Source organism: Curtobacterium sp. USHLN213 (assembly GCF_037144815.1).
In the GTDB taxonomy this organism is placed as follows: Bacteria; Actinomycetota; Actinomycetes; order Actinomycetales; family Microbacteriaceae; genus Curtobacterium.
Map to the genome: position 1 here is coordinate 112,269 of NZ_JBBCYQ010000004.1, position 56,104 is coordinate 168,372.

Sequence of the window (56,104 nt, forward strand, 5' to 3'; positions counted from 1 at the left end):
GGGCGCCGAGCGAGTACCCGAGGTACGCGACGTCGTCGAGCAGGTAGGTGTCGATCACGCTGACGACGTCCGCGACGAGGAGCTCCATGGAGTACGCGGACGGGTCGTGCGGCTTCGACGAGGCGCCGTGCCCGCGCTGGTCGAGCGCGACGACGCGGTACCCGGCGCGGACGAGGTCGCGCGTCCACCCGGAGGCGTGCCAGTTCAGCAGCGCGCCGGAGGCGAACCCGTGCACGGCGACGACCGCCGGCGCCTCGGGGTCGCCGAAGTCGTAGGTCGCGATCTTCAGCCCGTCCGGGGACATCACGACGCGGGGACGGGGTGCTACGGGGACGAGTGACATGTCGCCTCCAGGCTACCGGGGCACTGTGGTCGCCATGGACGGCTACGGCGGCGATCAGATCCGGGCGGCGGAGCGGCCGCACCTCGACGCGGGCGAACCGCTCATGCAGCGTGCGGCGGACGGGCTGGCGCGGATCGTCGGCGGACTGCTCGACGACCCGGCCGTGCGTCCGGCTGACGGACCGGGATCGGTCCTGCTGCTGGTGGGCAGCGGCGACAACGGTGGTGACGCGCTGTTCGCGGGGGCACGCCTGGCGGCGGACGGGAGGCGCGTGACGGTGCTGCGCGTCGGCTCACGCGTCCACGGGGCGGGCCTGGCAGCGGCGCTGGACGCCGGGGCGCGCCTCCTGGACCGCCCGTCCGACACCGGGTCGGTCCGTCCGGCCGCGGACCTCCTCGCAGCGGCCTCCCGGGATGACGCTGCGCGCCTGGCCGCCGTCGCGACCGACGCGGCGCTCGAGACGGACCTGGCGCTCGACGGGATCCTCGGCATCGGCGTGCACGGCGCGTCCGCGCTCCGCTCTCCGGCGCGCGAGGTCGTCGCGGCGATCCGTCAGCTCGCACGCGACCAGCGTGCACCGTTCGTCGTGGCGGTCGACGTGCCGAGCGGCATCGACGTCGACACCGGGGCGATCGCGGACGACCACGTGCTGCAGGCGGACGTCACGGTGACGTTCGGCGGGGTGAAGGCCGGGCTGCTCCGCGGACCGGGCGCGAGCCTCGCCGGGCGGATCGAGCTCGTCGACGTCGGGATCGGTGCGGACCTGGCGGGCGTGGAGCCGCTGGTCCGCACCTGAGACCCGGGCTCGGACCCCGGGTCAGACCGCGCCGGCGTCCACGCCGTGCTCGATGCCCGGGCGGGCCTCGAGCCAGGTGTCGACGAAGTGGCGGTAGTTCGCCGCGATGAGTCCCTCGGCGGCCTCGGTGTCGAGGTGTTCGCGGACGACGTCCTCGAGCGGTTCCTCCCAGTTGCTGCGACCGATGGCGAACCCGACGAACCCGTCCACCCCGGCGGCGGTGCGCAGCCAGTGGTCGAGCTGGTCCTCGGGGGCGTCCCGTCCGAGGACGATGCACTGCACCGCGTCCCGGCCACCGCGACGCACGGTCCGGACGACCCGTTCCGCGTCCGCGCGCTCGTCGAGGCCCTCGAGCTTCCACACGTCCGCCTCGACCCCGTGGTCCTGCAGGTACTCGATGACCTGCACGACGAGGTCCGGTCGGAGGTCGCGGTCGTAGTCCTCGACCGATGCCCGCTGCTCGTCGGTCGCCGGGACGAGCAGTTCGACCAGGAACGGCCGACCGGCGCCGTGCAGCACGCCCGCGATGTCGGCGAGCTCCGATGCCTGCCGCTCGCGGCGCTCCGCGTCGAAGTCGGGGTTGTCGCGCACGAGCACCTTCACCCAGTCCGGGTCGAAGGCGTCCACGTGCGCGATCCAGTCCTCGCCGTACTCGAGCTCGAACCACTCCCGGCCCGACCGCTCGATCGGCATCGCGAGCTGGAGGCCGGCCTCCTTGACGAGCCGGGCGACGTCGGCGCCGTAGCGCTCGTCGACGAGGACGCCGGTCCGCTCGCGGGACGCACCGGCCGCGAGTGCCGTGAGGACGCCGCGGTAGACGAGCTGCTTGCCGGCGCGCACGCGCTCGGCCTCGGCGTCGTCGAGCGGCTCACCGCCAGACTCGTCGTAGGTGTGCTCGAGGAGCGAGGACCGCTGGTCCATCGCGAAGAGGAAGAGGGGGTGGGATTCGTCGAGGACGGGCACGTCGTCCGGTCTACTCCTCCCGCCGATGCGGGCACCGAGCACCGCCCACCCGTACATTCGGGGCATGACGTTCAACGACGACTCGCAGCTCAAGGGCGGGAAGGTCAAGCGGCGCGGGCGCACTGCGGCGGTCGCGGGTGGCGGTGTCGTCGGTGTCGGCGCGATCGTGGTGCTGCTCATCAACGTCTTCACCGGCGGCGACCTCGACCTCGGCGCGCTCCTCGGCGACAGCGGGACGACGCAGATCCAGCAGCAGGGCGAGTCGGTCGACGCAGCCGCCGAGTGCCGGACCGGTCGTGACGCCAACCTGAAGATCGACTGCCGGATGGAGGGCGCGGCCGAGTCGCTGGACGGCTACTGGACGGCCGAGGCCAGGAAGCTCGGCATCACGTACACGTCGCCGGACTTCTACCTGTTCGACGGCTCGACGAGCACCTCGTGCGGCCAGGCATCGGCGGCGACCGGCCCGTTCTACTGCCCGCCGGACCGGGCGATCTACCTCGACACCGCGTTCTACGACGACCTGCAGTCGGAGTACGGCTCCTCCGGCGGGCCGCTCGCGCAGATGTACGTCGTGGCGCACGAGTGGGGCCACCACATCCAGCAGCTCCAGGGTGCCTTCGCGAACACCGACCGCTCCGGGACCGGTGCGTCGTCCGGCAGCGTCCGCGTCGAGCTGCAGGCGGACTGCTACGCGGGCGCCTGGGTCGGCGACGCCGCGACCACGAAGGACGCGAACGGCGAGACCTTCTTCGAGCCGATCACGCGTGCCGAGATCGAGGACGCACTGTCCGCCGCGAGCGCCGTCGGCGACGACAGCATCCAGGAGCGCTCGAGCGGTCGGGTCGACCCGGACTCGTTCACCCACGGGTCGAGCGAGCAGCGCCAGAACTGGTTCCTGCGGGGCTACCAGCGCGGCGCGACGGCGTGCGACACGTTCAGCGTGCCGGGTTCGTCCCTGTAGTCCGGGTCAGCAGCCCGGGTCAGTTGGACGGCGAGGCGCTCGGCGTCGCGGACCGGGTCGGGGTGGCACTCGGCGTGGGCGTGGGCGTCGGCGTCGGGGTGGCGTCGCTCGCGCCGGCAGCCGTCACCACGAAGGTCCGGAAGTCGTCGTTCGTGATCGGCGAGGTGAGCTCGTAGCGCTGCCCGTTCACGAGCACGAGGGGCGTTCCGGGGAACTCCTCGAGCGTCGACCCGGGGATGTCGCCGCCGGTCACCGCGGTGGTCCGCTCGTCGATCCACTTGCTGAAGGTCTGGTCCTCGATGCACTTCGTGATCGTCGACCGCTTCTGCAGCCCGTCCACGCCCGTGACGACCTTGGTCAGCTGCGCATCGGTCAACCCGGCGGTGCCCTCCTCCGGCTGCTTCGCGAACAGCGCCTGGTTGACGGCGAAGAACTGGTCCGGCGAGCTGTCCGCGACGCAGGCGGCGGCGTTCGCGGCACGGAGCGAGTACTTCGTGCCCTGCGACCGGTTCGAGAGGATCGCGATCGGGTGGATGTCCACCGTCGCCGCACCGGAGTCGACGAGGTTCTGGATGTACTCGCCGTTCGCGTCCTCGAACTGGCCGCAGATCGGGCAGAGGTAGTCGACGTACATCGTGATGCGCACCGAGCCGGCGGCGTCCGTCGAGGTCGGCGCGGGCGACTGCGAGGACGCCGTGACCGCCTTGAGGTCCTGCCCGATCGTGATGCCGCCCTGCGAGGTGTTCGCCGGGCCGGGGCCCGCGGGCTGCACGGAGTCGACGAGGACGAGTGTCACGACGGTCGCTGCGGCGAGCAGGACGACGCCGATGCCGATCTGCAGGCCGAGTCGGAGTCCGCGCTGGCGGCGCTTCTGCTGGGTGCGGGCACGCTGGGCGCGCTGTCGTGCGGCTTCGCGTCGTTCGTTCCGCGCGGCGCGGGCGTCACCCTCGGGGCGGTTGGTCATGCGTCGAGTGTCCTCACGTTGGTCGTCGTCCGTACGGCTTCCCCCGGCAGGCCGGACGGACCCGCCGATCGTACCGGGACCCGATGGGAACCACCCAACCCGGTGTGAGCACTGGCGCTCCCGGGGCAGATCGTGTTGTATGAACCTCGATGGTCGACGGCGACCATCCGGGGCCCCCACGGGCAACCGCTTCACTCGGATCGTCCGGCACGTACCTGCCGGTGAAGGAAGGACCGAACGCTCATGGCGTCCGTCACCTATGACAAGGCAACCCGTCTCTACCCCGGAGGCAACCGTCCCGCGGTCGACTCCCTCGACCTGGACGTCGCCGACGGCGAGTTCCTCGTCCTCGTCGGCCCCTCGGGCTGTGGCAAGTCCACGTCCCTGCGCATGCTGGCCGGCCTCGAAGAGGTCAACTCCGGCTCGATCCGCATCGGCGACCGCGACGTCACGGACGTCCCGCCGAAGGACCGCGACATCGCGATGGTGTTCCAGAACTACGCGCTGTACCCGCACATGACCGTCGCCGAGAACATGGGCTTCGCGCTCAAGATCGCCGGCGTCGGCAAGGACGAGCGCGCCACCCGCGTGCAGGAAGCCGCGAAGCTCCTCGACCTCGAGCAGTACCTCGGCCGCAAGCCGAAGGCGCTCTCCGGTGGTCAGCGTCAGCGCGTCGCGATGGGCCGCGCGATCGTCCGTCAGCCGCAGGTGTTCCTCATGGACGAGCCGCTGTCGAACCTCGACGCCAAGCTCCGCGTCCAGACCCGCACCCAGATCGCCTCGCTGCAGCGTCGTCTCGGCGTCACCACGGTCTACGTCACGCACGACCAGACCGAGGCGCTCACCATGGGTGACCGCATCGCGGTGCTCAAGGACGGCATCCTGCAGCAGGTCGGCTCGCCGCGCGACCTCTACGAGAAGCCGAACAACGTCTTCGTCGCGGGCTTCATCGGCTCGCCGGCGATGAACCTCCTCCCGGCCGACGTGGTCGAGGGCGGCATCAAGTTCGGTTCGCTCAACCACCCCATCGACCGCGACACGCTCTCCAACGCGCGTTCCGGGAACATCACGGTCGGCATCCGCCCCGAGGACGTCATCGTGGCGCAGTCGGGCGAGGGCCTGCCGGTCACGGTCGACGTGGTCGAGGAGCTCGGCGCCGACGGCTACCTGTACGGTCACGCCGACGTCAAGGGTTCGCGCGTCGACATCGTCGCCCGCGTCGACGGGCGTTCGCACCCGTCGATCGGTGACACGATCGTCGTCACGCCGAAGCAGGGCCACGTGCACGCCTTCGACACCGAGTCGGGCGAGCGGCTCGACGACAAGGCCGTCGTCAGCGCGTAACGCTGGAAGGTCCCCACAGGAGGGGGGGGGGGGGGGGGGGGGCCCCCCGCCCCCCCCCGCCTCCCGTCCGTCGCACACGTACCAGAGGAACCAACCGTGCCCGACTCGATGTCCATCACCGCCGCAACCGTCGACCCCGGACTCCTCGACCTGCCGTGGGACCTCCCACTGGCGGACTGGCCGGACGAGACGATCGTCGCGCTCCCGAAGGGCATCTCGCGGCACCTCGTGCGGTTCGTGCAGCTCGGCGGGTACGTCGTCGCCGTGAAGGAGACCGGCGAAGAGGTCGCCCGCTCGGAGTACGAGATGCTCCGCACCCTGCAGCGCATGGACGTGCCGTGCGTCGACCCCGTCGCCGTGATCACGAACCGGGTGAGCGCCGACGGCGAGGCCCTGCACCCCGTGCTCGTCACCCGGCACCTGCGCTTCTCGCTGCCGTACCGCGCCCTGTACTCGCAGACGCTGCGGCCCGAGACGGCCACCCGCCTGGTCGACGCCCTCGCGCTCCTGCTCGTGCGACTGCACGTCATCGGCTTCTACTGGGGCGACGTCTCGCTCTCGAACACGCTGTTCCGACGTGACGCCGGTGCCTTCGCGGCGTACCTGGTGGACGCCGAGACCGGCAAGCTCTACCCCGGCGGCCTGTCGAACGGGCAGCGGGAGAACGACCTCGAGGTCGCGCGCGTGAACATCGCCGGCGAGCTCCTCGACCTCGAGGCCGGCGGTCGACTCGACGAGAACGCCGACGCCGTGGACGTCTCGAACCGGATCGTCGCGCAGTACCGGACGCTCTGGAAGGAACTCACCGGCACCGAGCAGTTCGACGTCAAGGAACGCTGGCGCATCAACGACCGCGTCGAACGGCTCAACGCGCTCGGGTTCGACATCGAGGAGCTCTCGATCCACACGACCGAGGGCGGGTCGCAGGTGCGTATCCAGCCGAAGGTCGTCGACGCGGGACACCACCAGCGACGGCTCCTGCGCCTCACCGGGATCGACGCCGGCGAGAACCAGGCGCGGCGGCTCCTCAACGACCTCGACTCGTACCGGGCGCGCAACGGCCGCGACCTGCTCGACGAGGAGATGGTGGCGCACGAGTGGGTCTCGCGGGTGTTCGAGCCGGTGATCCGCTCGATCCCGCGGGACCTGCGCGGGCGGCTCGAGCCGGCCGAGGTCTTCCACGAGCTGCTCGAGCACCGCTGGTTCATGTCGCAGGAAGAAGAGCGTTCGGTGTCGCTCCCCGAGGCGACGACCGCGTACATCAACGACGTGCTCCGGCACCGTCGCGACGAGCGGCTGCTGATCAACCCGCCGACGTCGTCGATGACGCTGCCGATCCCGGTCGTCGACGACGCGGTGCCGGCGTCGCCCGACGACGTCGAGGACTGGCGAGCCGGGGTCTGACGGGCGCGGGGTCGCCCGGGCACGCGCCCCGGGCACGCCCGCGCGCCTGACTTGGTGAGCAGAAATGGTCGCCTCCCGAACCGGGAGGCGACCATTCCTGCTCACGAAGTGCGCGACTACTCGGCGCGACGGCGCCGGGCGACCTCCCACAGGGTGACGCTCGCGGCGATGCCCGCGTTCAGGGACTCCGTCGCGCTCGAGATCGGGATCGAGACGATCGCGTCGCAGGTCTCGGTGACGAGGCGCGAGAGGCCCTTGCCCTCGGAACCGACGACGATCACGATCGGACGGTCGGCGAGCTCGAGGCCGTCGAGTTCCACGTCGCCGTCACCGTCGAGGCCGAGGACGAACAGGCCCATCGACTTGAGCGACTTGAGGGTCTGCGTGAGGTTCGGGGCCATCGCGACGGGGGTCCGGGCGGCCGCACCGGCCGAGGTCTTCCACGCGGACGCGGTCACACCGACCGAACGCCGCTGCGGGACGACGACACCGTGGCCGCCGAAGGCCGCGGTGGAGCGGATGATCGCACCGAGGTTGCGCGGGTCGGTGATGCCGTCGAGGGCGACGAGCAGCGGGACCTCGTCCTTGGCGAACGCCCGCTCGACGACGTCCTCGGCCACGGCGTACTCGTACGCCGGGACCTTGAGCGCGACGCCCTGGTGCACGCTGTCGTGCCCCGTGATGCGGTCGAGCTCCGGACGCATGATCTCCATGATCGGGACGCCGCGGTGGTTGGCGAGCGCGAGGATCTCCTTGACGCGGTCGTCGACCTCGATGCGGGAGGCGATGTACAGCGTCGTCGAGGGGGTCTTCGTGCGCAGGGCCTCGAGCACCGAGTTGCGGCCGGTGACCAGCTCGGAGTCGTCGGTCTTCCGCTGCGGCGGACGACCGGTGCGCTGCTGCGGCGAGCTCGACGCACCGTGGCGCCCGCGAGCGGCCTCGAAGCGCTCCTTCGCCGCCTTGCGCTTGCCGGCGGGGTGGTACGGACGGTCCTCGGCCTTCGGCGTGGGCTTGCGGCCCTCGAGCGCCTGCGCGCCCTGGCCGCCGGAGCCGACCTGCTTGTTGCCCTTGCGGCCGGTCCGGACGGCGCCCGGCCGTCCCTTCTTGCTGCCCGAGACGTTCTTCATTGCTCTCTCCTGTCCGGCACTGCCGTTGTCAGGCGATGCTCCAGCGTGTACCTGCTGCGGTGTCCTCGATCGTGATGCCCGCGGATGCGAGGTCGTCGCGCACGCGGTCGGCCGTGGCGAAGTCGCGTGCGGCCCTGGCGTCGGCGCGTTCCTGCACGAGGCGTTCGACGAGTGCTGCGAGCGGTGCGGCCGATGCGTCGTGGCCACCACCCGACCAGTGGGCGGCTCGCGGATCGATGCCGAGCACTTCCACCATCGCAGCCACCTGATGGTACGCGGTTCCGAGCGCTTCCGCATCGTCCGCGTCGAGGGCGGCGTTCCCGGAGCGGACGGTCTCGTGCAGCACGGCGAGGGCCTGGGGCACCGAGAGGTCGTCGTCCATCGCCGCGGCGAAGGCCTCGGGCACCCCCGGGGCATCGGCCAGCCGGACGCCCTCGAGCCGCGGTGCGGCCCGGGTCAGGAAGCCCTCGATCCGGTCGAGCGCCGCCTCGGCCTCGGCCAGGGAACCGTCGTGGTGGTCGATCGACGAGCGGTAGTGCGCGGCGCCGAGGAAGTACCGGACGACCACCGGACGCGCGGACCCGAGGAAGTCCGCGGCGAAGATCGAGTTGCCGAGCGACTTCGACATCTTCTGCCCGTCGACGGAGACCAGGCCGTTGTGCAGCCAGTAGGAGGCGAACGGGTCCCCGGCCGCCGTGGACTGCGCGAGTTCGTTCTCGTGGTGCGGGAAGCGCAGGTCGAGTCCGCCGCCGTGGATGTCGAACGCCGGGCCGAGGTAGCGCCGGGACATCGCCGAGCACTCGATGTGCCAGCCCGGGCGGCCGGGGCCCCAGGGCGAGTCCCAGTTCGCCGTCGACGGCTCCCCGGGCTTGGCGCCCTTCCAGAGCGCGAAGTCGCGGGGGTCGCGCTTGCCGCGGGGGTCGGCGTCGGCGGCCTCGACCATGTCCTCGCGCCGCTGCCGGGTGAGCGCCCCGTAGGACGCCCAGCTGCCGGTGTCGAAGTAGACGTCGCCGGAGCCGTCCGCCGCAGCGTAGGCGTGCCCGCGGTCGATGAGCGTGGTGATGATGTCGTGCATCTGCGGCACGCTCGCGGTGGCCCGGGGCTCGTACGTCGGGGGCAGGATGCCGAGGGCGTTGTACGCGGCCGTGAACTCGAGCTCGACGCGGTACGCCCGGGCGAACCATGCCTCGTCGGTGCCGTGCGCGAGGTCGAGCACCTTGTCGTCGATGTCCGTGACGTTCCGCACGAGCGTGACCCGGAGGCCGCGGTGGGTGAGCCAGCGGCGCCAGATGTCGTAGACGAGCGCGGAGCGGAGGTGCCCGATGTGCGGCGACGACTGCACGGTCGGACCGCACACGTACATGCTCACCTGTCCGTCGACCAGCGGGACGAGGTCGACGACGGCAGCGGCGCGGGAGTCGTAGAGGCGAACGGTCACGCGTCCAGCCTAGGACGTCAGACCGGTCGGACGACGGCTGTCGCGATCGCGGCGAGCCCCTCGCCGCGGCCGGTGAACCCGAGACCGTCCGTCGTCGTGCCGGAGACCGCGACCGGGGCCCCGACGACGGCGGCGAGGGCGTCCTGCATCTCGGTCCGACGTGCGCCGATGCGCGGTCGGTTCCCGATGACCTGCACGGTGACGGACACGGGCGCCAGACCGGCGGCGGCGAGCATCGCGACCGCACCCCGGACGAAGACGTCACCCGCCGCCCCGGCGTAGGCGGGGTCCGACGTGCCGAACGTCCCGCCGATGTCGCCGAGCCCGCCCGCCGAGAGCAGGGCGTCGCAGACCGCGTGCGCGACCGCGTCGCCGTCGCTGTGGCCGGAGAGCCCCGCCTCACCGGGGAAGTCGAGCAGCCCGACCCGGCACGGGGACGCCGCGTCGAACGCGTGCACGTCCACCCCGAGGCCGACCCGGGTGTCCACGGGGGTGGCGGCGCGGGCACGCACGATCGACTCGGCACGACCGAGGTCCCACGGGGTGGTGATCTTGAAGGCGTCGGCGTCGCCGGGGACGAACCGCACGGTGCCGCCCGCTGCCTGGAACACCCCGGCGTCGTCGGTCTCGGCCTGCTGCGACACCGCGTACGCCTGCCGGAGCGCGGCGAGCGGGAAGCCCTGCGGCGTCTGCACCCCGACGAGTGCTGCGCGGTCGACGGTCTCGACGACGACGTCCCCGTCGACGCGCTTGATCGTGTCCGTGACGGGCAGTGCGGGGACGAACCCGGCACCCGCCCCGTCGTGCAGCGAACCGGCGACGGCATCGAACACCCGCTCGAACTGGGCTGGTGGCGTCAGACAGCGCGCCGCGTCGTGCACCAGCACCGCGGTGACGGAGTCCGGCAGCACGGCCAGGCCGGCCTCGACCGAGGCATGGCGATCCGCGCCTCCGGGGACGACGGCCGTGTACGCGACCGCAGCCCCGGCGACGGACGCGACCACCTGTCGGCAGTCATCGAGGAGCGCCGCCGGCGCGACCACCACGACGAGCGTCGGCGACGGCAGGGCGAACAGCGGCTCGAGCGCCCGCGCGAGCATCAATGTGCCGGCCACGGGGACGAACGCCTTGGCCGTCCCGATGCCGAGCCGCGTGCCAGAACCGGCCGCAACGACGACGACCGCCCTGTCCACCCCGTGGGGGAACAGAACGGTCGAGGACGTGTTCAGTGGTTCGGTGCACTCAGGAGGCGAGGACCTCGTCGAGGACGGTCGATGCCTTGTCCTCGTCGGTCTTCTCGGCCAGCGCCAGCTCGGAGATCAGGATCTGCCGCGCCTTGGCGAGCATCCGCTTCTCCCCCGCGGACAGGCCGCGGTCCTGGTCGCGGCGCCAGAGGTCGCGGACGACCTCGGACACCTTGATGACGTCACCGGAAGCGAGCTTCTCGAGGTTCGCCTTGTAGCGACGCGACCAGTTCGTGGGCTCTTCGGTGAAGGGGGCACGCAGGACCTCGAACACCTTGTCGAGGCCTTCCTTGCCGATCACGTCACGGACTCCGACCAGGTCGACGTTGTCCGCCGGGACCTCGATCGTGAGGTCACCCTGGGTGACCCGCAGCTTCAGGTAGACCTTTTCCTCACCCTTGATGACGCGCGTCTTGACTTCAGAGATGGTTGCCGCCCCGTGATGGGGGTAGACGACGGTCTCGCCGACCTCGAATTGCATGTATCAGGCTCCGTTCCGAGACACCCAGTTTACCACAAGCGTTGTTCGGGTAAGGGGCGCCTAACAACTGGCACCCCCGCTGATCGGTAGGATGGTGCCGGACCGTCCGGTCCACAATCGTGATCTTCCGGAGGAATCTCTTGCGAGCTCGGGTACTCGTGTCCGTCGCCGTTGCGGCAACCATCGCGCTCGGCGCCACCGGCTGCGAGTTCATGTCGCCCGCACAGACGACGGAGATCAAGCAGATCACCGACGGCGTGAACGTGTCGACCGGCAAGGTGGACATCCGCAACGCGCTCCTCATCGCGGACGACGCCGACGGCGCCCGGTTCGTGGGCACGATCGTGAACAACGCCGAGCGGGACGACATCACCCTCTCGATCGAGGTCGGCGGGGACACCCAGACCGTCACGGTCCCGGCGAACACGCACATCGACCTCGGCGGCGCCGCGGAGCCCTCCGAGCAGGCCACCGCCTCGACGGAAGAGGGCGACGGCACCACGCAGGGCACGGCCGCCGGCGACTCGCGCGAGGTCGTCTTCGACGACGCCGACACCAAGCCCGGCTCGCTGGTCAAGGTCTACTTCTCGTACTCGGGCGCCGAGGGCGTCTCGGCGAGCGTCCCGGTGCTGACCAGCCAGCAGGAGGAGTACGCGACGCTCGCGCCGACCTCCTCGCCGGAGCCCACCAGCGAGATCACCCTCCCGGTCGAGACGCCCGCGGCCACGCCGACGGACGACGCGACGCAGGACGCCGGCAACTAGCAGCAGACGCACGCACAGGAGGCGGGGGGGGGGGGGGGGGGGGCGCCGCGGCCCCCCCCCCCGCGGGGGGGCGCGCCCCCGCCCCCCCCCCCCCCCGCCTCCTGTGCGTCAGCCGACCTCGCGTCAGCCCTCGATGCGGTAGCCGAGCCCGCGGACGGTCACCAGGATCTCCGGCGCGCTCGGCACGCGCTCGATCTTCGAGCGGATGCGCTTGATGTGCACGTCCAGGGTCTTCGTGTCGCCGAAGTAGTCGGAGCCCCACACCCGGTCGATGAGCTGCCCCCGGGTGAGCACGCGCCCGGCGTTGCGGAGCAGCAGCTCGAGGAGCTCGAACTCCTTGAGCGGCATCGGCGTCTCCGAGCCGTCCACCGCCACGGTGTGCCGCTCGACGTCCATCCGGATGCCACCGACCTGCAGGATCCCGCTGTCCGCGGGGTCGTCCTCGGTCCGGCGACGCAGGACCGCACGGATGCGGGCGAGGAGCTCGCGGGTCGAGTACGGCTTCGTCACGTAGTCGTCCGCGCCGAGCTCCAGCCCGACGACGATGTCCACCTCGGAGTCCTTCGCGGTGAGCATGATGATCGGGATGTTCGAGCGGGTCCGGATCTGTCGGCAGACCTCGGTGCCGGAGAGTCCCGGCAGCATCAGGTCGAGCAGCACCAGGTCGGGGTTCTCCGCGTCGAACTTCGACAGCGCGGTCACGCCGTCCGCAGCGACGGAGGTGTCGTACCCCTCGCGCTGCAGCAGGAACTCCAGGGGCTCGCTCAGGGCCGGCTCGTCGTCGACGATGAGGATCTTGGTCACGATGGCTGCTCTTCCAGTTGCTCTTCGAGTGCTGTGGTCAGTTCTGGGTCCGCCTCGGGCAGGCGGATGGTGAAGGTCGAGCCCTTGCCGGGCTGCGACCAGACGCGCACGTCCCCGCCGTGGTTGCCGACGACGTGCTTCACGATGGCGAGGCCGAGGCCGGTGCCGCCCGTGGCACGCGACCGGGCGGGGTCGACGCGGTAGAACCGCTCGAACACCCGGTCGAGGTCGGCCTCGGGGATGCCGACGCCCTGGTCGGTCACCGCGATCTCGACGAAGCCCTTCGCGGACCGGACGCCCACGCCGACGCGGGTGTTGTCCGGGGAGTACTTGACCGCGTTGGCGATGAGGTTCGACACGGCGATCTGCAGCAGGGCGGGGTCGCCCATCACCCGCAGCTTCGACTTCTTCGCCCGCACGAGTTCGATGTCCCGGGCGCGGGCGACGATCTCGTTCGCGTCGACGGCGGCCTGCACGATTCGGTCGATCGACGTCTCCTCGCTGTTCTCCAGCGTGTCGACGGACTGCAGCCGCGAGAGTTCGATGATGTCCTTCGTCAGGGCGGCCAGCCGCTCCGACTCGGTGACGAGCTGCGCGGCGAACTTCCGCACGTGCTGGGGTTCGTCCGCGGCGGCGACGAGGGTCTCGGAGAGCAGGCCGATCGCGCCGATCGGGGTCTTCAGCTCGTGCGAGATGTTCGCGACGAAGTCCCGCCGTACCTCGTCGATGCGCCGGGTCTCGGTCAGGTCGTCGGCCGTGACGAGCACGTACCGGTTGCCGAGCTGCGCGGCGCGGAAGCTCAGGTAGCCGATCTGGTCGCTGCCCCGGCCACGGGGCAACTCGAGGTCCTCGGCGCCCATCTCCCCGCTCTTGCGCACGCGGTCGACGAGGTCGACGAGCTCGCGGTGCACGAGCTTCCGCCGCACCACCAGCCCGACCGTCAGCGCCTGTGGCGAGGCAGCGACGACCGTGTTCGAGGGGTCGACCACCACGGCCGGGTTGTGCATCGTGGCGATGACCGCGGCGACGCCGTCGGGCAGGGTGCGTTCCGCCACGTCGGCAGCACGAGCCGTGCGCTCGGCGGTGATGATCAGCACCACGACGCCTGCTCCGAACACCCCGCCGAGGAGCATCGACAGTGGCACGAGCCACGCGTTGTCCATGCCGTCAGTGTAGGGATGGTCATGCGGGGTTCCGGTACCGTTCACCGTCTGCGGAAGGCCGGATCGCGAAGCGTTCAACCGCACGTCACCGTTCGTTCACCTGACGTGACGACACTCGACCGGTACGCAGAGAGAGGTACTCCCCCATGCGCGAAGTCTTCCAGCAGGAACTCCAGGACGTCCAGGAGCGACTGACCGAGATCGCCGGGCTCGTCGAGTCCGCCATCACCCGAGCCACGCAGTCGTTCAGCGAGTCCGACGTGTCCCTCGCCGAGGAGGTGATCGCCGACGACGCCAAGATCGACGAGGCGGCGAACAGCCTCGACGAGATCGCGATCGACATCCTCGCGCGTCAGGCCCCCGTCGCCCGTGACCTCCGCGTCGTGGTCACCGCCCTGCGCGTCAGCTCGTCGCTCGAGCGCATGGGCGACATGGCCGAGCACATCGCCCAGCTCACCCGGCAGCGCTTCCCCGAGAAGGTCGTGCCGAAGGGCCTCCGCGGCACCTTCAAGAAGATGGGCCAGCTCGACGTCGCGATGGCGCAGAAGCTCACGCGGCTGCTCGCCACCGAGGACATCGCCCTCGCCGGGGAGATCCGTGACGAGGACGACGCCATCGACGAGCTGCACGCGAGCGTGTTCGACTTCGTGCTCGGCGAGACCTGGAAGGGTGCGCCGATCGACACGGTCGACGCGACCCTGGCATCGCGCTACCACGAGCGCTTCGCGGACCACGCGGTCTCGATCGCCAAGAAGGTCGAGTACCTGGCGACGGGTGACTGGGCCGGCGCGTCCTCGGTGACGGTGTCGCCCGCCTGACCCGACGCTGCGTTCCGCTCGGCTCGCTGGGTTCTGACAGGATCGAGGCATGGCCCAGGTCGCGATCATCGTCAACGGCATGCCCGGTTCCGGCAAGAGCACCATCGGTGCCGCCCTCGCCGAGGTGCTCGGCTGCCCGTTCCTGTCGAAGGACCGGATCAAGGAGCCCCTCGCCGACCTCGTCGGCCCGATGATCGCGTCGCGTCCGCTCGGCGGCATCGCGATGGACACGATGTGGTCGATGGCGCAGGCCGTCGAGAACGGGGTCGTCCTCGACGCCGTCTGGCTGCCGTCACGGGACCGCGGACTCCTGGAGGCGCGGCTCGCCTCCGCCGGGTCGCCGCGCGCTGTCGAGGTGTGGTGCGACACGGATCGCGCAACCGCCGAGGAGCGGCTGCGCGACCGGTACGACCCGGGCACCGTGCCGGTGCGCCACGAGGTGCACGGGGACCTGGCCGACGTGCTCGCGTTCTGGGCCGAGCACGGCGACGCCGCCCAGCCGGTCGGTCTGCCGGGCGTCCCGGTGGTCCGCGTCGACACGACGAAGCCGTACGACGTCGGCGCCCTGGTGCAGGAGATCGCCTCCCACTTCGTGTGAACGCGCAGAACGCCCCGCCCGGTCAGTCCGGGCGGGGCGTTCGTGTGTGCAGCGCTGCGCTGCTACTTCTTGGCGCCCTGGGCGGCCACGGCGGCGGCTCCGGCTGCGGCGGCCTCGGGGTCGAGGTAGTACGCCGGCTTCGTCGGACGGAAGTCGTCGTCGAGCTCGTACACCAGCGGGATGCCGGTCGGGATGTTCAGGCCGGCGATGTCCTCGTCGGAGATGCCGTCGAGGTGCTTCACGAGCGCCCGGAGCGAGTTGCCGTGCGCCGTGACGAGGACGGTCTTGCCCGCACCGAGGTCCTTCGTGATGTCGGACTCCCAGTAGGGCAGCAGGCGGTCGATCACGAGCTTGAGCGACTCGGTGCGGGGCAGCTGGTCGCCGAGGTCGGCGTAGCGGCGGTCCCCGAACTGCGACCACTCGGCGTCGTCGGCGATGGGGGGCGGCGGCACGTCGAACGACCGGCGCCACTCCATGAACTGCTGCTCGCCGTACTGCTCGAGCGTCTGGGCCTTGTCCTTGCCCTGCAGGTCGCCGTAGTGGCGCTCGTTGAGGCGCCAGTCGCGCTTCACCGGCAGCCACGCCAGGTCGGCCTGGAGCAGCGCGATGTCGGCCGTCTGGATCGCACGGGTGAGGAGCGAGGTGTACAGGACGTCGGGGACGATGCCGGACTCGGCGATGAGGTCGCCGGCGCGCTTCGCCTCCTTCTCGCCCAGCTCGCTGAGCCGGACGTCGACCCAACCGGTGAACAGGTTCTTCTGGTTCCAGTCACTGTTGCCGTGACGGAGCAGGACGAGCGTGGAGGTCATGCCCCGAGTCTACCGAGCGCCGTGCAGCCGGTCCCCGGACCCGTACCCTGGTCGGCATGCCCATCGGGAACGTGACGCGCGGGACGACCGGGTACAACCGGCTCCGCCGCGTCGACCGGTGGATCGCCACGCTGCCGGCCCTCCGTCGGAGCGCCGACCCGCTCGTCGCCGACGTCGGGTACGGGGCCTCGCCGACGACGACGCTCGAACTCCGGGACCGCCTGGCCGCCGTCCGCCCCGACGTCGAGGTCACCGGCATCGAGATCGAGCCGGCCCGGGTGGCCCTCGCGAACGCCGGCACGCGGGACGGGGTGACGTTCCGGCTCGGCGGGTTCGAGACACCGACACCGGGGAACCGCCGGCCCGCCGTGATCCGCGCCTTCAACGTGCTGCGGCAGTACGACGAGTCCGCGGTGGTGGAGTCCTGGCGGATCATGCAGGACCGCCTGCAACCGGGCGGCGCGCTCGTCGAGGGGACCTGCAACGAGGTCGGGCGGGTGGCCTCGTGGGTGACGCTCGACGACGTCGCACCACGCACCTTCACGGTGTCGCTCCGGCTGGCGGGGCTCGACGTCCCCTCGGTCGTGGCCGAACGGCTGCCGAAGGCCCTCATCCACCGGAACGTTCCCGGCGAGCGGGTGCACGCGTTCCTCGGCGACCTCGACCTGGCGTGGGCGGTCGCGGCGCCGCTCGGCACGTACGGCCCACGGCAGCGGTGGATCGCGACGGTCCGGGGCATGCGGGACCGGGGGTGGCCGGTGCTGCACGGGGTGACGCGGTGGCGGCTCGGCGAGCTCAGCGTCCCGTGGGCCGCGGTGGCCCCGGCCTGACCGGCCGGCGCCCGCCGCGGGACCCCGAGACTCGGCCGGGCGGACAGTTTCGTGGCCCTGATGGCGCGAACGTGTCCGCGGAGCCGAGACTCGGGGCCGGGCGCCGGCGGCCGGGGGCCAGCGGCCGGGGGCCTGCGCGGGCTAGGAGCGGCGGACGGCGCCGAGGCGGGGCAGGCGCGGGACGTCGGCGGTGGCGCCGGCCCCTGGCGGCACGATGACCTCTTGCGTGGCGGACACGACCACGTCGTCGGCGCTGAGCGTCAGCGTGGCGGCGGGGTCGAGGGAACGCTTCACGACCGCGAGCCCGATCGGCCCGAGCTCGTGGTGGATGCCCGACGCCGTCAGCCGTCCGACCTCCTTCTCGCCGGACACGACCGGTGTCCCCGGAGCCGGCAGCACGCCGTCCGACCCGTCGAGGTGCAGCATGACGACCCGGCGCGGCGGGTGTCCGAGGTTGTGGACCTTGGCCACGGTCTCCTGCCCCCGGTAGCAGCCCTTCGACAGGTGCACGGCGGAGCGGAGCCAGTCGAGCTCGTGCGGGATCGTGCGCTCGTCGACGTCGGACAGCGAGGGGCGCCAGGCGGCGATGCGCAGGGCCTCGTACGCGAGGAGTCCCGCGACGGGTTCGTCCGACGCGGCGATCGCGCCCGCGGTGCCGGGGGTGACCACGGCGATGCGGAGGGTCCAGTCGGAGGCGGGGTGCGCCTCCTGGTCGGCGTAGCCCCACCCGCCGGGCGTGACGGACGCCCACGGGTCGACCCACTCGGCGACCGGGGTCTCGGGCAGGTCGGTCGACGCGAACGGCGCGGACTCGCCGAACCAGCCGATCGTGGCGAAGTCCGCCGAACGGTCGGCGACCTCGACGCGCAGCATGAACCGCATCGAGTCGAGCCAGGCAGCGAGCGGTGCCGCGTCGGCGGGCTCGGTCAGCAGCCACGCCACCGACCCGTCGTCGACGACGCGCGCCGCGTGCTCGACCCGACCGGACTGGTCGAGCACGAGCGTCTCGGTGCTCACGCCGGCGGCGAGGCCGGTGAGCAGCTGTGAGGTGATCGAGTTGAGCCATGACAGACGGTCCGGGCCGGTGACGGTGACGACACCGAGGCCGAGCTCGACGACGGCGCGACCGCGGGCGAGCAGACGTTGCTCGCCGAGCGGGTTGCCGAAGTGCGCGGCGGGGCCGGAGTCCGTCGCCACGAAGCCGGCGCGGCCGGCGAACGCGGACATCAGTCGACCTTCGCGAGCTGCCCCGAGGCGTGCGAGGTCAGCTCCTTGCCGAGTGCGGCGATGTCCCACGCCCAGAAGAGCTTGCCCTCGACCAGGCCGTAGAGCCGGGTGGCCGCGGAGTAGTCCTTGGCGTTCGGCGAGCGCATCACGGCGTCGGTCGCGAGGTCGATGCGGCCCTTGCGGACCCGCCCGACGTAGAGCTCGTTGACGCCGGTGGGGTGGATGATCGCGGCTTCGACGTCGAAGCCGTCCGTGGTGTTCCGCAGCGCCTCGACGCTCTCGACGGTGCCGAACGGCGTCGGACCCTCGCCGAGGAGCATCGCCGGGCCGCGGTCACCGGGCTCGGACGGACGGTCGATCCGCCAGTAGCCCATCTCGGCCGCGAGCGGGGTGTGCTCGTCGTCGAGCAGCCACGTCGTGGAGGAGTAGTTGAGGTAGGGCAGACCGTCGTGGCTGAAGCTCACGCGCTGGCCGAACTCGTACTTCCGGGGTTCGTCCTCGTCACCGACGGGGTACTCGACCACACCGGTGCCCTCCCAGACGCCGACGAGCCACGACAGCGGGACGAGTTCGGGCGCGAGGCCCTCCGGCAGTTCGATCAACGCTGACCCTTGAACAGCTTCACGACGACGGTCACCGAGACGAACGCGATCGCGAGCGACGCGAGGCCGAGCAGGCCCACGTAGAAGAGCTCGAGCGCAAGCAGCGAATCCATGGCTGGAGTCTACGCGTCACGCCTGACGGCGCCAGGCGGACGGCGGCGCGTCAGCGCACCAGCAGGACCACCGCGGTGACGAGCACGACGACGAACGCCCCCGACGACGCGATGCTGATCCGCTCGACCAGCCCGTCCTTCGTCGCGGTGATGAGCTGCAGCACGAAGCTGACCAGTACGCAGAGCACGAACACGAGGAGCAGCCACGCGAACGAGTCCTTGTCGGTGAGGGCGAGGACGAGCACGGCGCCGACGACCGCGAGCAGCCAGACCGGCAGCACGGACGTCAGCCGGAGGCGGCGCTGGTCGGTGGGCTGCACAGGCTCGGTCACGCGCCCCATCATGACAGGGCCGCGTGCCGAAGGTGCCCGGAACGCGTCCCCGACCGTCCGGCCGGGAGGGATGCTTCCCGAGCATCACTAGGATGTGTGCACGACTCCCCCACGCCCTGGAGGTCCTGTGGCCCAGCTCCTGGTACTCACCTCAGCCGCGCCCGGCGACGTCCTGCCGAGCCTCGGACTGCTGAGCCACCGGATCCGCCACGTCCCCGCCGAGGCCGCACAGCTGGTCAACGCCCCGCAGAGCGACCTCATGTTCGTGGACGCCCGGACGGACCTGGCGAGCGCCAAGGCCCTGTGCAAGATCCTCGCGACGAGCGGCTCGACGACGCCGATCATCCTGGTCGTCACCGAGGGTGGTCTGACCGCGGTCAACAGCGAGTGGAACGTCGACGACGTCGTGCTCGAGACCGCCGGCCCGGCCGAGGTCGACGCCCGCATCCGGCTCACGGCCGGTCGCGCGTCGAAGAACCAGACCGGGTCGAAGATCCAGGCGTCCGGTGTCGTGATCGACGAGGCCAGCTACTCGGCGAAGGTCCGCGGTCGGCCGCTCGACCTCACCTTCAAGGAGTTCGAGCTCCTCCGCTTCTTCGCCACGCACCCGTCGCGGGTCTTCACCCGCGAGCAGCTCCTCAGCGAGGTGTGGGGCTACGACTACTTCGGCGGCACCCGGACGGTCGACGTGCACGTGCGGCGCCTCCGCGCGAAGCTCGGCGACCTCGAGTCACTCATCGGCACGGTCCGCAACGTCGGGTACCGCTTCAACGTCTACGACGACGAGGCCGACCGGCTCGCGGGCCAGTAGTGGTCGACCTGTCGCGCTTCGTCGTCCCGGGCGAAGCACCGCCGTTCTCCGACCAGACCCTGGTCGACGTGCGCGCCGGCCGCGCGACCGTGCTCGGCGACGAGCGCGGGGTCGCCGTGGTCCGTGACGGCGAGCTGGAACTCGTGGTCGCCCAGGAGGCGCGGGGCCACGGTCTCGGCACCGCCCTCGCCCGGCAGGCGCTCGCCCCGGGCGGCGGGGCCGCTCCCGTGGACGGGCCGGCCCCTCGGCTCGCGTGGGCGCACGGGGACCACCCCGCTGCCCGAGCACTCGCGGCTCGCTTCGGCTGGACGGCGGTCCGCACGCTCCTGCAGCTCCGCGCCCCGATCGCGTCCGTCGCCCCCGACCCCGCGGTGCCGGCCGGCTGGTCCCTGTCGTCGTTCCGGACGGGCGACCCCGCCGACGAGGCCGACTGGCTGGCGCTCAACGCCGCCGCCTTCGCGCACCACCCGGAACAGGGCCGGATGACGCTCGACGACCTGCGCGCCCGCGAGGCCGACGACTGGTTCTCCGGCGACGACCTGCTCCTGCTCCGCGACGACTCCGGGGACCTCGCCGGGTCGTGCTGGCTCAAGGTCGAGGGCGACACCGGCGAGTTCTACGCCGTGGCCGTCCGACCCGACCTGCAGGGCCGGGGACTCGGCGGCGTCCTGATGCGCGCGGGGACGGCACGCCTGACCGGCCGGGGCCTCTCCGCCGCGGCGCTCTACGTCGAGGGCGACAACGCCCCGGCGCTGGCCCTGTACCGCCGATCCGGGTTCGAGCAGCACGCGATCGACGTCCAGTACGCGGCCGGCTGACGCTCCTCCACACGGCGTCGTTCACCGCCCGTTTCCACAGCGTCCACGTGCGGCCCTCCTGGCGCAGGGGGCGGGTGGCAGGATGTGGGCATGGACACCGAACCGCAGCTCGACGGCGACTCCGTCGCACCGGACCTCGACGACTTCGACGAGGTCGTCGAGATCGAGCACGAGTCGCTGCCCACCGACCGCTACTTCGACCGTGAACTCAGCTGGCTCCGGTTCAACCAGCGCGTGCTCGAACTCGGCGAGGACCGCACGCAGCCGCTCCTCGAGCGGGCGAACTTCCTGGCGATCTTCGCGTCCAACCTCGACGAGTTCTTCATGGTCCGGGTCGCCGGCCTGAAGCGCCGCATCGACACCGGCATCGCCGTGCCGACCAACGTCGGTCGCGCACCGAGCGACGTGCTGCGCGACATCGCGACGAAGGCGCACGAACTGCAGGACCGCCACGCGCAGGCGTTCATCGGGTCGCTCAAGCCGGACCTCGACGCCGCAGGCATCCACATCGAGCACTGGTCCGACCTCGACGAGGCCGACCGGCTCCGGATGCGCGAGTACTTCAACGAGCAGATCTTCCCGGTGCTCATGCCGCTCGCGGTCGACCCGGCGCACCCCTTCCCGTACATCTCCGGGTTGTCGCTCAACCTCGCGGTGCGCGTGCGCAACCCGAAGTCGCAGCGGCAGGAGTTCGCGCGCCTCAAGGTCCCGCAGAACTTCTCGCGGTTCATCAAGCTGCCGGACGACGACTCCGGGCTGCTCCGCTTCATCCCGCTCGAAGACCTCATCGCGAACCACCTCGACGACCTCTTCCCGGGGATGGAGGTCCTCGAGCACCACGTGTTCCGGGTCACCCGCAACGAGGACGTCGAGATCGAGGAGGACGAGGCCGAGAACCTCATCCAGGCCCTCGAGCGCGAGCTGCTCCGTCGTCGGTTCGGGCCGCCCATCCGTCTCGAGATCACCGAGGACATGGACCCGGTGACGCTCGACCTGCTCGTGCGCGAACTCGACATCACCGAGCAGGAGGTGTTCCGCCTGCCGTCGCCGCTCGACCTCGGCGGCCTGTTCGAGATCGCCAAGATCGCCCGCCCGGACCTGCACTACCCGAAGCACGTGCCGACGACCCCGGTGCAGTTCCAGCCGGGCGAACCGAACACGAAGCCGGACCTCTTCCGCGCGATCGCGGCCAAGGACGTCCTCGTGCACCACCCGTACGAGTCCTTCGCGACCAGTGTGCAGGCGTTCCTCGAGCAGGCCGCGGCCGACCCGAACGTGCTCGCGATCAAGCAGACGCTCTACCGCACCTCGGGCGACAGCCCCATCGTCGAGGCGCTCATCGACGCCGCGGCCGCGGGCAAGCAGGTGCTCGCACTCGTCGAGATCAAGGCGCGCTTCGACGAGCAGAACAACATCACGTGGGCCCGCAAGCTCGAGAAGGCCGGCGTGCACGTGGTCTACGGCCTGGTCGGCTTGAAGACGCACTCGAAGCTCGTGCTCGTCATCCGGCAAGAGGGCGGCACGCTCAAGCACTACAGCCACATCGGGACGGGCAACTACAACCCGAAGACCTCGCGCATCTACGAGGACATGGGGCTCTTCACGTCGGACGACACCGTGGGCAAGGACCTCACGCGCCTGTTCAACGAGCTGTCGGGCTACGCGATCGAGAAGAAGTTCAAACGCCTGCTCGTCGCCCCGCTGCACCTGCGGAAGGGCCTGCTCAAGCGCATCACGACCGAGGCGGACAACGCCCGCGCCGGCAAGCCCTCGGGGATCCGCATCAAGGTCAACTCGATGGTGGACGAGCAGATCATCGACGCGCTGTACCTGGCGAGCCAGGCCGGTGTGCCGATCGACGTCTGGGTTCGCGGTATCTGCTCGCTCAAGCCCGGCATGGAAGGCGTCAGCGACACCATCCGGGTGCGCAGCGTCGTCGGCCGGTACCTCGAGCACTCGCGGGCGTTCGCGTTCCACAACGACGGCGACCCGGCCGTGTTCATCGGCTCGGCGGACATGATGCACCGCAACCTCGACCGCCGCGTCGAGGCGCTCGTGCGCTTGTCCGACCCCGGCCACGTGAACGAGGTCCACGAGATGTTCGACCTCGCCATGGCGGACGCGACGAGCTCGTGGCACCTCGAGTCGGACGGCGAGTGGACGCGCCACTCGACGGACGAGGACGGCCGACCGCTCGATGACGTGCAGAATGTCCTCATGCGGAAGATCTCGGCGCGGAAGCGCTCCACTCGGTGAGCGGCGGCTCCTCAGGGCCGGTCGTCGCTGCGGGTGCCGTCGTCTGGCGTGAACAGGACGGCGTCCCGCTCGTGCTGCTCATCCACCGCGACCACCACAAGGACGTCTCGTTCCCGAAGGGCAAGGTCGACCCGGGCGAGAGCGTCCCGACGACCGCCGTGCGCGAGATCGACGAGGAGACCGGCTACCGCGTGCACCTCGGCGCTCCCTTGGGCACGGCCGAGTACGTCCTGCCGAGCGGCCGCGACAAGGTGGTGCACTACTGGTCCGCCCGCGTCCCCGCGAAGGAGTACGAGCGCGCCGGCAAGTTCCGCCCGAACGACGAGGTCGCCTCGGTCGAGTGGGTCACGCTCGACGACGCCCGGCACCGACTGACGTACGAGCGCGACGTCGCGATCCTCGACCGGTTCGCCGACCGCGTCGCCGCCGGGGAACACCGCACCTTCGCCCTCATCGCCCTCCGGCACGCCAAGACCGTCCCCGGCTCGGAGTGGAACGGACCGGACGCCACCCGTCCGCTCCTGCCCGTCGGCCGGTCGCAGGCGAAGTCGGTCGCGTCGCCGGTGGCCGCCTTCGGTCCGAAGAAGATCGTCAGCAGTACCGCGGCCCGGTGCCTCGCGACGGTCGAACCGCTCTCCGACCGGACGCACCTCGGGGTCTCGAGCACGCCGGACATCAGCCAGGACGCCCACGACCGGGGTGCCGCCGACGTCAAGGGCGTCGTGCAGAAGCGCCTCGACAAGGCGAAGACGACGGTCCTGTGCTCGCACGGGCCCGTGCTGCCGGACATCATCGCCCGCATCGCGACCGCGACGGCCGACGAGTCCGGCCGGTTCGACCTCCGTCGTGCCGCGATGCTCTCGGTCGGCGACTTCTCGGTGCTGCACATCGCCGGCGGCAGGCTCGTGGCCGTCGAGACGCACCGCAACCCCGTCTCGGCGTAGGCCGAGCGCCCGGGCCGAGCCGCGCCTCCAGGTCCCCTGCGGTGTGCATGCGCACGCATGCGCCCGCGCACGGCGCGGCGTTCCCGATCCTGCACCCGCGCGCGCTCCGACGCACGGCGCCCCGTCCAGGAAAACCCCTCGTTCACCTCCCGTTCACCAGGGCGGGTGATCCCCGTCACCTCGCGTCCCTACAGTCGCTCCCGGGTCAGCACCGGCCCACGGGACCAGCAGCGGTCCCACCTGCACTGACATTCCCGAAGGGACCCCTGTGAACATCAAGCGAATCGGTACGGTCGCGGCAATCGCGATCGCCGGCGCGGTCGTGCTCTCCTCGTGCGCGGCGAACGAGGACGCGGGCAACACGCCCTCGTCCAGCTCGAGCTCCGGCACCGACTACTCGAAGCTCTCGGGCACGCTGACCGGCTCGGGTTCGTCCGCCCAGCAGACGGCCGAGGCCACCTGGGCCGCTGGTTTCCAGAACGTCGCCTCCGGCGTGACGGTCAACTACTCGCCCGACGGTTCGGGCGCCGGCCGCAAGAACTTCATCTCGGGTGCCGCCGACTTCGCCGGCTCCGACGCCGCGCTGAAGGACGAGGAGCTCGCGGGCTCGTTCGCCCTGTGCGCCGCGGACTCGAAGGCCATCGACATCCCGGTCTACATCTCCCCGATCGCCATCGCCTACAAGGTCGACGGCGTCAAGGACCTCACGCTCGACGCGAAGACCATCGCGGGCATCTTCTCGGGCAAGATCACGAAGTGGAACGACTCGCAGATCGCCGACCTGAACAAGGACGCGACCCTGCCGGACGCGAACATCACGGTCGTGCACCGCTCCGACGACTCGGGCACCACGCAGAACTTCTCCGAGTACGTCGCGGCGAACGCCAAGGACGTCTGGACCGAGGCCCCCAGCCAGACCTTCCCGTACCAGGTCGGCGACAGCGCGAAGGGCACCTCGGGTGTAGCCTCGGCCATGGCCAGCGCCTCGAACGCCATCACCTACATCGACGACTCCGGCGCCGGTGACCTCGACAAGGCGAAGCTCATGGTCGGCGACAAGGCCACCGAGATCTCCGCCGAGGGTGCTGCCAAGGTCGTCGCGGACTCCGAGACGGTCTCCGGCCGCGCGGACAACGACCTCGCGATCGACATCAACCGCACCGACACGGCCGAGAACGCCTGGCCGCTGGTGCTCGTCTCCTACGCGATCGCCTGCCAGGAGTACAAGGACGCCGACAAGGGCAAGCTCGTGAAGGGCTACCTCGACTACGTCGTCTCGAAGGACGCGCAGGACGCCGCCGCGAAGGAGGCCAAGTCGGCCGCCCTCTCGACCGACCTCGCCGAGAAGGCCGCGAAGGCCGTCGCCTCCATCAAGTAAGACACCCTGAGCGCCCGGACGCCGGTCCCACCCACCTGACCGGCGTCCGGGCCCTCGCCGGTCCGCTCCACGCTCCGAGCGGACCGCGCACCACCGGACACCCCCGACCCGTCGCCTCCCCCGGCGTTCCTCCGACAGGAGTCCCATGACGACCGCACCGGCCCAGCCAGTGGCCCCCGTCACCCCCAAGCCGAAGCCCGTCGTCCGCATCGGCGACCGCGTCTTCTCCGCCGCGTCGGTCATCGCCGGCGGGCTCATCCTCTTCGTGCTGGTGCTCGTCGCCGCCTTCCTGGTCTGGCAGAGCATCCCGGCGTTCTCCGCGAAGGTCGGCGAGCTGCCGAACAGCGCCACGAACTTCTGGGACTACGTCGGCCCCCTCGTCTTCGGCACCGTCTGGTCCGCGCTCATCGCGCTCGTGATCGCCGTGCCGCTCTCGCTCGGGATCGCGCTCTTCATCTCGCACTACGCCCCGCGCCGGATCTCGCCGGTGCTCGGCTACGTGATCGACCTGCTGGCCGCGGTGCCGTCGGTCGTCTACGGCCTCTGGGGCATCGTGGTGCTGGCACAGTTCGTGAAGCCGTTCTACGTCTTCCTGAACACCTACTTCGGCTGGATCCCGCTGTTCTCCGGGCAGGTGTCCGGCACGGGTCGCACGATCCTGACCGCATCGATCGTCCTCGCCGTCATGGCGATCCCGATCATGACCGCGGTCATGCGCGAGATCTTCCTGCAGGCACCGCGCCTCAACGAGGAAGCGGCCCTGGCCCTCGGCGCGACCCGGTGGGAGATGATCCGCCTGTCGGTCCTGCCGTTCGCCAAGTCCGGCATCGTGTCCGCGATCATGCTCGGCCTCGGTCGTGCGCTCGGCGAGACGATGGCGATCGCGCTGGTGCTGTCGGTGTCGACGAACGTCACCTTCCAGATGCTCACGTCGCTGAACCCCTCGACGATCGCGGCGAACATCGCCCTGCAGTTCGCCGAGGCGTCCGGCACGGCCCTGAACGCGCTCATCGCGTCGGGTCTGATCCTCTTCGTCATCACCCTGGTCATCAACATGCTCGCGCGGTACATCGTCCGCAAGCGAGTGAGCTGAGAGGTACGACCCGATGTCCCTCGCCATCCGTCAGTCCGGCGTCGCCGGCAACGTCTACGCCAACGGCAAGCTGCACAAGTCCGTGCCGTGGCTGCTCCTCGTCGGCTCCTGGGTCGCGCTGATCCTCGTCTTCGCCCTGCTCAACGCCGGCGGCGCGGTCAAGGACTTCAACGTCGTCGCGGCGCTCTTCCTCGGCACGGTCCTGTTCGACGTCCTCATCGTGGTCGTCTCGCGGATCGTCGAGGGTGGTCGCAAGGCCGTCGACCGGCTCATCACCTCGCTCGTCGTCACGGCGTTCGTGATCGCGGTCCTGCCGCTCGTCTCCCTGCTCTACACGGTGCTCGCGGACGGCCTCGCCCGCTTCGACGTCGAGTTCTTCTCGTACTCGATGCGCGGCGTCATCTCCGAGGGCGGCGGCGCACTGCACGCCCTCATCGGCACGCTCGAGATCACGCTGTTCGCTGCCCTGATCTCGGTGCCGATCGGGCTGCTCACGTCGATCTACCTCGTCGAGTACGGCACGGGCGCCCTCGCCAAGGGCATCACGTTCTTCGTCGACGTCATGACGGGCATCCCCTCGATCGTCGCCGGCCTCTTCGCGTACTCGCTCTTCGCGCTCTTCCTCGGCCCGGGCGCCCGCTTCGGCCTGGTCGGCTCGGTGGCGCTGTCGGTGCTGATGATCCCGATCGTGGTGCGCTCCACCGAAGAGGTCCTGAAGATCGTGCCGATGGAACTCCGCGAGGCCTCGTACGCACTCGGTGTCCCGAAGTACCTCACGATCCTCAAGGTCGTGCTCCCCACGTCGCTCGCCGGCATCACCACCGGCGTCATGCTCTCGATCGCCCGCGTCATCGGCGAGACCGCCCCGCTGCTGGTCACCGCCGGGTTCACCGCGAGCATGAACTACGACCTGTTCAAGAACCCGATGATGACCCTGCCGGTGTTCGCGTACACGCAGTACTCGCAGCAGGGCGCCAACCCGGTGCCGTTCGTCGACCGGGCCTGGACGGCAGCGCTCCTGCTCATCCTCATCGTGATGCTGCTGAACCTGCTCGCCCGCTTCATCACCCGCCTCTTCGCCCCCAAGCTCTCGCGCTGACGCGCGGATCCACCCACCCCGAAGGAACACAGTGTCCAAGCGCATCGAGGTCGACGGCCTCAACGTCTACTACTCGAAATTCAAGGCGGTCGAGGGCGTCGACATGACGATCGAGCCCCGCACCGTGACCGCGTTCATCGGTCCGTCCGGCTGCGGCAAGTCCACCTTCCTCCGCACGCTGAACCGCATGCACGAGGTCATCCCGGGCGCCTACGTCGAGGGCTCGGTCAAGATCGACGGCGACGACCTGTACGGCGCGGGCGTCGACCCGGTGCTCGTCCGTCGCCAGGTCGGCATGGTGTTCCAGCGTCCGAACCCGTTCCCGACGATGTCCATCAAGGACAACGTGCTCGCGGGCGTGAAGCTCAACAACAAGCGCCTCTCCCGCTCCGAGTCGGACGACGTCGTCGAGCGGTCCCTGCAGGGCGCGAACCTCTGGAACGAGGTCAAGGACCGCCTCGACAAGCCCGGCATGGGGCTGTCCGGCGGCCAGCAGCAGCGCCTCTGCATCGCCCGGGCGATCGCGGTGCAGCCGGACGTGCTCCTCATGGACGAGCCGTGCTCGGCGCTCGACCCGATCTCGACCCTCGCGATCGAGGACCTCATCGAGGAGCTGAAGAAGGAGTACACGATCGTCATCGTGACCCACAACATGCAGCAGGCCTCGCGCGTCAGCGACAAGACGGCGTTCTTCAACATCGCCGGCACCGGCGCCCCCGGCAAGCTCATCGAGTTCGACGACACCGCGACGATGTTCTCGAACCCGTCCGTGCAGGCCACCGAGGACTACGTCTCCGGCCGCTTCGGGTGATCGTCGTCCGCCCGTCGCGCTGACGGTCGACCAGGAGGCCCGGTGTACGTCCGCCACGGACGCGCACCGGGCCTTCCGGCGTGCGCGGGGCGCGGGGCGCTCGGGCGCTCGTGCGCTCGTGCGCGGGCATGTTCCGACGTTCCACCAGTCGATCGACCGGTGGAACGTCGAACGATGCGCACGCAGACGGTGCGGGTGCATGTGTCGACGTTGCACGCGTCGATCGACGAGCACGATGTCGGAACATGCACGGGCAAGAACCGCCCGCGCACGACCGCCCACGCCCCCCGCCGCGCGACCACCACCCGCCGGGCACGACGAACTCCCCGCCCGCGGACCGTGCCACGCGAGCGGGGAGACGTGCGAACCAGTGCCCGGGTCAGGCCGAGGTGGTCGGGACCGCCATGATCGGCGTCGTCGTCGGCTGGTCCGAGCCACCGGCGGGCTCCACCGTCATGCCGATCGTCGCACCGTGCGACAGCGACCCCTTGAGGACCGCCGAGTGCACCCCGGAGGACACCCCGTCCATCAGGCCGGCAGCGTTGATCTTGCCGCCGGTGCCCTCGGAGCCGATGTACCAGAGTTCGTAGGTCTTGCCCTCCGGAGCCGCAGGGACCCCGTCGAGGATGACCGCGGACTTGCCGACCTCGTTCGACCAGACGACCGTGGCCGTCCCGCCGCCCGCGACCTTGGCGGTGCTGCGCTGGAAGTCCGACGCGGCGTAGATGCGGTCGAGTCCGCCGGACGCCTGCGTCGTGCCCGGGCCGGGCTCGTTCGAGGGCGTGAAGGACGTGCCGACGCCGAGTCCGACGCCGAGGAAGACCACGGCGACGGCGGCTGCGGCGGAGAGTGCTGCTGCCGGACGCTGGAACCAGCGACGGCGAGCCTTCTCCGAAGCCGCACCACCGGCGGACGCGAGGTCCGTGGCGGGGGCGAACCGCGCCTCCTGGCCGGCATCGCCGACCGGCGCGTCGGCGACCGGAGCGGTCGTGGCAGCCGGCTCGGACCGCGAGGCCACCGGAGCAGCCTGCGGGGTCGATGCGATCTGGGCCATCAGCGACGCCTTGAGCGACGAGGGCGGCTCGATCGGGGTGACGGCGTAGGCGAGCTGCAGCGCGGTCTCGCGCAGCGAGTCCGTCTCGGCCTGCAGCTCCGGGGAGGTGGAGAGCGCCGAGTCGAGCAGTGCCCGCTCGTCCTCCGACAGCGCGTCGAGGGCGTGTGAACCCGTCAGCAGAGCCGGGTCGTCGTGTCGTTCGGTCATGATGTCACCCCCATCTCGTCGCGGAGTCTGATCATCCCGTCACGGAGACGGGTCTTGACGGTGCCGATCGGGACACCGAGGTGGTCGGCCATCTCGCTGTGCGAGTAGCCGCCGTAGTACGCGAGTTGGACTGCCTGGCGCTGGAACTCGGTGAGCTTCGCGAGCGCCCGGCTGACGCGTTCGTGTTCGATCCGGATCTCGACCGACTCGGAGACCTGGTCGAAGCCGGCCTCGAAGTCGCGGATGCCGATCTTCGTGTCACGGTCGTGCGAGGACTGCGATGCCCGCACCCGGTCGACCGCTCGGCGGTGGGCCATGGTGAGGATCCAGCTCGCTGCGGTGCCGCGCTTGCGGTCGTAGCGGGTGGCTTGCTGCCAGACCTCGAGGAAGACCTCTTGCGTGACCTCTTCCGACTGTGCGCGGTCCCGGAGGAGCCTGGTCACGAGGCCGAGCACGCGGCCCGAGAGCACGTCGTACAGGTCGGAGAAGGCTGCCTGGTCGCCGGACGCCACGCGGGTGAGGAGGTCGTCTGGGGACGCCTGAGCCGGCTCGGTCGAGCTCCAGCTCTCGGTGTCACTGTCCACGATGGCAAGCATTGCAGGTTTCCCTCCTCTCGGTTGCGATCTGGCTGTGAGTCCTGTCCGACCACGCGTTCGGGTCTCGTGGTCGGGACAGTGGTGCAGGACAGCACGAGGGCCCGCGTGACCCGCAGGGAATTGACCGCCAGGGAGCGGACCGGGTCTCGCGGGACCCTCGCTGTCGTGACCGGCTCATCGCCTGTCACGGTGATGATTCGGCACCCTCGCCCAACCGGATTGGAGCGGTTCTCACGGCTTGTCGCTGGGGCGCGCTCGGGGCACGCCCGGCGTCGGTTCTGTCCACCGAGAGTGAACAGGGTCGTGTGCACGGCCACGGTCTCGTAGAATCGATGTCGCCGGGCCGCAGCAAGCCCCGGGCTCCAAAATTCGCCGCTTCGAGCGGCCTCGCGCCGAGAGGCGCTTCTGCGGCCCGGTTCTTCTCTGCCCGCTTCGTGCGTGCGCGTTCCGTGCCCGGTGGGCGTCGTCGCGTGCCCGGTGGGCGTCGTCGCTTTCGGGTCTGGAGGCGCGGCGCGGGTCCGCCCCGCGGCCCGCTCAGTCCAGGCTGTCGCGGCGCCAGAGCGACGCCGCCTCGGTGAGGTCGGCCGCCAGTTCCGACAGGCGCAGCGCACGCGTCGTGAGCTCGGACGCCCGGTCCCCCGCCGTCAGGTCCGCGTCGTCCGCCACCGCGGTCGCGCCCGCTGCCGTGAGCCGGCAGAACGCGGCACCGCGGTCGAGCGCCACCGCGAGGTCACCCGTGTAGAGGCCGTGCAGGATCCGGTCCGCCAGCGTCAGGATCTCCGCCGGTCCGGTCGGCTGTTCGGCGCCCGCGACGGCCTGGTCGATCGTGCCGATCCGCTCCGTGCCGCGCGCGAAGAGGTACGCGATCTCCTCCGGGTTCTGCCGGATGACGGTGCGGACGAGGTAGATCCGCCACAGTGCGCCCGGGAGCGTGTGCGCCCCCACCCGCGCCCACAGCTCGGCGATGGCGTCGATCCCGTGCACGTCCGTGTAGGTCACCAGGCGCTCGACGACCGCCGGGTCCGGGTCCTGCCGCACGCGGTGGAGCAGGGCGTTCGCGGTCTCGTGCGCGACGCGGTTCACCACGGCCGGGTCCTCGCCGCCCTGGATCGCGGCGAACTCCTGGTCGGTGAAGTGGACGGGACGGTGGTGATCGCGAGGCACCGCGTCAGTGTAGGCACGGCCGGTGACGCGCCCGCCCTCCGTTCGCCCAGAACGCAACCGCTCCGTCGCGCGTACGGTGTCTGATCGGGAGGCGCTCCTCCCGCACGCGAAGGAAGAGGACTCCCATGAACCCCCTGCTCATCATCCTGGCCGTGATCGCGGTCATCCTGCTGTTCGTCGGTGGCTTCACCGCGAGCCTGAAGTTCCTGCTCTGGGTCGGCCTCGTGCTGCTCATCGTCGCGGTCGTGCTGTGGCTCGTCCGCACGCTCACCGGGCGTCGCAGCTGACCCGTCCCCTCGGTTCTTCCCAGAGGCCCTCACCCGCTAGCCTTGCGGGTGAGGGCCTCTAGCTCAGTTGGTAGAGCACCGGACTTTTAATCCGAGGGTCGTGGGTTCGAGCCCCACGGGGCCCACCGAACGTGACCGTTCCTTGGCTTGGCGGGGCTTCCCGTAGGATCGTCGGCATGCGCGATCGCCCAACCGGCAGGATCGGCTCACTGGACGGACTCCGCGGCGTCGCTGCCGCCGTCGTCGTCGTCCACCACGCCTTCCTCTCGATCCCGACCCTCTCGGACGGCAACTACCGCCGCGACGTCCCCGACTGGGCGAGCTGGATGGTGTACTCCCCCGCCCACCTCGTGTGGGCCGGCAGCGAGGCCGTCTTCGTCTTCTTCGTGCTGAGCGGCTTCGTCCTGACCCTCCCGGCGCTCCGCCGGTCGCAGGACTGGATCGCCTACTACCCGAGCCGGCTCGTCCGCCTCTACCTGCCGGTGGTGGCGTCGATCGCACTCGCGCTCGTGTTCTTCTTCCTCGTGCCCCGGCAGGACCAGCCGCACCAGTCGTTCTGGATCAACCGGCACGCCGAGCCGTTCACCCTGCACGGCCTCGTGAACGACCTCACGCTCCTCGCTCCGACGCTCGTGAACAGCCCGCTCTGGTCGCTCACGTGGGAGGTCCTCTTCTCCCTGCTGCTGCCGCTCTTCGTCTCGATCGCCGCGGTGACCCGACGCTGGTGGTGGGTGACCGCCATCGTCGCCGTCTTCCTGTCGGCACTCGGCGAGTACGAGCACTCGAAGTGGCTGATGTACCTGCCGATGTTCCTGCTCGGCTCCGCGCTCGCGGCCGGCTGGGAGCGCCTGCCGGACGTCCCGACGCTGCTCGGCTGGGTCCTGCTCGTGGTGAGCCTGCTCGGCATCACCGTGAAGTGGTGGCTGCCGACGACGGCGTGGTGGTCGCCCGTGCTGCCCGCGATCATCCTCGCCTCGGCCGGCACGATCGTCGTGCTCGCCGGCAGGTGGTTGCCCGCCGAGCGCTTCCTGCTCGGCGCGATCCCCCGCGAGCTCGGACGGCTCTCGTTCAGCCTCTACCTCGTGCACGAACCCATCACGGTGTCCGTCGCGAACCTCCTCCCGCGTGCCCTGCCGTCCTGGCTGGTCCTCGTCGCGATCCCGATCGGCATCGGCGTCGCCTACGTGTTCTCGCGGCTCGTGGAACTGCCGGCGCACCGCTTGGCGAAGCACATCGCGAAGTCGCTCTCGAGCCGTCCACCCGTCCCGCAGGCTGTCTGACGGTTCAGCACCTCGCCGGGCGGGTGTCCGGGGGCACGGATGCTGAGCACCTACAATCCCGGTGTGGCTCGACGAACCGACGGCGGTGTGCCCGGCGGCTCCCGTCGGTCCACCGCGCAGACCAGGCGCCGACGAGCGGTCCCCGCGATCGCCCTCGGCGCCATGTGCCTCGGCATCGCCGGGCTGCTCGTCATGCTGCCCGCCGTGTCCGACGCCTGCCAGCCGGTGCCCGCGACGTCCGACTTCTCCGCTGAGCAGGTCGCGGACGCGATCGCCCCGGGCTCCGACGTCCTCATCGTCGGCGACTCGTACACGACGGGTCGCGGTTCCTACGACGACGTGCACGGGTGGGCGCAGGACCTCGTGTCCGAGCGGCAGTGGGACGCGACCATCAACGGCTACCCGGGGACCGGCTACGTGAACCCCGGCCGCGGTCGCTCCTCGCGCGCCGTCTACCTGTCCCGGATCGAGCAGCGGGCAGCACTCACGCCGGACCTCGTCATCGTCCAGGGCAGCCAGAACGACTGGCTCACCGACTCCACCACCCTCGAGAAGACCGTCGAGCGAACGCTCCGGCAGGCCGAGGTGCAGTGGCCGGACGCGGTCGTGGTGGCGATCGGCCCGTCGGCACCCCAACCGCGCGCCGAGGCCACGACCGGCATCAACGACGCGGTGGCCGCCGGTGCCAGCGCCGTGGGCGTCCCGTACATCGACGCGATCGACGGGCAGTGGTTCACCGCGATGAACAGCGGCAGCTACGCCGCGACCGACCAGCAGCACCTCAACGACGCCGGGTACCTGTACCTCGCGGGCAAGATCGACGCCGAACTCGAGCAGCTCGCGACGCAGCCCGACGGCGAGCAGTGCCTCTGAGCACCCGGCCGGGGTACAAGTCGTCCTCAGGAGCCTCAGGGTGGTTCCACTGCACAGTTCAGTCCGCGTTCAGCCGACTGTTGGGCTGCCGCCGATAGTGTCGTCCCCGGATCCGATCGACGGATCCTGCAGCACCGCACCATCGCAGAACGAACGGGGTACACCGTGATCGAGCCCATCGAAGCCACGCAGACCAGCACCACCGGTGACGCGCGCCGCATCGTCGAGCTCGCAGCAGCGACCAACACGACGATGAGCAACGAGCTCCTGCTCGACACGCTCCGCCGGAACGCCCAGGTCACGACCCGCCACATCCGTAAGGACTTCGTCGAGGTCGCGACCGGCACCGCGGTGCTCGGCTACGTCTGCCGGCAGCGCAAGGACTTCATCGCCCTCCGCGGGGACGACCCGGCGTGGGCGCACGAGGTGGGCCGCTACGCGAGCGAGTCCCTCGCGGTCGAGGCGCTGCGCATGCGTCGCGCCTGACCCTCCCGGACGAACGACGAAGGCCGCCCCACCTCGGGGCGGCCTTCGTCGTGTCCGGCGCGGACCAGCGGCGGCGGTCCGGCTGTCGCCCCGCGCTCTGCCGAGTCTCGCCCTCGCGGACACCCTCGCGCCGCACGAGGCGCGAACGTGTACGCAGGGCCGAGTCTCGGCTCCGCGGACACCGTCGCGGCGCGGGACACGCGAAACTGTCCGCCGGGCCGAGTCTCGGCTGCGGACCGGCCGCGCCCGGGTCAGGACCAGACGCGGCGGATGCCCCAGCTGCCGGTCCAGGCCTCGTCGGGCTCGAGCCAGCGCAGCCCCTCCCCGGAGTTGAGCGCGTCGGCCGGCGCCGTCATCGGCTCCACCGCCACGGCCAGCCCGGTGCCGTCGCCACGGGGGAACTCGCGGGAGGTGAACACCTGCACGTACGGGAACGACCCGTCCTGCCAGAGTTCGACGCCGTCGCCCTCCGGCCCGTGCATCGTCGTGCGCCGGATCCCCTCGGCGTCGGGCGTGACGTCCGTGTAGGCGGTGTCGAGGTCGGCGTCACCGGCGCGGACACCGGAGCGCAGGTCGAACGGGGTGCCGTCGACGGCCACGGTGCCGTTCGGGATCTTCCGCTCGTCCACGGTGAACGCCGTCGCCGCGTCGAGCCGGACGACGAGGTCCTCGGCGGGGGTGTCCCCGGCACGGAGGTACGGGTGCGCGCCGATCGCGAACGGCGCACGCACGCCGGAGCGGTTCACGACCTCGTGCGTCACCCGGATGCCGTCGTCGACGAGCTCGTGGTGCACGCGGGTCTCGAGCGTGAAGGGCCAGCCGTGCTGCGGGTGGATCGTGGCTTCCTGCACGATGCCGGACTCGGTCTGGGACACGACGCGGTACGGCGCGAACCGGAGCAGCCCGTGCGAGGCGTTGCCGTACTTCGGCTCGGAGACGTCGAGCTGCTGCTGCTTGCCGTCGAGTTCCCACACACCGCCGGCGACGCGGTTCGGCCACGGCGCGAGCACGATCCCGTTCGCCCCGGGCGGCAGGGACGTGACGGGGAACGGCTCGGTGAGGTCGAACCCCGCGACACGGAGTTCCCGGATGCCGGCGGCCACCTCGGTGACGATCGCCTCGACGACCCCGTCGGGTCCGGCGTGGCGGAGGTGGTACTGCCCTCCGGTGGGAGCTGCGGTCATGAGGTACGGGTCCTTCCCGGTGCGGATGGTGCTGATCGTGCGGATGGTGCTGGTACTGCCGGCTCGTCCGCCACGACCACCTCGACGCCGGCCGCCCGGATCGGGGCGACCTGCTCCGCCGTGGTCTCGGCGGTGACGACGACGTCGATGTCCTCGAGCCCGCGGACGACCCCGATGTGGGCCCGGCCGAACTTCGACCCGTCCGCGACCACGACCGTACGCCGAGCCGCGGCCGCGAGCATCCGCTTCGCCTCGGTCTCGGGCAGGTTCACGTTGGTGAGGCCGTGCGCGACGTCGACCCCGGTGCCACCGAGGAACACGAGGTCCGCGGCGATCATCGGCAGCAGCGTGCCGTTGAACGGCGCCACGAGGGAGTGCTGCAACGGACGGAGCGTCCCCCCGGTGACGATGACGGTGAAGCGCGGGACGGCGGCCTCGAGCACGAGCGCGGTCGTCAGCGAGTTCGTGACCACCGTGACGTCGACGAGGTCCTCGCGGGCGACCAGTGCCGTCGCCACGGCTGCGGGCGTGGTGCCGACGTCGAGCACGACGCACTGCCCGGAGCGCACGAGCGCCGCCGCGGCGCGGCCGATGGCGGCCTTGGCCACCTGGTGCTCGACGGCGGTCTCCTCGAAGGGGCGCTCGGTGGAACCGGCCCCGAGGCGGACGGCACCGCCGCGGACCCGCCGGATCCGCGCCTCCTGGTCGAGCAGGGAGAGGTCCTGCCGGACGGTCACCTCGCTGGTGCCGAGGGCCGCTGCCAGGGCGGCCGTGCGGACGAGTCCGGGCGCGCCCTCGACGATCGAGACGATGCGGTCCTGCCGCAGCGGCGCGGGGAGCGCGCCGGCCAGGAAGGAGAGGTCGTCGTCCGTCATGCCACCAGTTTCGCGTGCTTACGAACACTTTCGCAATGCTTCGTGGAGCCGCTAGGGTTGTGCGGTGATCACCAAGCGCGTGACGAAGCTCGCGGACGGACGCGACCTCTTCTACTTCGACGACGCCGACTCGACGCTGCCCGCAGAACGCAGCATCGACCAGCGTGTCCTCGACCCGCGGCCGGAGACGGCGCGCATGCGGCAGGACGTCCTCACGGGCGAGTGGGTGTCCATCGCGGCGAGCCGGCAGAACCGCGTGTTCCTGCCGCCGGCCGACCAGGACCCGCTCGCGCCGCAGTCGGCGGAGAACCCCTCCGAGATCCCGAGCCGGTACGACGTGGCGGTGTTCGAGAACCGCTCCCCGTCCTTCGGCCCGATGCTCGCCGGACCCGACGGGGCGGACGACGCCCCGCCGTCGCTCGACTCCCTGACCGAGGTCGGGCTGAACCGGCAGTTCCGGAGCGTCGGGCGGTGCGAGGTCGTCTGCTTCTCGCCCGCGACCGAGGGCTCCTTCGCGTCGATCTCCGAGTCACGCGCCCGCACCGTGGTCGAGGCGTGGGCGGACCGCACGGCGGCGCTGTCCCGGATGCCCGGCATCCAGCAGGTCTTCCCGTTCGAGAACCGGGGCGAGGCCATCGGCGTCACGCTCCACCACCCGCACGGGCAGATCTACGCCTACCCCTACGTCACCCCGCGCACCCAGCGCCTGCTCGAGAGCATCGAGCGGTTCGGGCCGGACCTGTTCGAGCAGCACCTCGCGAACGAGCGCGCCTCCGACCGGGTCGTCCTCGCCGGTGAGCACTTCACCGCCTTCGTGCCCTTCGCCGCACGCTGGCCCATCGAGATCCACATGCTCCCGCACCGGCACGTCCCCGACTTCGCCGGGCTCACCGACGCCGAGAAGGACGAGCTGGCGCACATGCACCTGCGACTCACCCGCGGGATCGACAAGCTCTACGACGACCCGACGCCGTACATCGCCGCGTGGCACCAGGCGCCGGTGCACACCGGGCGCGACACCGTGCGGCTCATGCTCCAGATCACGTCCCCGCGACGCGCGGCGGACAAGCTCAAGTTCCTGGCCGGCAGCGAAGCCGCCATGGGCGCCTGGATCGGGGACCTCGTCCCCGAGAAGGCGGCCGAGTTCATCCGAGGAGGGATCGAACGCGCATGACGTTCCAGCAGGTCTACGGGTACGAGCCCGCGGTGCGGTACTCCGCGCCCGGCCGGGTCAACCTCATCGGTGAGCACACCGACTACAACGACGGGTACGTGCTGCCCTTCGCCATCGACCGTCGCACGACCGCCTCGATCGCCCCGCGGGACGACCGGCAGCTACGCGTCGCGTCGGCGTTCGACGCGGGCACCGTCGTCGAGCTCTCCCTCGACGAGCTCGCGCCCGAGCGCATGGACGGCTGGTCGGCGTACGTCCTCGGCATCGCGTGGGCACTCCGCGAGCAGGCGGGCGCGGACCTCACCGGCAAGACCGGCTTCGACGTCTTCATCGAGTCGGACGTCCCGGTCGGTGCCGGGCTCTCGTCGAGCGCGGCGATCGAGTGCGGCGTCGCACTCGCCTTCAACGACCTGTGGGAGCTCGGGCTCGACCGGAAGACCCTGGCCCGGGTCGGCCAGTACTCCGAGAACCACGCCGTCGGCGCCCCCACCGGGATCATGGACCAGTCCGCGTCGCTGCTCGGGGAGCAGGACGCGGTCGTCTTCCTGGACTGCCGCACGCTCGACACCGCCGTGGTCGACCTGGCGCTCGAGGCGAACGGGCTCGAGGTCCTCGTCGTCGACACGCGCGTCGAGCACGCGCACGCCACCGGCGGCTACAAGGCCCGTCGCGCGTCGTGCGAGCACGGTGCGGCCGTGATGGGCGTCGAGGCGCTCCGCGACCTGTCGGTCGACGACCTGCCCCGCGCGCAGGAACTCCTCGACGACGAGACCTTCCGCCGTGTCCGGCACGTCGTGACCGAGGACCAGCGCGTCCTCGACACCGTCCGCACGCTGCGCGAACACGGGCCGCGGGCGATCGGGTCCCTGCTGGTCGCGTCGCACGAGTCGATGCGGGACGACTTCGAGATCTCGGTGCCGGAGCTCGACCTCGCGGTCGCGACCGCGATGGAGCACGGTGCGGTGGGCGCGCGGATGACCGGTGGCGGCTTCGGTGGTGCGGCGATCGCGTTGGTCGACCAGGAGGCGCGGCAGACGATCGCAGACGCGGTCACCGCCGCCTTCGCCGCGGCCGGGTACCGCGAGCCGACGGTGTTCACGGTGCACGCCGCGCAGGGCGCCCGGCGCGACTGACGCGCCGGGTCTCTCGGGCTGGGCCGGCCGGGGGCCCCGGGTCAGCGGGTCGCGTGCCCCGTGGTGACGGTCACGCCGCCCCACGGGAAGCCGTGCGGGTGCAGGACCTCGTGGTCGATCTGGTCCATCACGACGTGCCCCTGCCACACGGTGTAGATCAGCACGCCGACCACGACGACCACCGGGACGGCCAGGTACGCCGCGAACCGGACGACGTCACCGAGCGAGCGCTTCCCGAACCGCGCGAGCATCGGCGGCAGGAACACCCCGACGACGACCACGAGGAGCAGGACGGCGATCGCGGCCGGCGCGGTGTGTCCCTCGACGTTCACGGTGGGCGGCGCACTCGACAGCGGGTTGCCGGCGTTGTCGATCCAGTGCCCGTCGCTGTCCGTCCCGCCGTACTCCGACGAGGCGGACCACATCGTGAGCGTCGGGTACGACAGGAGCGCGACGGCCCCGATCAGCACGAGGCCCCCCGCTCGCGGTCGCAGCTGCCGTCCGGCGTGCGCCATCACGGGCGCGGTCTGCACGTTCTCCCCCATGTTCGAGACCCTAGCACTGCGGTCGACGCTCACGGCGCGCCCTCGAGTCGCTGGATCGACCACGAGACGTCACCGATCGTGAACGGGTGCAGGTCGCCGTGCGCGACGGCCCAGTACACCCACTGCCACTGCACGATGAACAGCACCCACACCAGCACGGTCACCCCGACCACCCCGGCCAGACCGAGCGCGAGCACGCGGTCCTGGTCCCACCGTGCGGCACCGCGCCGAGCGACCCCGACGACGAAGCCGGCCGCCGCGAGGCCGACCGTGAGGAGCACCCACCCGATCCACGGCCGGGCCTCGAACTGCACGAAGCCGAGTTCGTGCACGTCCGTGCTGCCGGGCAGCCGCGGCTGAGCGGACCAGTTCTGTCCGAGGACCTGCAGGAACAGGCACAGCAGCGTGATCCAGACGAGCTTGCGGGCGTCCTTCGCGAAGAGCGACTCGCGTGCCCGGGGCTCCGCGGCGGAGGTGGTCATGCTCGAACGGTAGCGCGGTGCCGGCCGCGGCAGAAGCGCCCGTCCGGGGCACGCCCCGGACCCGGCCACCTCGGGCCCGCGCGGACGTGGCGGCGGCGACCCGCGCCTCCCGACCGTGCTTCGTGAGCAGAAATGGTCGGGTTCCACGACGGGACCCGACCATTTCTGCTCACGAAGCAAGCCGCGCGCTAGTGCAGGTGGCGCTCGGCGGCCTCGACCACGTTCTTCATCAGCATCGCGCGGGTCATCGGGCCGACACCGCCGGGCGTCGGCGACAAGAAGCCCGCCACCGAGGCGACCGCGGGGTCGACGTCGCCCCGGAGGCGAGCCTTGCCCGTCTCCGGGGAGACCACGCGACTGATGCCGACGTCGATGACCGCCGCACCGGGCTTCACCCAGTCCGGCTGCACGAGCCCCGCGACACCGGCCGCGGCGACGATGATGTCCGCGCGGCGGCACTCGGCGGCGACGTCCTCGGTGAGGGAGTGGGTGAGGGTCGCGGTGGCCTCGAGCCGGGTGAGGAGCAGCCCGAGCGGACGACCGACCGTGAGCCCCTGCCCGATGATCGTGACGTGCTGGCCCCGGATCGGGACGTCGTACGCCTCGAGCATCGCGACGATGCCGCGCGGGGTGCACGGCAGGGGCGCGTCGATCGTGCCGGCACCGCCCGGGACGGCGAGCACGAGCTCACCGAGGTTGGTCGGGTGCAGGCCGTCGGCGTCCTTCGCCGGGTTCATCAGCTCGAGCATCGGGATCGGGTCGATCCCCTGCGGCAGCGGGAGCTGCACGATGAACGCGGTGACCCGGGGGTCGTCGTTCATCTGCAGGATCGCTGCCCGGATGTCGGCGGCCGACGCGGTCTCGGGCAGGTCGATGCGGACCGAGTCGAGCCCGATCTGCGCCGAGTCGCGGTGCTTGCCCGCGACGTAGGACACCGAGCCCGCGTTCTGGCCGACCATGATCGTGCCGAGCCCGGGGCGGAACCCGTGGTCGTGCAGCCGGTCGATGCGGACCTTCAGGTCGTCGAGCGTGCGGGCGGCGAGGGCGGTGCCGTCGATGCGGACGGCACTGCCCTCACCCGCCCAGCGCTCGCGCGGCAGCGGCGCGGGCGACGGGGCGGCGCCGCTCACGCGTAGAGCGGGAACGCGTCGGTCAGGGCCTTGACCCGTGCCGAGAGCGCGTCGATGTCGGGGTTCGGCATGAGGGTCAGCGCGATGATGTCCGCGACCTCGGTGAACTCCGCGTCGCCGAAGCCACGCGTGGCCAGCGCCGAGGTGCCGATGCGGACACCCGAGGTGACCATCGGCGGGCGCGGGTCGAACGGCACGGAGTTGCGGTTCACGGTGATGCCGACCTCGTGCAGGAGGTCCTCGGCCTGCTTGCCGTCGACCTCGGACGTGCGGAGGTCCACGAGCACGAGGTGCACGTCGGTGCCACCGGTGAGGACGTCGATGCCCGCAGCCTTCGCGTCGTCGGCCGTCAGCCGTGCGGCGAGCGCCTGTGCACCGCGGATCGTGCGCTCCTGGCGCTCCTTGAACTCCGGGGTGGCTGCGAGCAGGAACGCGGTGGCCTTGGCGGCGATCACGTGCATGAGCGGACCGCCCTGCTGGCCCGGGAACACGGCCGAGTTGAGCTTCTTGAAGAGCGACTCGTCGTTGGACAGGATGATGCCGGAGCGGGGGCCGCCAAGGGTCTTGTGCACCGTCGAGGACACCACGTGGGCGTGCGGCACCGGGGACGGGTGCAGGCCGGCGGCGACGAGACCGGCGAAGTGCGCCATGTCCACCCAGAGCTTCGCGCCGACCTCGTCCGCGATCTCGCGGAACTTCGCGAAGTCGAGCTGGCGCGGGTAGGCCGACCAACCGGCGATGAGGACCTTCGGCTGGTGCTCGATGGCCTTCGCGCGGATGTCGTCGTAGTCGACCTCGAACGTCTCCGGGTCGACGCCGTACGCGACGGCGTTGTAGATGCGGCCGGAGAAGTTGAGCTTCATGCCGTGGGTCAGGTGACCGCCGTGCGCGAGCTCGAGGCCGAGGATGGTGTCGCCGGCCGAGGCGATGGCGTGCAGGACGGCCGCGTTGGCCGTGGCGCCCGAGTGCGGCTGGACGTTGGCGTACTCGGCGCCGAAGAGCGCCTTCGCGCGGTCGATGGCGAGCTGCTCGGCGACGTCGACGTACTCGCAGCCGCCGTAGTAGCGCTTGCCCGGGTAGCCCTCGGCGTACTTGTTCGTGAGCACGGAGCCCTGCGACTCGAGGACGGCGCGCGGCACGAAGTTCTCCGACGCGATCATCTCGAGGGTGTCGCGCTGGCGGCCGAGCTCCTGCTCGAGGACGCGGGCGATCTCGGGGTCGACCTCGTTCAGCGGGGCGTTGAAGGCGGTGTTGGTGGCTGCGGGGGGCAGATCGGTGATGGACACGGGACTCCTCGTTGTCTGTTCCGTCGCGCACGCGCACGACGAGGTGGACGGGTGGGCGCGGCCCAGGCGTACGGCCGCGCACCGTGTCAGGTGTCGCTCCCCGATGGTGACCCATCCAACGCCAGTCGCGACCCCCCGATCGTACCGAGCGAGCAGGTTCGTGTCACCCTGGGTGCATGACCCTGTTGACGCCCGACGTGGACGAGCGCACCGACGCCCGCACGAGCGTGCGACCGGACACGCCGTGGGTCGCCGTCGTGTGGGACGACCCGGTGAACCTCATGTCCTACGTGACCTACGTCTTCCAGCAGTACTTCGGCTTCCCACGGGCGAAGGCGGAGCGACTCATGCGCCAGGTGAACGACGAGGGACGCGCGATCGTGGCGACCGGCCCCCGCGAAGCGATGGAGGCCCACGTCGAGGCCATGCACGGGTACGGGCTGCAGGCCTCGGTGGACAGGGCGCCCGCTCCGTGATCCCGTTCGTCCGCCGTGCCGACGGCGTGCACCTCGCCATGTCCTCCGGCGAGCGCGGCGTGCTCACGTCGCTGACCGAGCAGCTGCAGCAGGTGCTCGACGGGGACCTCGCATCCGACCCGGTCGCGGCGCGGATGTTCCCGGACGCCTACCGCGACGACGCCGAGGCGAGCGCGGAGTTCCGGCGGTGGACCGAGTCGGACCTGGTGGCGAGGAAGACCGAGAACGCCCGGGCCGTGCACGCGTGGCTCACCGGGGCGCGGGACGGCGCCTTCGAGACCTCGGACGAGCAGGCCTGGCTGCGCTGTCTGACGGACCTGCGGCTGACGATCGCGGACCGGCTGGGGATCGTGGACTCCGCCACGGAGGAGCAGTCGTACACCGCCGACGCGGGCGTCGGCCTCCGGGACGTCTACGACTGGCTCGGGTACGTGCAGGAGCACCTGGTCGAGACCCTGACCGGTCCGCGGTGAGCGTCGCCTTCCGCCCCGTCGACGGTGACGACCTGGAGGCGCTGCTCGCCTTCTCGACGGACGAACCGGTCGCGTGGATCGGTGCGGACCGGTACCGGGCCGAGTCCGCCACGGGCAACTACCGCCCGGAGTGGTCGTGGCTGGCCCTGCGGGACGGTCACCCCGTCGGCCGTGCGCTCTGGTGGGGCGGCGCGGACGCCACGGCACCGTCGACACTCGACGACCTGCTCGTCGCACCGGGGTCGTCCGACCCCGACGAGCGCCGGGAGATCGCCGCCGGACTCATCGCCGCCGGGGCCGCCGCGTTCGGTTCGCTGCCGGAGTGGATCGTCGACGTCGCGGTGGACTGGCACACGGACGACGCCGCCGTCGCGGCCGTGCGGTGGCGGACGGCAGCGGCCCGTGCCGCCGGACTCGGACGGATGACCGAGCGGGTCAGCGTCGCCCTCGAACAGCCGGGCGCTCCCGCGACGGGGTCGGTGTCGACGCCGGCCCTGCGATTCCGCGGTGGCGACGACGCCGAGTTCGTGGACCTCTTCGCGCGCGTCGCGGTCGGGAGCCTCGACGCACACACGCTGGCCTCCGTCGCCGAACTGGGCTCGCGGGGCGCGGCCGCCGACGACCTCGCGTTCTACCGGTCGCTGCCCGGATCCCGTGACGGGTGGCGGGTCGCCCTCGACGCGGAGGGGCTCGTCGTCGGCTTCGTCATCGCGACCCGGACGGCGTACGACGCGGCCGTCAGCTCCATCGGCGTCCTGCCGCAGCACCGGGGGCGCGGCATCGTCGACGGACTGCTGGCCGAGGCGGTCCGGGTGCACGCCGCTGCCGGTGCACCGCGGGTGGTCGGGACGACGGACGCGACGAACACCCCGATGCGTCGGGCGTTCGAGCGTGCGGGATTCGTGGTGACGAAGCGGCGGATCGTCTTCGAGTCCTGAGTTCAGAAGGCAGCCTTGCAAGTTCGCCTGTCGAAGTAGTACCGTGACGGTATGGAATCGGACGGTGACGGCTCGGACGTGCTCGCCGGTGCGCTGCTGACGCTGTACGGCAAGATCCGCCGCACGACACTGGTCGGCAAGGTCGACGACGTCACGGCCTCGCAGTCCGCCGCACTCGGGCGGCTCGTCCGCGACGGCGCGACCACGACCGCCGAACTCGCCCGTGCCGAGGGCGTCCGCCCGCAGTCGATGGGCGCGACCGTCCAGGCGCTCGAGGACCTCGGCCTCGTCACCCGCACGCAGGACCCGACCGACGGGCGCCGGACCATCGTCGCCGCGACCGACGCCGGCCGCACCGCCCGCGACGAGTCCCACCGCGCCCGGACCCGCCTGCTCGCCGAGCGCCTCGCGACGCTCGACCCCGACGACCGTGCCACGGTCGCCCGCTCCCTCCGCATCCTCGAACCCCTCGTCGAACCGTGACCACCAGGAGGGGCGACCCGCGTCGACCGACGCGAGCCGCGCCTCCTGGCCGTCACGACGCGACCCCCTCGCAAAGGCAGCCGACCACGTCCACCGCAACCGCCCCCACACCCGTCTCCCCGTCGACCGGCCCCGGCGGCAGCGGCTTCGGCCCGAAGCTCCTCGTGCCGGTCCTGGTCGGACCGCTGCTCAACCCGATCAACACGACGATGGTGTCGGTCGCCCTCGCGCCGATCTCCCGCGACCTCGGGATCGGTGCCGCGCAGGCGATCTGGCTCGTCGCGGCGCTGTACCTCGCGAGCGCCATCGCGCAGCCGACGATGGGCAAGCTCGCCGACCGGTTCGGTCCGAAGAAGGTGTTCCTGACCGGACTCGTCATCGTCGGGATCGCCGGGATCGTGCCCGAGTTCCTGACCGGCTTCGGTGGCGCGGTGTTCGCGCGCGTGCTGATCGGCATCGGGACCTCGTCGGCGTACCCGGCCGCGCTCACGACCCTGCGCCAGCACTCCGCCCGCATCGGGAAGCCCACCCCGCCGCTCGTGCTCGGCGCGCTGTCGATCACGTCGCTCGTGTCCGCCGCCGCCGGGCCGCCCCTCGGTGGAGCGCTCATCGCCGCGTTCGGCTGGCACGCGATCTTCCTCGTGAACGTCCCGCTCGCCGCCTTCGGGATCGTCGTCTCCGCGCTGTGGCTGCCGTCGGACAAGCTCCGGCCGCGGACCGACGAGGACCTGCCCGTCCTCACCGCCCTCGACCCGTTCGGGATGCTGCTCATGACCGGCTTCGTGTCGGCGCTGCTCGTGTTCCTGCTCGACCTGTCCGCCGGACTCTGGTGGCTGCTCGGCACGGCGGTCGTGCTGCTCGTCGCGCTCGTGCTCTGGGAGCTCCGCGCCGTGCGGCCGTTCGTCGACGTGCGGATGCTCGCCCGGAACGGTGCCCTCTCCCGCACGTACATGCGGCTGTTCCTCGTCTACCTGCTGGCGTACACGATGACCTACGGGTTCTCGCAGTGGGTGCAGGACGTCGCGGGGTACTCGAGCGACGTCGCCGGGTACATGCAGCTGCCCGCGGCGATCGTCGCGGGGGTCGCGTCGTTCCTCATCGCCCGGAAGACCGCCGTGCGGGGGCCGCTCATCGTCGCGGCCGTGGTGCCGATCGTCGGCGGGCTGCTCCTCGTGCTGCTCCACACCGGGTCGCCGGTGTTCCTGCTCGTCCTCGCGCCGGCGCTGTTCGGCGTACCGCAGGCCCTGGCGTCCGTGTCGAACCAGGCGGCGCTCTACCGAGTCGTGCCGGCGGAGTACATCGGGACCGCCGCGGGGCTGTCCCGGACGAGCGTGTACATCGGGGCGATCGGGGCGTCCTCGCTGATCGGCGGGGTGTTCGGCCAGGCCCCGACGACGCCGGACCTGCACGTGCTGGCGTGGGTGATCGTGGGGGTCGCGGTGCTGTTGAGCGTCCTGACGATCGCCGACCGGGCGTTGTCGCGGCCGCTCCCCCGCTGACGCCGCCCGGAGCGCGCCGCGCCTGCCCCTGCCCCCGCGCCCGCGGACCCCACTTCGTGAGCAGAAATGGTCGGGTCACGTCACCGCACCCGACCCTTTCTGCCCACGATCCCGCCCGAGGGCGCCCCCGCGCCCGCGCCGGCCCGCGCCCGGTACCCTGATGCGGTGACCGACCCGACCGCTCCGACCGCCCCGAGCGAGCAGACCCCCACGCACTGGACCCTCACGCTGGTCTGCGACGACCAGCCCGGGATCGTGCACGCCGTCTCCGGAGCCGTCGTCGCCGCGAGCGGGAACATCACCGAGTCGCAGCAGTTCTCGAGCGTCGACACGAACACGTTCTTCATGCGCCTCCAGGTCATGGCCCCCGTCGACCGCACCACGTTCGAGGCCGCGCTCGCGTCCGTCGCCGAGCGCTACGACGCCCGCGTCCAGCTCGACGTCGTCGGCCGGCCGCTGCGCACCCTCGTCCTCGTGTCGAAGGCCGGGCACTGCCTGAACGACCTGCTGTACCGGCAGCGCGGCGGACAGCTCCCGATCGAGGTGCCGCTCGTGCTCTCGAACCACGCGGACCTCTCCGAGCTCGCGTCGTTCTACTCCGTGCCGTTCGAGCACCGGCCGGTGACCGACGCCGCGAGCAAGCAGGAGATGGAGCGCCGGGTGCTGCAGGCGGTCGAGGAGCACGACATCGAGCTCGTCGTCCTCGCCCGGTACATGCAGATCCTCTCGCCGGAGCTGTGCGCCGCCCTCGAGGGTCGCGCGGTGAACATCCACCACTCGTTCCTGCCGGGCTTCAAGGGCGCCAACCCCTACCGGCAGGCGCACGCCCGCGGGGTCAAGCTCATCGGCGCGACGGCGCACTTCGTGACGAGCGACCTCGACGAGGGCCCGATCATCGAGCAGAACGTCGTCCGCGTGGACCACACGAAGGACCCCGCCGAGCTGGTCTCGATCGGCCAGGACGAGGAGTCCCGCACGCTCACCCAGGCGGTGCGCTGGATCGCCGAGGACCGTGTCCTCCTCGACGGCGCCCGCACCATCATCTTCAAGTAGGCACCGCATGTCAGCACCGCAGTCCCCCGTCGATTGGGGCGACACCCCGGACCCGCACGCCATCCGCCCGCGGAGGCTCGACGGCTGGACGGTGCTCCGCATCCTGGTGTGCGCCTTCGGCCTGGTCTCGCTGGCGTACTGGGGCTACATCGCGTGGCCGTTCCCGATGCCCGGCATCCTGTTCATGATCGGCGCGCCGGTGTTCGCGGCGGTGGTCTGGTACCTGTTCCGGTCGCAGGCGTCGCCGATCGAGACCGACATCGTCGGCAAGACCATCGTCGAGGTCGCCCTCGTGATCGCGGCCGGCGGGTGCTGGATCTCGATCGGGCACCCGGTGGTGGGGCTGGTCTTCATCCTCGTGGCGGCCCTGTCGGGCGTGGTGCAGTTCCGCAAGGAGACCCGGTGAACGGCGGCGCGACCGTCGCTTCCGTCGGCGGCTCCGTCGGACGGGAGGCGCGGCGCACCCTGATCCGCTCGGCCCACGTGGTCGACGCGGCCGGCTCCACCGCGGACGGCTGGGTCCTGGTCGTCGGTGACACGATCCACGCGGTCGGCTCCGGCCCCGAGGCACCGGCGGCGACCTCGGTGCACGAGGTCGTGGACCTCGGCGACGCCGTCCTGACGCCCGGCTTCATCGACCTGCACGGCCACGGCGGCGGCGGCACCGCGTACGAGGACGACTCGATCTCAGCCGCCCTCGAGGTCCACCGCTCGCACGGCACGACCCGCTCGGTCCTGTCCCTCGTCGCGAACCCGGTGCCCGCGCTGACCGCCTCGCTCGACCGCATCCGCACGGTGATGGCCGACGACCCGCTCGTGCTCGGCGTCCACCTCGAGGGACCCTTCCTCTCCCCGCACAACAAGGGTGCCCACAACGAGTCGTTCCTGATCGACCCGGCGCCCGGTCCGGTCGCGGACCTGCTCGAGGCCGGCGAGGGCGTCGTGCGCCAGGTCACCATCGCGCCGGAGCTCGCCGGCGCCCTCGACGCGACCGAACGGTTCGTCGCCGCGGGCGTCACCGTCGCCGTGGGCCACACCGTCGGCACGTACGACCAGGCCCGGGCAGCGTTCGACGCCGGCGCGACCCTGCTCACGCACGCGTTCAACGCCATGCCGGGCATCCACCACCGGGCTCCCGGGCCGATCGCGGCCGCCGTGGCCGACGACCGCGTGACGCTCGAGCTCATCCTCGACGGCGTGCACGTGCACCCGTCCGTGGCGTCGATGCTGCTGCGTGCGGCACCGGGCCGCGTCGCCCTCATCACCGACGCCATGGGTGCTGCCGGTGCGGCCGACGGCTCGTACACGCTCGGGTCCCTCGCCGTGACCGTGACGGACGGGATCGCGCACGTGGCGGGGACGGACACCATCGCGGGGTCGACGCTGACGCAGGACGTGGCGCTGCGGAACGCCGTGACCCTCGCGGGACAGACGCTGCCGGACGCCGTGGCGGCGCTGACCAGCGTGCCGGCGGCGGCGCTGGGGCTAAGCGACCGGCTGGGTCGGCTCGCGCCGGGGTACGCCGCCGACCTCGTGGCGTTGTCGCCGTCGTTCGAGGCCCAGCGGGTGTGGGGCGCGGGGCGCGAGCTGCGCTGACCCGTCGCGGCGCCTACCGGTCGACCGGCCGGCCCCGCAGCCCGCTCGCCCACGACGTGTCCGCCGTGGCCCCGACCCGCAGCGACAGCGTCCCACCGCGGGTCACGAACGACGCCGGCACCCAGGACCTCTCGAGCGTCCGGCCGTCCAGGCGTGCACCGTGGACGTACGGCTCCGTGCCGGAGGACCGGACGACGATCCGCTCCCCGCTCGACCGCCGGATGTCGACCGTGCTGAACGTCGGGCTGCCGATGAGCATCTCCGCCCGCCCCGGCGTCTGCGGGAACAACCCGATCGACGCGAAGACGTACCAGGCGCTCATCGTGCCGAGGTCGTCGTTGCCCGGCAACCCGCTCGGCCCGGTCGCGTAGGCGTCGTCGACGACCCGACGCACGGTCTCCTGCGTCTTCCACGGCTTGCCGAGCGCGTTGTACATCCACGGCGTGTGGATGTCGGGCTCGTTGGTCGGGTCGAACTTGGTGGGATCACCACCGGTCACCGCGAACGCGCCGGAGCTGTCGTGGAAGAAGGCGTCCAGGCGAGCCGCAGCGGCATCGTCACCGCCCAGCGCGGTCGACAGCCCGTGCACGTCCTGCGGCACGAGCCACGTGTACTGCGCGCTCGTCCCCTGCGCGAACCCGGTGCCGGTCGAGGGCGACCAGTCCGGCGTCCACGACCCGTCGGCCTGGCGAGCGGCCTGGTACCCGACGGCCGGGTTGAACGTGTTCTTCCAGTAGGTCCCGCGCTCCGCGAACATCCGGGCATCCGAGCGCAGTCCGAGCGACGAGGCCCAGTACCCGAGCGCACTGTCGGAGATCGAGTCCTCGAGGGTCTCGGCAGCGCCACCCCAGCACGAGCAGTCGTCGTTCGCCGCGTACTGCCGCTGCAGGTACTCGTCGAGGGCCGGCCGCTGCGCCAGGCACTGGCCCGGGCAGCCGATGTCGCTCTCCGCGTCGGCGTTCTCGACGGTCGCCTGGTGCCGTAGCGAGGCGTAGGCGGCTCGCACGTCGAAGTTCCGCACACCCATGGCGTACCAGGTGGCGAGGGTCGCGGCCGAGGGGTCGCCCGTCATCACGTGGGTCGGGGCACCGAGGTGGAGCCATCGGTCCCACACCCCGCCGTTCTGCTCGGCGAACCGCAGCATCGACTGCGCCATGTCGCCGGCGACGTCCGGTCGCAGCAGGGCGAGCAGTTGGATCTGTGCCCGGTACTGGTCCCACCCGGAGTACGTGCCGTAGACGGCCCGGTGGCCCCGGTCCATCCGGTGCACCCGCTGGTCCGGCCCGAGGTAGCGGCCGTCACGGTCGTTCAGCGTGTTCGGCTGCATGAGCGCGTGGTACACGGACGTGTAGAGCTGGGTGGTCCGGTCCGCGGTACCGCCACCGACGCGCAGGCGCGTCAGTTCGCGGTTCCAGGAGGCGCGGGTGCCGGCCGCCACGCTGGCGACGGTCGAGCGCGGGGTCACCTCGCCGTCGCGGTTCGCGACGGCTCCTGCGGCGCTCACGTACGAGATGCCGATCTTCGCGTGCACCGTCGCACCGCGACGCGCGTCGAACCCGACCCACGCGCCGGAGCCGCGTCCGGCACGGTCGGCGCCGGTCAGGTAGCCCTCCCCGCCGGAGGAGGACGTGCCTCCTGGCCGGACCGTGCCGTCCTGCCAGGTGCCGGTGCTCGTGAACGCCCGGTCGAAGGTCGCCGTGAAGAACAGGCGGTAGTAGCTGCGGCGGTCGGGGTTCGTGGCCCCGCCCCCGTTCGCACGGCGGCTGCAGAAGCCGCCGGTCAGGACGCTGCCGCTGACCGTGCGCGTCCGTGCGTCGACGCGGGTGGTCGCCGCCTCGCTGCCGTTGATCGAGTTCGACGTGCGGAAGAGCAGGTTCGCGTCCTTGCCGGCCGGGAACGCGAACTCGCCGACGCCGGCACGCGTGGTGACGGCGAGGTCGGTGCGGACGCCGTTGTCGAGGCGGACCGTGTAGCGGCCGGGGCTCGCGGACTCGTCGTCGTGCGAGTAGCCGGCGGCGTAGACCGCGTCGGTGGAGTCGGACGACGGCGAGGTCGTGACCGGTGTGGTGACGGGCATGATCGGCACGTCACCGGCGGCCCCCGGCGCGCAGCCCGCACCGTTGAGGTGCGTCAGGCTGAACCCCCGCAGTCGGTCGACGTCGTACGAGTAGCCGTTCGCGACCGGGGTCGAGGTCTGGTCGCCCGCGGTGCCGGTGGGGCTCCACTGGAGCATGCCGAACGGAGCGGTCGCGCCGGGCCAGGTGTTGCCGTCGCCGCTCGTGCCGATGAACGGGTCGACGTACCGGGCGGGGTCGGAGACGGTGCGGGCCGCCTGCCCTGCCTGCGCGGACGGCGAGGCGACCGCCGGTGCGGCGACCATCCCCGTCCCGAGCAGCGCGGCGATCGTGGCCACCGCGGCGAGCGGCAGCGGGCGGAGGAGCGGGCGACGGTGCACGCGGGAACGGTTCACGCCCGCGACGCTAGACCCCTCGGACGGGGGACGCGCGATCGGTCACCGAGCGCTCCCCTGCTGTTCACGTCGATCGGCCGCCCCGCCCGCGCCTGCTTGGATGGACGCCATGCAGCACGGGGACGAGCACGCGCCGGGCGGTCGACGTCGCCCACCGCGGGCGATCGTCCTCGTGATGGCCGAGTACGGCGTCGGGGACTCGCCGCTCTGGTACCGCGGATCCTCCGAGGATGTCGGCCTCGTCGACGCGGGCGCGGACGGCTTCGGCCTCAGCGCTGCCCTGCGGCACGACCTCGAGGCGTGGAACGACGTGTTCGACTCGCTGAGCGGGACGTCGTTCGAGTGGCCCTCGGCCGCCGCCCGTGACGCCCACAGGGTCGACGCGTTCACGCTCGCGAGCAGGGTGCAGCTCGAACTCGGCGACGGTGTCCACGTCTGGTGCGGCGCCGGCGGCGGGATCGACACCTTCCCGGTCGCGCACCCCGTCGTGGTGGCGCCCGCCGACCGCGTCGGCACCGAGGTCGAGTCCTGGAACGGCCGCCGCCGCGCCGAGGTCCTGTCCGCGCGCGCCGCCGGGCTCCGCGAGGGCACCGCGCGCGCGATCGTCGGGTGGCGCGCGCTGACCGAGCGGGCCGGGGGGCCGTTCGGTGACGCGGAGACCCGAGCACTGGGACTCCGCACGGCAGCACGCATGCAGGCCGACGTCGGCGTCCGGGCGCAGGTGGTGTCCCTCGCGGGCGCGAGCGGACCGTACACCCCGGCCGACGTCGACTGAGGTCCAGATCACACCCACCGCTGCGAGGATGGCCCCATGAGCGTCATGGTCTCCCTCTTCGATGCGCACCGCACCCGCACCAGCGAGAAGTACACGGCCTACCCGCCGGACGTGCTGCCGATGTTCGTCGCGGAGATGGACAGCATGCTCGCCGAACCCGTGCGGGACGCCCTCGTGGCCGCGGTCACGAACGGCGACACCGGGTACGTCGGGCACGGCCGGGCGCTCCCCGAGGCGTTCGCCGACTTCGCCGAGTCCCGCTGGTCGTGGCGCCTCGACCCGGACCTCGTGCGGACCACCACGGACGTCTCGGTGGCTGCGGTGGAGACGCTCCGCCGGGTCATCGAGCCCGGGGAGCAGGTCGTCATCATGCCGCCCGTGTACCCGCCGTTCTGGGAGTACGTCGCCGAGGCCGGTGGCTCCGTGACCGAGGTCCCGCTGATCGCCCCCGAGGGCACCGCGGACCCGTTCGACACGACGGCCGGGTGGCGGATGGACCTCGACGGGATCGGCCGGGCGTTCGCGGACGGGGCCCGCACGGTGCTGCTCTGCAACCCGCACAACCCCCTCGGACTCGTCCACACCCGCGAGGACCTCGCCGCCCTCGCCCGACTCGCCGCCGAGTGGGACGCCGTGGTCGTCTCGGACGAGATCCACGCGCCGCTCGTGCACGCGGACGCGACGTTCACGCCCTTCCTCGACTCCTGCCCCGAGGCAGCGGAGCTCGGGGTCACCCTGACGAGCGCGAGCAAGGCGTGGAACCTCGCGGGGACGAAGTGCGCCCTGATGGTCAGCGCCTCCGAGCGTGCCCGCGCCTGGTTCGACGGCATGCCCGGCGAGGTGGTGGAGCGCACCGGGATCCTCGGGTACACCGCGAGCGTGGCGGCGTTCAGCGAGGGCGGACCCTGGCTCGCGTCGCTGCTGACCGAGCTCGCCGCGAACCGCCGCACCCTGGCCGAGCGACTCGGTGACGTGCTGCCCGGCACCGGGTACCGGCAGCCGCAGGCGTCCTACCTGGCGTGGCTCGACCTGCGGGCGCTCCCGTGGGGTGACGACCCCGCAGCCCTGCTCGTCGACGAGGCGAAGGTCGCGCTCGGCAGCGGACCGGACTTCGGACGCCAGGGGGCCGGGTTCGCGCGACTCAACTTCGGGTGCTCGGCGGAGACCCTCGACGACGGACTCAGCCGCCTGCACACCGCGTTCGAACGACGTGCAGGCGGCTGATCCGCGGCCCTACTCGAACAGCTGCCAGGCCGGCTTGTTCGCGTACGTGTACGTGTAGTAATCGGCGAGCTCGAGGCCCGCCGCGGCTTCCTCGTCGACGACGACGGTGGCGTGCTCGTGCAGCTGCAGCGCGGACCCGGGGACGAACGACGACAGCGGCCCCTCGACCGCGGCGGCCACGGCGTCGGCCTTCGACGAGCCCTGGGCGACGAGGACGAGCTCACGGGCCTCGAGGATGGTGCCGAGCCCCTGCGTCATGCAGTGCGTCGGGACCTGGTCGAGGCTGTCGAAGAACCGGGCGTTGGCCTCGCGCGTGGACGGGGCGAGGGTCTTGATGCGCGTGCGGGACGCGAACGACGACGTCGGCTCGTTGAACCCGATGTGCCCGTTCGCGCCGATCCCGAGGATCTGCACGTCGACCCCGCCGGCGGCACGGATCGCGGCGTCGTACTCCTTCGCTGCGAACTCGAGGTCGGACGCGCGGCCGTCCGGGACCCGGACGCGGGAGGGCTCGAACCCGAGCGGATCGATGACGTCGCGCTGGATCACCGAGGCGTACGACTCGGGGTGCTCGAGCGGGATGCCGACGTACTCGTCGAGGGCGAACGCGCGGGCCTCGGCGAACGAGATCTCCCCCGCGTCGACACGACGCTGCAGGTCGGCGTAGATGCCCTGCGGGCTGGACCCGGTGGCGACACCGATGACGGCGGACGGCTTCTTCGCGACGACGGAGGCGATCTTGGCCGCGGCGACGCGACCGACCTCAGCCGGCGTGGGCAGGATGATGATCTCCACGGTGACAGCCTACTGGTCATGACCAGTCCGCGACAGGGTCCCGTGTCGGTAGCGTGGCGGCATGCCCACGCCTGACTTCGTCCTGTCCCTCCGCTCGAAGATCGGGAACGAGCCGCTCTGGCTCACCGGGGTCACCGCCGTCGTGACGCGCGGCGAGGGTCCGGACCGTGAGCTCCTCGTCGTCCGCCGGGCCGACAACCACGCGTTCACGCCGGTCACCGGCATCGTCGACCCCGGCGAGGAATCCGCGGTCGCCGCCGAACGCGAGGTCCTCGAGGAAGCCGACGTCGTCGCCGTCGCCGAGCGCCTCGCGTGGGTGCAGGTGCTGCCGGAGATGACGTACCCGAACGGCGACCGGGCGCAGTACCTCGACCTGGTGTTCGCCTGCCGGTACGTCTCCGGGGAGCCCTTCCCCGCCGACGGTGAGAACACCGAGGCCTTCTGGGCGCGGCTCGACGCGCTGCCGGAGATGCCCGCGACCATGCGGGCACGGATCGAGGCGGCCCTGTCCGACGACCCGGCCGCGCGCTTCCAGCGCTGACCCACGGGACGGGAGGCGCGGTGCGGGCCCGCACCGCGCCTCCCGTCCGTCAGTTCGCGGCTACGCGAGCGGGGCGACCGCCACGGGCGCGCCGAGCAGGCGCACGGCGACGGCCTCGCCGGCCGCACGACGGTCGCCGACCTCGTGCTGCACCGTCACCACGGTGTCGTCGTCGAGCCGGACCGTGGTGCGCCGGATCGACCCGAGGAAGCTCGAGGCCACGACCGTGCCGGTGACGCCCTCCGAGGCGAAGGCGACGTCCTCCGGGCGGACGTAGGCGAGCACCGGGCCGTCCGGCACCGAGGCGTCGAGGGCCGGGACGCTGAACCCGTAGACGAACACGTCACCCCCGCGCAGGTCCCCGCGGAGCCGGTTCGACTGCCCGACGAAGTCCGCCGTGAACGCCGAGGACGGGGACCGGTAGAGCTCCTCGGGCGTGCCGATCTGCTCGATGTCACCGGCGTTCATCACCGCGATGCGGTCCGAGACGGCGAGCGCCTCCTCCTGGTCGTGGGTGACGAACACGGTCGTGATGCCGAGGTCGCTCTGGATGCGGCGGATCTCGTCGCGGAGGGACACCCGCACCTTGGCGTCGAGCGCGGACAGCGGCTCGTCGAGCAGGAGCACGCGGGGGCGGGTGACCAGGGCCCGGGCGAGGGCGACGCGCTGCTGCTGGCCGCCGGAGAGCTGGTGCGGGTAGCGGTCGGCGAACTCTGCCAGGTGCACCATGTCGAGCGCGTCGATGACCTGCTCGCGGCGCGCGGCGGCGGGGACCCGGCGCATCTCCAGGCCGAACGCGACGTTCTGCCGCACGGTCATGTGCGGGAACAGCGAGTACTGCTGGAACACCATGCCGATGTCCCGCTTGTCCACCGGGGTGCCCGCGACGTCGACGCCGTCGATGCGGATGGAGCCGGCGTCGATGGCCTCGAGGCCGGCGAGCGCCCGGAGCGCGGTCGTCTTGCCGCAGCCCGAGGGTCCGAGCAGCGACACGAACTCCCCGGGTTCGATGCGGAGCGACAGGCCGGCGAGGGCACGGTGCGCGCCGTAGTGCTTCTCGACGCCGTGCAGCTCGACGGTCGCGCCGTCGGTGGCGAGCGATGCCGGGGCGGCGGGGGCGGTGACGGTCATGCGGACTCCTTCGGGGCACGGCGGCGGCGGGAGCCGACCCGGCCGATGACGACGAGCAGCACGAATCCGAAGAGGAGTGCGCCCAGCGAGAAGATCGCGGCGACGTAGGGGTCGGTCGACTGCACGAGCAGGAGCGCCGTCTGGAACGTCGTGCGGGAGAGGAACGAGGCGAGGGTGTACTCGCCGAGGACGACCGTGATGGTCAGGAAGCAGGCGGCGGTGATGCCGCGGCGGAGGTTCGGCAGGAGCACCCGCCACGTGACGGTCCACCACGACGCTCCGAGGGATCGGGCAGCCTCGGAGAGCACGGCCATGTCCATCGCGGTGATGGCCGCGGCGATCGGTCGGAACGCGAAGGGCAGCGAGACGATGCCGATCGCGAACGACAGGGTCCACGCGCCCGAGCCGAAGACCTGGGCGACGACCTGGTACACGGGGATGAACCCGACGACGAGGACGACCACGGGGACGGTGATCGGCACGATGCACACGAACTCGAGGACCCGACGGAGCCGCGGGTACCGCAGGGCCGTGATGATCTGGGCCGGCAGCAGGA

General features: G+C 71.5%; 59 protein-coding genes, 1 tRNA gene and 1 riboswitch (2 of these 61 only partly in view). Of the genes, 34 read left to right on the plus strand and 26 right to left on the minus strand.

The annotated features are described in order from the left end of the window. Positions 1-343, minus strand: partial view of an alpha/beta fold hydrolase gene (locus tag WFH25_RS06995; RefSeq protein ID WP_336697235.1) — the start only. 458 nt of this gene lie to the left of the window's left edge; 343 of the gene's 801 nt are visible here — the first part of the coding sequence; the start codon lies at positions 341-343; its stop codon lies beyond the left edge, outside the window. Positions 344-377: 34 nt separating this feature from the next. Between WFH25_RS06995 and WFH25_RS07000 the strand changes: the two genes are divergently transcribed. After that, complete coding sequence (locus WFH25_RS07000; protein ID WP_336697236.1) at positions 378-1,139, plus strand: NAD(P)H-hydrate epimerase; 762 nt, start codon at positions 378-380, stop codon at positions 1,137-1,139. A 21-nt stretch (positions 1,140-1,160) separates the two neighbouring features. On the opposite strand, the gene WFH25_RS07005 is transcribed toward WFH25_RS07000, so the two are convergent. Beyond that, entirely contained in the window at positions 1,161-2,168 is a 1,008-nt protein-coding gene (locus tag WFH25_RS07005; protein ID WP_336697237.1) for a 2-deoxy-5-keto-D-gluconate 6-phosphate aldolase domain-containing protein, read from the minus strand. Between WFH25_RS07005 and ypfJ the strand changes: the two genes are divergently transcribed. Then, a complete protein-coding gene (ypfJ, locus tag WFH25_RS07010; protein WP_336697238.1) occupies positions 2,167-3,066 on the plus strand; it encodes a KPN_02809 family neutral zinc metallopeptidase in 900 nt (299 codons plus the stop codon). The two genes, WFH25_RS07005 and ypfJ, sit on opposite strands and share 2 nt — an antisense overlap. Before the next feature lie 19 nt (positions 3,067-3,085). Here the strand turns inward: ypfJ and WFH25_RS07015 are convergent, their stop codons facing one another. Further along, entirely contained in the window at positions 3,086-4,030 is a 945-nt protein-coding gene (locus tag WFH25_RS07015) for a DsbA family protein (RefSeq protein WP_336697239.1), read from the minus strand. Positions 4,031-4,273: 243 nt separating this feature from the next. Here WFH25_RS07015 and WFH25_RS07020 point away from each other — a divergent pair, with 243 nt between their 5' ends. Both WFH25_RS07020 and WFH25_RS07025 read left to right on the plus strand, forming a co-directional pair. Beyond that, on the plus strand, positions 4,274-5,374 hold the full coding sequence (locus WFH25_RS07020) for an ABC transporter ATP-binding protein (RefSeq protein WP_070417806.1): 1,101 nt from the start codon (positions 4,274-4,276) through the stop codon (positions 5,372-5,374). 96 nt (positions 5,375-5,470) lie between these two features. Beyond that, complete coding sequence (locus tag WFH25_RS07025) at positions 5,471-6,778, plus strand: DUF4032 domain-containing protein (RefSeq protein ID WP_092385133.1); 1,308 nt, start codon at positions 5,471-5,473, stop codon at positions 6,776-6,778. 116 nt (positions 6,779-6,894) lie between these two features. Here the strand turns inward: WFH25_RS07025 and rlmB are convergent, their stop codons facing one another. The 4 genes from rlmB to WFH25_RS07045 are packed head-to-tail and all read right to left on the minus strand — an operon-like array spanning position 6,895 to position 11,068. Then, positions 6,895-7,905, minus strand: coding sequence for a 23S rRNA (guanosine(2251)-2'-O)-methyltransferase RlmB (gene rlmB / locus WFH25_RS07030; protein WP_070417805.1), 1,011 nt, complete (start codon positions 7,903-7,905; stop codon positions 6,895-6,897). A 28-nt stretch (positions 7,906-7,933) separates the two neighbouring features. After that, the gene (cysS, locus tag WFH25_RS07035; RefSeq protein WP_336697240.1) at positions 7,934-9,343 is read right to left on the minus strand and encodes a cysteine--tRNA ligase; all 1,410 of its coding nucleotides are present in this window, start codon (positions 9,341-9,343) and stop codon (positions 7,934-7,936) included. Between the two features lie 17 nt (positions 9,344-9,360). Next, a complete protein-coding gene (gene ispD, locus WFH25_RS07040; protein WP_336697241.1) occupies positions 9,361-10,536 on the minus strand; it encodes a 2-C-methyl-D-erythritol 4-phosphate cytidylyltransferase in 1,176 nt (391 codons plus the stop codon). Between the two features lie 49 nt (positions 10,537-10,585). Then, positions 10,586-11,068, minus strand: coding sequence for a CarD family transcriptional regulator (locus WFH25_RS07045; RefSeq protein WP_017888066.1), 483 nt, complete (start codon positions 11,066-11,068; stop codon positions 10,586-10,588). Between the two features lie 140 nt (positions 11,069-11,208). On the opposite strand from WFH25_RS07045, the gene WFH25_RS07050 reads away from it, so the two are divergent. Continuing rightward, a complete protein-coding gene (locus WFH25_RS07050) occupies positions 11,209-11,832 on the plus strand; it encodes a hypothetical protein (RefSeq protein WP_336697242.1) in 624 nt (207 codons plus the stop codon). 123 nt (positions 11,833-11,955) lie between these two features. Here WFH25_RS07050 and WFH25_RS07055 read toward each other — a convergent pair whose 3' ends face one another. Further along, positions 11,956-12,636, minus strand: a complete 681-nt coding sequence (locus WFH25_RS07055; protein ID WP_022906624.1) for a response regulator transcription factor — start codon at positions 12,634-12,636, stop codon at positions 11,956-11,958. After that, positions 12,633-13,799, minus strand: a complete 1,167-nt coding sequence (locus WFH25_RS07060; protein ID WP_070417801.1) for a sensor histidine kinase — start codon at positions 13,797-13,799, stop codon at positions 12,633-12,635. The genes WFH25_RS07055 and WFH25_RS07060 overlap by 4 nt, the downstream gene beginning before the upstream one ends. 146 nt (positions 13,800-13,945) lie before the next feature. Here WFH25_RS07060 and phoU point away from each other — a divergent pair, with 146 nt between their 5' ends. Both phoU and WFH25_RS07070 read left to right on the plus strand, forming a co-directional pair. Beyond that, the gene (gene phoU / locus WFH25_RS07065; RefSeq protein WP_309777147.1) at positions 13,946-14,617 is read left to right on the plus strand and encodes a phosphate signaling complex protein PhoU; all 672 of its coding nucleotides are present in this window, start codon (positions 13,946-13,948) and stop codon (positions 14,615-14,617) included. Between the two features lie 49 nt (positions 14,618-14,666). Continuing rightward, positions 14,667-15,215, plus strand: coding sequence for an AAA family ATPase (locus tag WFH25_RS07070; RefSeq protein ID WP_336697243.1), 549 nt, complete (start codon positions 14,667-14,669; stop codon positions 15,213-15,215). A 62-nt stretch (positions 15,216-15,277) separates the two neighbouring features. Here WFH25_RS07070 and WFH25_RS07075 read toward each other — a convergent pair whose 3' ends face one another. Then, on the minus strand, positions 15,278-16,024 hold the full coding sequence (locus tag WFH25_RS07075) for a phosphoglyceromutase (RefSeq protein WP_070417798.1): 747 nt from the start codon (positions 16,022-16,024) through the stop codon (positions 15,278-15,280). A 56-nt stretch (positions 16,025-16,080) separates the two neighbouring features. Between WFH25_RS07075 and WFH25_RS07080 the strand changes: the two genes are divergently transcribed. Further along, entirely contained in the window at positions 16,081-16,854 is a 774-nt protein-coding gene (locus tag WFH25_RS07080; RefSeq protein WP_070417797.1) for a methylase, read from the plus strand. A gap of 141 nt (positions 16,855-16,995) precedes the next feature. Here the strand turns inward: WFH25_RS07080 and ygfZ are convergent, their stop codons facing one another. From ygfZ to WFH25_RS07095, 3 genes are all read right to left on the minus strand, one after another. After that, the gene (ygfZ, locus tag WFH25_RS07085; RefSeq protein ID WP_070417796.1) at positions 16,996-18,081 is read right to left on the minus strand and encodes a CAF17-like 4Fe-4S cluster assembly/insertion protein YgfZ; all 1,086 of its coding nucleotides are present in this window, start codon (positions 18,079-18,081) and stop codon (positions 16,996-16,998) included. Beyond that, positions 18,081-18,683 carry an FABP family protein gene (locus WFH25_RS07090; RefSeq protein WP_071295875.1) on the minus strand — a complete coding sequence of 201 codons (603 nt, stop codon included), beginning with the start codon at positions 18,681-18,683 and terminating at the stop codon, positions 18,081-18,083. Before WFH25_RS07090 ends, ygfZ begins: the two co-directional genes overlap by 1 nt. Before the next feature lie 163 nt (positions 18,684-18,846). Next, positions 18,847-19,128 carry a hypothetical protein gene (locus WFH25_RS07095; protein ID WP_336697244.1) on the minus strand — a complete coding sequence of 94 codons (282 nt, stop codon included), beginning with the start codon at positions 19,126-19,128 and terminating at the stop codon, positions 18,847-18,849. 127 nt (positions 19,129-19,255) lie between these two features. Between WFH25_RS07095 and WFH25_RS07100 the strand changes: the two genes are divergently transcribed. From WFH25_RS07100 to pstB, 8 genes are all read left to right on the plus strand, one after another. Beyond that, positions 19,256-19,939 (plus strand): winged helix-turn-helix domain-containing protein, encoded by a 684-nt coding sequence (locus WFH25_RS07100; RefSeq protein ID WP_022906634.1) that lies wholly within the window; start codon positions 19,256-19,258, stop codon positions 19,937-19,939. Next, positions 19,939-20,757, plus strand: coding sequence for a mycothiol synthase (gene mshD / locus WFH25_RS07105; RefSeq protein ID WP_336697245.1), 819 nt, complete (start codon positions 19,939-19,941; stop codon positions 20,755-20,757). The genes WFH25_RS07100 and mshD overlap by 1 nt, the downstream gene beginning before the upstream one ends. 90 nt (positions 20,758-20,847) lie before the next feature. Further along, on the plus strand, positions 20,848-23,013 hold the full coding sequence (locus tag WFH25_RS07110; protein ID WP_336697246.1) for an RNA degradosome polyphosphate kinase: 2,166 nt from the start codon (positions 20,848-20,850) through the stop codon (positions 23,011-23,013). After that, positions 23,010-23,957 (plus strand): NUDIX hydrolase, encoded by a 948-nt coding sequence (locus WFH25_RS07115; protein WP_070417792.1) that lies wholly within the window; start codon positions 23,010-23,012, stop codon positions 23,955-23,957. Before WFH25_RS07110 ends, WFH25_RS07115 begins: the two co-directional genes overlap by 4 nt. 268 nt (positions 23,958-24,225) lie before the next feature. Further along, entirely contained in the window at positions 24,226-25,335 is a 1,110-nt protein-coding gene (locus tag WFH25_RS07120) for a phosphate ABC transporter substrate-binding protein PstS (RefSeq protein WP_070417791.1), read from the plus strand. A 145-nt stretch (positions 25,336-25,480) separates the two neighbouring features. After that, entirely contained in the window at positions 25,481-26,428 is a 948-nt protein-coding gene (gene pstC, locus WFH25_RS07125; RefSeq protein WP_070417790.1) for a phosphate ABC transporter permease subunit PstC, read from the plus strand. A 13-nt stretch (positions 26,429-26,441) separates the two neighbouring features. Continuing rightward, on the plus strand, positions 26,442-27,527 hold the full coding sequence (pstA, locus tag WFH25_RS07130) for a phosphate ABC transporter permease PstA (protein ID WP_092385143.1): 1,086 nt from the start codon (positions 26,442-26,444) through the stop codon (positions 27,525-27,527). Positions 27,528-27,558: 31 nt separating this feature from the next. After that, a complete protein-coding gene (pstB, locus tag WFH25_RS07135) occupies positions 27,559-28,338 on the plus strand; it encodes a phosphate ABC transporter ATP-binding protein PstB (protein ID WP_070417788.1) in 780 nt (259 codons plus the stop codon). Positions 28,339-28,717: 379 nt separating this feature from the next. Here the strand turns inward: pstB and WFH25_RS07140 are convergent, their stop codons facing one another. From WFH25_RS07140 to WFH25_RS07150, 3 genes are all read right to left on the minus strand, one after another. Next, complete coding sequence (locus WFH25_RS07140; protein WP_071302102.1) at positions 28,718-29,599, minus strand: anti-sigma factor; 882 nt, start codon at positions 29,597-29,599, stop codon at positions 28,718-28,720. Continuing rightward, entirely contained in the window at positions 29,596-30,195 is a 600-nt protein-coding gene (gene sigK, locus WFH25_RS07145; protein WP_071295870.1) for an ECF RNA polymerase sigma factor SigK, read from the minus strand. The genes WFH25_RS07140 and sigK overlap by 4 nt, the downstream gene beginning before the upstream one ends. 534 nt (positions 30,196-30,729) lie before the next feature. Beyond that, a complete protein-coding gene (locus tag WFH25_RS07150) occupies positions 30,730-31,359 on the minus strand; it encodes a DNA-directed RNA polymerase subunit beta (RefSeq protein WP_070417785.1) in 630 nt (209 codons plus the stop codon). Between the two features lie 125 nt (positions 31,360-31,484). Between WFH25_RS07150 and WFH25_RS07155 the strand changes: the two genes are divergently transcribed. The 5 genes from WFH25_RS07155 (at position 31,485) to WFH25_RS07175 (ending at position 34,285) form a co-directional block, all read left to right on the plus strand. Further along, a complete protein-coding gene (locus WFH25_RS07155) occupies positions 31,485-31,646 on the plus strand; it encodes a hypothetical protein (RefSeq protein ID WP_175473634.1) in 162 nt (53 codons plus the stop codon). Positions 31,647-31,698: 52 nt separating this feature from the next. Beyond that, positions 31,699-31,771 (plus strand) — tRNA-Lys (locus tag WFH25_RS07160). A gap of 51 nt (positions 31,772-31,822) precedes the next feature. After that, entirely contained in the window at positions 31,823-32,926 is a 1,104-nt protein-coding gene (locus tag WFH25_RS07165) for an acyltransferase family protein (protein ID WP_070417784.1), read from the plus strand. 63 nt (positions 32,927-32,989) lie between these two features. Continuing rightward, positions 32,990-33,799, plus strand: a complete 810-nt coding sequence (locus WFH25_RS07170) for an SGNH/GDSL hydrolase family protein (RefSeq protein ID WP_175496004.1) — start codon at positions 32,990-32,992, stop codon at positions 33,797-33,799. A 165-nt stretch (positions 33,800-33,964) separates the two neighbouring features. After that, positions 33,965-34,285: a hypothetical protein gene (locus WFH25_RS07175; protein WP_070417782.1), complete on the plus strand. Its 321-nt coding sequence runs from the start codon at positions 33,965-33,967 to the stop codon at positions 34,283-34,285. 251 nt (positions 34,286-34,536) lie between these two features. On the opposite strand, the gene WFH25_RS07180 is transcribed toward WFH25_RS07175, so the two are convergent. Then, complete coding sequence (locus WFH25_RS07180; protein ID WP_336697247.1) at positions 34,537-35,469, minus strand: aldose 1-epimerase family protein; 933 nt, start codon at positions 35,467-35,469, stop codon at positions 34,537-34,539. Continuing rightward, a complete protein-coding gene (locus WFH25_RS07185; protein ID WP_309777166.1) occupies positions 35,466-36,344 on the minus strand; it encodes a DeoR/GlpR family DNA-binding transcription regulator in 879 nt (292 codons plus the stop codon). The genes WFH25_RS07180 and WFH25_RS07185 overlap by 4 nt, the downstream gene beginning before the upstream one ends. Positions 36,345-36,408: 64 nt before the next feature. Here WFH25_RS07185 and galT point away from each other — a divergent pair, with 64 nt between their 5' ends. Both galT and galK read left to right on the plus strand, forming a co-directional pair. Beyond that, positions 36,409-37,518, plus strand: a complete 1,110-nt coding sequence (gene galT / locus WFH25_RS07190) for a galactose-1-phosphate uridylyltransferase (RefSeq protein WP_336697248.1) — start codon at positions 36,409-36,411, stop codon at positions 37,516-37,518. Next, on the plus strand, positions 37,515-38,651 hold the full coding sequence (gene galK, locus WFH25_RS07195; protein ID WP_071302107.1) for a galactokinase: 1,137 nt from the start codon (positions 37,515-37,517) through the stop codon (positions 38,649-38,651). Before galT ends, galK begins: the two co-directional genes overlap by 4 nt. A 41-nt stretch (positions 38,652-38,692) precedes the next feature. Here the strand turns inward: galK and WFH25_RS07200 are convergent, their stop codons facing one another. From WFH25_RS07200 to glyA, 4 genes are all read right to left on the minus strand, one after another. Then, on the minus strand, positions 38,693-39,196 hold the full coding sequence (locus WFH25_RS07200) for a hypothetical protein (protein WP_071302108.1): 504 nt from the start codon (positions 39,194-39,196) through the stop codon (positions 38,693-38,695). Between the two features lie 29 nt (positions 39,197-39,225). Continuing rightward, positions 39,226-39,678 (minus strand): hypothetical protein, encoded by a 453-nt coding sequence (locus tag WFH25_RS07205; RefSeq protein WP_336697250.1) that lies wholly within the window; start codon positions 39,676-39,678, stop codon positions 39,226-39,228. Positions 39,679-39,866: 188 nt separating this feature from the next. Next, the gene (locus tag WFH25_RS07210) at positions 39,867-40,778 is read right to left on the minus strand and encodes a tetrahydrofolate dehydrogenase/cyclohydrolase catalytic domain-containing protein (protein ID WP_261647001.1); all 912 of its coding nucleotides are present in this window, start codon (positions 40,776-40,778) and stop codon (positions 39,867-39,869) included. 26 nt (positions 40,779-40,804) lie between these two features. Further along, entirely contained in the window at positions 40,805-42,088 is a 1,284-nt protein-coding gene (gene glyA, locus WFH25_RS07215) for a serine hydroxymethyltransferase (protein ID WP_302847420.1), read from the minus strand. A 59-nt stretch (positions 42,089-42,147) separates the two neighbouring features. After that, a riboswitch (ZMP/ZTP riboswitch) is annotated at positions 42,148-42,233 on the minus strand. 37 nt (positions 42,234-42,270) lie between these two features. On the opposite strand from glyA, the gene clpS reads away from it, so the two are divergent. The 8 genes from clpS to nagA all read left to right on the plus strand — a co-directional run bounded on the left by clpS (position 42,271) and on the right by nagA (position 48,612). Beyond that, entirely contained in the window at positions 42,271-42,570 is a 300-nt protein-coding gene (gene clpS, locus WFH25_RS07220; RefSeq protein ID WP_083403394.1) for an ATP-dependent Clp protease adapter ClpS, read from the plus strand. Further along, complete coding sequence (locus WFH25_RS07225; protein ID WP_070417774.1) at positions 42,567-43,043, plus strand: DUF2017 family protein; 477 nt, start codon at positions 42,567-42,569, stop codon at positions 43,041-43,043. The genes clpS and WFH25_RS07225 overlap by 4 nt, the downstream gene beginning before the upstream one ends. Continuing rightward, positions 43,040-43,981, plus strand: coding sequence for a GNAT family N-acetyltransferase (locus WFH25_RS07230; RefSeq protein WP_336697251.1), 942 nt, complete (start codon positions 43,040-43,042; stop codon positions 43,979-43,981). The genes WFH25_RS07225 and WFH25_RS07230 overlap by 4 nt, the downstream gene beginning before the upstream one ends. A 51-nt stretch (positions 43,982-44,032) precedes the next feature. Continuing rightward, entirely contained in the window at positions 44,033-44,464 is a 432-nt protein-coding gene (locus WFH25_RS07235) for a MarR family winged helix-turn-helix transcriptional regulator (protein WP_071295859.1), read from the plus strand. A gap of 164 nt (positions 44,465-44,628) precedes the next feature. Next, positions 44,629-45,963, plus strand: coding sequence for an MFS transporter (locus WFH25_RS07240; RefSeq protein ID WP_336697252.1), 1,335 nt, complete (start codon positions 44,629-44,631; stop codon positions 45,961-45,963). A 165-nt stretch (positions 45,964-46,128) separates the two neighbouring features. After that, positions 46,129-47,016, plus strand: a complete 888-nt coding sequence (gene purU, locus WFH25_RS07245) for a formyltetrahydrofolate deformylase (RefSeq protein ID WP_336697253.1) — start codon at positions 46,129-46,131, stop codon at positions 47,014-47,016. Positions 47,017-47,023: 7 nt separating this feature from the next. Next, positions 47,024-47,422: a YrdB family protein gene (locus WFH25_RS07250; RefSeq protein ID WP_083295174.1), complete on the plus strand. Its 399-nt coding sequence runs from the start codon at positions 47,024-47,026 to the stop codon at positions 47,420-47,422. 59 nt (positions 47,423-47,481) lie between these two features. Beyond that, on the plus strand, positions 47,482-48,612 hold the full coding sequence (gene nagA / locus WFH25_RS07255; RefSeq protein WP_442892404.1) for an N-acetylglucosamine-6-phosphate deacetylase: 1,131 nt from the start codon (positions 47,482-47,484) through the stop codon (positions 48,610-48,612). 13 nt (positions 48,613-48,625) lie between these two features. Here the strand turns inward: nagA and WFH25_RS07260 are convergent, their stop codons facing one another. After that, on the minus strand, positions 48,626-51,082 hold the full coding sequence (locus WFH25_RS07260) for a GH92 family glycosyl hydrolase (protein ID WP_336697255.1): 2,457 nt from the start codon (positions 51,080-51,082) through the stop codon (positions 48,626-48,628). Positions 51,083-51,191: 109 nt separating this feature from the next. On the opposite strand from WFH25_RS07260, the gene WFH25_RS07265 reads away from it, so the two are divergent. Both WFH25_RS07265 and WFH25_RS07270 read left to right on the plus strand, forming a co-directional pair. Beyond that, the gene (locus tag WFH25_RS07265; RefSeq protein ID WP_336697256.1) at positions 51,192-51,857 is read left to right on the plus strand and encodes a hypothetical protein; all 666 of its coding nucleotides are present in this window, start codon (positions 51,192-51,194) and stop codon (positions 51,855-51,857) included. 36 nt (positions 51,858-51,893) lie between these two features. Then, positions 51,894-53,081, plus strand: a complete 1,188-nt coding sequence (locus WFH25_RS07270) for a MalY/PatB family protein (protein WP_336697257.1) — start codon at positions 51,894-51,896, stop codon at positions 53,079-53,081. Positions 53,082-53,090: 9 nt separating this feature from the next. On the opposite strand, the gene nagB is transcribed toward WFH25_RS07270, so the two are convergent. Next, positions 53,091-53,876 (minus strand): glucosamine-6-phosphate deaminase, encoded by a 786-nt coding sequence (gene nagB / locus WFH25_RS07275; protein ID WP_336697258.1) that lies wholly within the window; start codon positions 53,874-53,876, stop codon positions 53,091-53,093. Between the two features lie 61 nt (positions 53,877-53,937). On the opposite strand from nagB, the gene WFH25_RS07280 reads away from it, so the two are divergent. Continuing rightward, positions 53,938-54,417 (plus strand): NUDIX hydrolase, encoded by a 480-nt coding sequence (locus tag WFH25_RS07280; protein WP_336697259.1) that lies wholly within the window; start codon positions 53,938-53,940, stop codon positions 54,415-54,417. A gap of 60 nt (positions 54,418-54,477) precedes the next feature. Here the strand turns inward: WFH25_RS07280 and WFH25_RS07285 are convergent, their stop codons facing one another. Both WFH25_RS07285 and WFH25_RS07290 read right to left on the minus strand, forming a co-directional pair. Next, a complete protein-coding gene (locus WFH25_RS07285; RefSeq protein WP_070417767.1) occupies positions 54,478-55,548 on the minus strand; it encodes an ABC transporter ATP-binding protein in 1,071 nt (356 codons plus the stop codon). Beyond that, positions 55,545-56,104: the 3' portion of an ABC transporter permease gene (locus WFH25_RS07290; protein ID WP_336697260.1), read on the minus strand. It continues 340 nt past the right edge of the window; only the last 560 of its 900 coding nucleotides appear in the window; its start codon lies off the right edge, out of view — the gene reads right to left on this strand; its stop codon occupies positions 55,545-55,547. The genes WFH25_RS07285 and WFH25_RS07290 overlap by 4 nt, the downstream gene beginning before the upstream one ends.

Coding starts and splice junctions, on each gene's coding strand:
- WFH25_RS07000 (WP_336697236.1), top strand. CDS start 378: ATGGACGGCTACGGCGGCGATCAGATCCGGGCGGCGGAGCGGCCGCAC.
- ypfJ (WP_336697238.1), top strand. CDS start 2,167: ATGACGTTCAACGACGACTCGCAGCTCAAGGGCGGGAAGGTCAAGCGG.
- WFH25_RS07005 (WP_336697237.1), bottom strand. CDS start 2,168: ATGCCCCGAATGTACGGGTGGGCGGTGCTCGGTGCCCGCATCGGCGGG.
- WFH25_RS07015 (WP_336697239.1), bottom strand. CDS start 4,030: ATGACCAACCGCCCCGAGGGTGACGCCCGCGCCGCGCGGAACGAACGA.
- WFH25_RS07020 (WP_070417806.1), top strand. CDS start 4,274: ATGGCGTCCGTCACCTATGACAAGGCAACCCGTCTCTACCCCGGAGGC.
- rlmB (WP_070417805.1), bottom strand. CDS start 7,905: ATGAAGAACGTCTCGGGCAGCAAGAAGGGACGGCCGGGCGCCGTCCGG.
- WFH25_RS07045 (WP_017888066.1), bottom strand. CDS start 11,068: ATGCAATTCGAGGTCGGCGAGACCGTCGTCTACCCCCATCACGGGGCG.
- WFH25_RS07060 (WP_070417801.1), bottom strand. CDS start 13,799: ATGGACAACGCGTGGCTCGTGCCACTGTCGATGCTCCTCGGCGGGGTG.
- phoU (WP_309777147.1), top strand. CDS start 13,946: ATGCGCGAAGTCTTCCAGCAGGAACTCCAGGACGTCCAGGAGCGACTG.
- WFH25_RS07070 (WP_336697243.1), top strand. CDS start 14,667: ATGGCCCAGGTCGCGATCATCGTCAACGGCATGCCCGGTTCCGGCAAG.
- WFH25_RS07075 (WP_070417798.1), bottom strand. CDS start 16,024: ATGACCTCCACGCTCGTCCTGCTCCGTCACGGCAACAGTGACTGGAAC.
- WFH25_RS07080 (WP_070417797.1), top strand. CDS start 16,081: ATGCCCATCGGGAACGTGACGCGCGGGACGACCGGGTACAACCGGCTC.
- ygfZ (WP_070417796.1), bottom strand. CDS start 18,081: ATGTCCGCGTTCGCCGGCCGCGCCGGCTTCGTGGCGACGGACTCCGGC.
- WFH25_RS07110 (WP_336697246.1), top strand. CDS start 20,848: ATGGACACCGAACCGCAGCTCGACGGCGACTCCGTCGCACCGGACCTC.
- pstC (WP_070417790.1), top strand. CDS start 25,481: ATGACGACCGCACCGGCCCAGCCAGTGGCCCCCGTCACCCCCAAGCCG.
- pstA (WP_092385143.1), top strand. CDS start 26,442: ATGTCCCTCGCCATCCGTCAGTCCGGCGTCGCCGGCAACGTCTACGCC.
- WFH25_RS07140 (WP_071302102.1), bottom strand. CDS start 29,599: ATGACCGAACGACACGACGACCCGGCTCTGCTGACGGGTTCACACGCC.
- sigK (WP_071295870.1), bottom strand. CDS start 30,195: ATGCTTGCCATCGTGGACAGTGACACCGAGAGCTGGAGCTCGACCGAG.
- WFH25_RS07155 (WP_175473634.1), top strand. CDS start 31,485: ATGAACCCCCTGCTCATCATCCTGGCCGTGATCGCGGTCATCCTGCTG.
- WFH25_RS07165 (WP_070417784.1), top strand. CDS start 31,823: ATGCGCGATCGCCCAACCGGCAGGATCGGCTCACTGGACGGACTCCGC.
- WFH25_RS07180 (WP_336697247.1), bottom strand. CDS start 35,469: ATGACCGCAGCTCCCACCGGAGGGCAGTACCACCTCCGCCACGCCGGA.
- WFH25_RS07185 (WP_309777166.1), bottom strand. CDS start 36,344: ATGACGGACGACGACCTCTCCTTCCTGGCCGGCGCGCTCCCCGCGCCG.
- galK (WP_071302107.1), top strand. CDS start 37,515: ATGACGTTCCAGCAGGTCTACGGGTACGAGCCCGCGGTGCGGTACTCC.
- WFH25_RS07200 (WP_071302108.1), bottom strand. CDS start 39,196: ATGGGGGAGAACGTGCAGACCGCGCCCGTGATGGCGCACGCCGGACGG.
- WFH25_RS07205 (WP_336697250.1), bottom strand. CDS start 39,678: ATGACCACCTCCGCCGCGGAGCCCCGGGCACGCGAGTCGCTCTTCGCG.
- clpS (WP_083403394.1), top strand. CDS start 42,271: ATGACCCTGTTGACGCCCGACGTGGACGAGCGCACCGACGCCCGCACG.
- WFH25_RS07235 (WP_071295859.1), top strand. CDS start 44,033: ATGGAATCGGACGGTGACGGCTCGGACGTGCTCGCCGGTGCGCTGCTG.
- WFH25_RS07250 (WP_083295174.1), top strand. CDS start 47,024: ATGTCAGCACCGCAGTCCCCCGTCGATTGGGGCGACACCCCGGACCCG.
- WFH25_RS07265 (WP_336697256.1), top strand. CDS start 51,192: ATGCAGCACGGGGACGAGCACGCGCCGGGCGGTCGACGTCGCCCACCG.
- WFH25_RS07270 (WP_336697257.1), top strand. CDS start 51,894: ATGAGCGTCATGGTCTCCCTCTTCGATGCGCACCGCACCCGCACCAGC.
- WFH25_RS07280 (WP_336697259.1), top strand. CDS start 53,938: ATGCCCACGCCTGACTTCGTCCTGTCCCTCCGCTCGAAGATCGGGAAC.
- WFH25_RS07285 (WP_070417767.1), bottom strand. CDS start 55,548: ATGACCGTCACCGCCCCCGCCGCCCCGGCATCGCTCGCCACCGACGGC.